The organism is Breoghania sp., assembly GCF_030066895.1.
In the GTDB taxonomy this organism is placed as follows: Bacteria; Pseudomonadota; Alphaproteobacteria; order Rhizobiales; family Stappiaceae; genus Breoghania.
In genome coordinates, this window is the sequence record NZ_JASJAV010000019.1 from 1 (window position 1) to 56571 (window position 56571).

Below are 56571 nucleotides of genomic sequence, written 5' to 3' on the forward strand. Positions count from 1 at the left end.
TGCCGATGCAGGCTCCTCAGTATGATGTTATGTGTGCTGCAGGCTTCTTTAGAACCACCAACACGAAAACGTCATCCTGAGGAGCCTGCATCGGCAGGCGTCTCGAAGGATGGGCCATTCGCACGAACCTCTCTTTCCCGGCAAAGAAGCACGATGTTCCGCCTGCCGCACCATACCATCCGCCACCATCCGCCGGATCAGCTCCCGATTCGCCCCTTCCGTCGAAAGCCGCCCCATGCCCAGCGAGTTCCTGCCGTCGTTGTCCGATCCGGCGATCCAGGTCGTCATTGCCGCTGCCATCGCCGCCGCGGCGGTGCGCGGCTTTGCGGGCTTCGGCGCGGCAATGATCTTCATGCCGGCGGCAAGTGCTGTCATCGATCCGCGGCTGGCGGGGGAAACCTTTCTGGTCATGAACGATATCGTCGCCCTGCCCGTGGCGATCGGCGCAGTGCGCCTGTGCGACTGACGCTCCATCCTGCCGGCAGTCGTTGCCGGGCTTCTTACCGTGCCGCTCGGCGCGGCAGTGCTCGCCCACGGCGATACGCTCGCGCTGCGCTGGGGCATCTCGCTGCTGGTGCTGGCGTTGCTCGCCCTGCTGATATTGGGCTGGCGCGACAAGGAACAGCCGACGGTTCCCGTCTCCATCGACGTCGGAATGACAGCCGGGTTTCTGGGCGGCGTCTCGCAGGTCGCCGGACCGCCGGTGGTCGCCTTCTGGATGAGCGGACCGTGGTCCGCTCCCGTCATCCGCGCCAATCTGATCATCTATTTCGCGCTCGCCAGCATCGGCTCGCTCGTTGCGTTCTGGTGGCACGGCTTCTTCACGATGGATGTCGCCCGCCTGCTCACCGTGCTGGTTCCGGCCTATGCGATCGCGCTCTTTTGCGGCACGCGCGCCTTTCGCCTCGCCTCCGACGTAGTTTTCCGGCGGGTCCCCTCCCCTATGCGCTGATTGCACTGGCCGCGCTTGGCTCGCTTCCTCTGCTCGACAACCTGTTGAGGTAGACCGGGAGCCGACGCTTTCTGGTTAAAGGGGCACAGCCCCATCGATCGGAATTGGAGTCGCCCTTGTTCTTCGTTCGCACGGTCAGCAAAGATGACCTCGCAGCCGTCTCGACCCTGCTGTCGGAGACCTGGCACGACACCTATGACGGCATTTACGGCCGTGGAAAGGTGGCTGAGATCACCGCCTCCTGGCACTCGATCGATACGCTGGAAGACCAGTTGGAACGGCCTCATTCAGAATTCATCGTCGCCGATGACGGCACGCGCCTCGGCGGCGTGGCCTTCGCCGCCATGTCGGAACAGGCCTCATCCGATCAGGCTAAGGTCGCCATGCTGCACCAGCTCTATGTCCACCCCGATTGCCAGGGCCAGGGGATCGGCCTGGATCTGCTGGAGGAGATTTCCAACGCCTTGTCCGATGCCTCCATTTTGAAGCTCGAAGTCGACCCGGCCAACACGAAGGCCGTCGCCTTCTACGAGGCGGCAGGTTTTGCAAAAACGGTCGAGACGCAGGATTGCGGCGGCAACAGCGGCATTCCGGCTGACGTGTACGAACTGCAACTGACCCGGGCGGGGTCCTAGGCCCTAAGAGAGCACGTCATCGCCGAAATACTGGTCCGGCCATATCCCGTTCAGGCAACCGGCGGCAAGCCTCTTGGCCTCAGTCCCAGTTCTTCCCGGAGCACCACGACCTCCTCGTGAGTATCTCCGGAGTAATAAATATCAAACCAGCAACCAATACCGATCATCGTTGCCAGTCGCTGCAATTCAAATAGAGAGTTCACAACTAAAGGTCTGATAGGTACAGGCAACACACACCAATTGTGTACGGAAGAACACCCCAATATCTAGCAACGCATCGCGATGGGGCTCGAGTCTCGCCAACAGGACCGCGACATGCCGTTCGAGCGTCTGCGTATCATCAAACCCGCTATCCATCGCCCAAATTGACGAGCGGCGCTTGAACGTTCTTTCGCCACGCTCGAATGGTTCTCCAACCCGCCAGCAACAATCCGGAGACAAGCCAAGAGCCGCAGTAATCTCGGCAGGATCCTCCGTCCCTACGGCTCGGAAATATGCATACTCTCGATCGGGTTCAGGCGGCGATACCATTCAACAAGCCTTTAGCGAAAACTAACGAGAGACAATACCTCTTCGAGGCGAAACAAAGAAGGCGGGCCGATGGGGCCCGCCTCCAGCAACAGTCTCGAAAGCGTCCGAACCGCCGCTCAGGCGGCGGTCAGCTTCGCCATCACCTCGTCGGAAACCTCGAAGTTCGTGTAGACGTTCTGCACGTCGTCATCGTCATCGAGCATGCCGATCAGCTTCATCAGCGTCCCGGCCTTTTCCTCGTCCACTTCGGTGTTGTTCTGCGACTTCCAGATCAGCTTGATCGACTCGGCCTCCCCGAGGTCGGACTCCAGCGACTTCGAAACGTCGCCCAGATCCTCGAAGGCGCAATAGATTGTGTGGCCGTCCTCGTCGGAGATGACGTCGTCGGCCCCGGCCTCGATGGCCTTTTCAAGCACCGTGTCGGCATCACCGGCTTCCAGCTTGAAGACGATCTCGCCAACCCGGTCGAACATGAAGGCGACGGAACCCGTCTCGCCCATCGCGCCACCGCACTTGGTGAAGTAGGAGCGCACGTTGGAGACGGAACGGTTGCGATTGTCCGTCAGCACCTCGACGATCACCGCGACGCCGCCGGGGCCGTAGCCCTCGTAGCGGATCTCCTCGTAGGTATCCGCATCACCCGCCTGCGACTTGTTGATCGCCCGTTGGATGTTGTCCTTCGGCATCGACTGGGCCTTGGCGTTCTGCACCGCAAGGCGCAGTCGCGGGTTGCCGTCGATATCCAGACTGCCGACCTTCGCGGCGACCGTGATTTCCTTGGACAGCTTGGAAAAGAGTTTCGAGCGCACCGCGTCCTGACGACCCTTGCGGTGCATGATGTTCTTGAACTGTGAATGTCCGGCCATGAGCTACCTGGCATCTCGTTATTGAAATTCGCCGTCAAGGCGGGTGCACGGGGCCAGAGCGTGGATGGCCCACCGGCGACACGGCGCCTCGCGGAATGGCTTTAGGGGCAGCTTATAATTCGCAACGCGGCGGAAATCCAGCCGGGGTGCAGCATCAACGCGTCTCACGCACCATTGAGTGAAGGCCGATAGAGCCTCACCTTTAGAAGAACAGGCGTGTCGATAGGCATCCACGCCGTGTGAAACGAGCGGAGTGAGGGGCGATGAGCGAGCAAACGGAACAGAAAGATCAGACCACGTCTCAAGCGGACGGGAAGCCGGAAACCGTCTCCGCGCACCCCCGAAGGACTCGACACGATCGCTGAATATCAGCGCGCTGTCTTCCGCACCGGCTTCACCCGTGACCTCGCCTTCCGCCGCCAGAACCTCAAGGCGCTTCGCAAGGCCATCATCAAATCTGAAAAGGACATCCTGGCCACCGTCGCCGACGACCTCGGTCGCCCCAGGGCAGAGGCCTTATACGGCCGAAGTCGCGCTGGTGCTGAAGGAAATCGACACCGCGCTCAAGCGTCTGCGCAACTGGACGAAGCCGCGCCGCGTTCACTCTCCGATGACCACGTTCCGCACCTCCAGCCGCATCCGGCCCGAGCCCTACGGCTCCGTGCTGATCATCGCGCCGTGGAACTATCCCTTCCAGCTCGCGCTCGGCCCGCTCGTCCCCACGATCGCGGCCGGAAACTACGCCGTGGTCAAACCGTCCGAAACCGCGCCGCAAAGTTCTGCCGTCATCGCCCGCATCATCCGCGAGACCTTCACGCCCGCCCACGTCGCCGTTTTCGAGGGCGAGGCGGATATCGCCGGCGCGCTTCTCGATCAGCGCTTCGATCTCGTCTTCTACACCGGCGGCACGGAGACCGGGCGCACGGTCATGGAGGCTGCCGCCAGCCACCTCACCCCGGTAATTATGGAACTTGGCGGCAAGAACCCGTGCATCGTCACCGCCGACGCCGATCTCGACATCGCCGCCCGGCGCATTGCCTGGGGCAAGTTCCTCAATGCCGGTCAGACCTGCGTCGCCCCGAACTTCGTTCTCGCAGATGCCGCCATCAAGGACGAACTGCAGGAAAAGCTGATCGAGACCATCGGCCGGTTCTACGGCGCGGAACCGGAAGACAGCCCGGATTTCGCCCGCATCGTCAACGACCGCCATTTCAACCACCTGACCAAACCTGATGCGAGGGCGAAAATCGTTACCGGTGGCAAGAGCGATCCGAACACCCGCTATATCGCCCCAACCATCCTCACCGGCATGGACTGGTCTCATCCACTGATGGCGGGCGAGATCTTCGATCCCATCCTGCCGATCATGGCCTATGAGGATCTCGACACCGAACTGATCATCCTGAAGAACCGGCCGAAACCCTTGGCGCTCTATATCTTTTCAAACGAGCGCGAGACGCAAGACCGCATCCTGCGACACCTGCCCTCCGGGGGTGCAGCGATCAACGACACCCTGTCGCAGGCCATCAACACGCGCCTCCCCTTCGGCGGCATCGGGGAAAGAGGCATGTGCACCTACCACGGCCGGGCGGGGTTCGAGGCCTTCTACCACGACCGCGCGATCGTGCACCGGGCGCTGAAGCCGAAAAGCAAGCTGATCTACCCGCCCTACAAGATGCCCCTGTGGATGCGAAGGCGAATGCGGCGGCTGTTCTGAGACGAGGTCGAACTGTGGAGGAGATTTCGGGGGACGGGGGCTTGTGACCCATCCTTCGAGACGGCGTTCCGCGCCTCCTCAGTGTCCCGCCCGCAAGTGGTATCGAACTACTCGCAATACTCTCTGCTCGTCATCCCGGCCTCCAAGCCGGGATCCATTCCGTGATCTACCGGCAGGGAATATCGCTGGATTATTCCACAATATCTGCCCTTTACCGCGGTGAAGCATCAAGGCATGGATTGCCGATCGGAGCCGGCAATGACGAAGGAAACGTAGCTGGAATAACTCAATACCATTTACGGGCCTGACACTCAGGAGGACGTTGTAAGTGATGACCGCGTCTTCAAAAACAACACCACGATAACGTCATCCTGAGGAGCCGTCGCAAGATGGCGTCTCGAAGGATGGGCTCCAAACACAGAACCTAAAGGCTCGTTGCTGGTTACCAGAAATCCGGCACGGACTGGCTGAGCCTGCCGCCGATGCGGACCGGCGCGACTTTCCTGGCAAGCCCGGTGGCGTCGTCCGTTTCCACCGCCACGCCGCACAAGGTGCCGTCGCCGGTGGACACGGTGAAGCGGCCCGACGAGATCTTGGTCACAAAGCGGTTGATCGGCTCATCCTTTTCCATGCCGAGCACGCTGTCATAGTCGCCGCACATGCCTGCATCCGACAGATAGGCCGTGCCGCCTTCCAAGATCTGATGATCGGCAGTGGGCACATGGGTGTGGGTACCGACAACGAGGCTGGCGCGCCCGTCGGCGAAATGACCCATCGCCTGCTTCTCGCTGGTCGCTTCCGCATGCATGTCGATGATGATCGCATCCGCCACCTGGCCGAGCGGGCAGGCTTCAAGTTCGCGATCCACCGCAGCGAAGGGATCGTCCATCGCATCCATGTAGACGCGGCCCATCACGTTCATCACCAGAACGTTGGCACCGTTGCGCGCAGTATAGAGATGCGCGCCGCGCCCCGGCGTGCCCTTGGGATAGTTGACTGGACGAAGCAACCGGTCCTGCCGCGTGATGAAGACGAGCACCTCGCGCTGGTCCCAGGAATGATTGCCGAGCGTGACCACATCGGCCCCGGCATCGATCACGTTCTGGCAGATCTCCTCGGTGATGCCGAAACCGCCGGCAGCGTTTTCGCCGTTGACCACGACGAAATCGAGCGCCCATCGCTCCACCAGGCCCGGCAGACGATCAATCACCACGTTGCGGCCAGCGCGTCCCACCAGGTCGCCCAAGAACAGGAGCCTCATGCGGCCATCCTCACATCTGGAGTTATTGTTCAGGCGCCGCATTGGATCAGCTCCGTTTCCGTCACCACCGTATCGAGCCGTCGGTCGTGATCCTCGAAGGGCACCGTGTCGATTTCTTGCACCGAGAAGGCGACGCCGATCAGGCGTAACGGCCGGGTCGCCCCGATCCCCGCAATCGCCCGGTCGTAATGGCCCTTGCCGTACCCGATGCGATGACCGGTCCGGTCGAACGCCGCCAGCGGCACGAGGAGCACGTCGGGGATCACCTCCGCCGCCTCAGGCCCCGGCGCGCTCGTCCCGAACCCGGCGGGCACCAGTTCCGCGCCGCGCAGCAATTCCCGGAAAGTCAGATACGGCTCGGTCACGACCGGCAGGCACAGGCCGTGGCCACGTTCGCGAAGCGCGCTCATCAGCGGGCGCGGGTCAATCTCGTCGCGGATCGGCCAGAAACCGGCCACCCGCGCGCCGACGGCAAGGTTAAGCTCGTCGGCTCGCTCCGCAACCGCCAGCGCCGCCTCGATGCGCGCGGACGGCTCCAGCGCACCGCGCCGGGCAAGGGCTGCGGCGCGCAAGCCTTCTTTGGTCGCATTGGGTAACAATGGATCGCTCAACATGGAATTCCTGAAGAAAGGACTTGCCGCGAAGTTACGCCATCTCCGTCTCCGCAAGGGACGGGCACGGCGCGTTAAACGCCGTTCGTATCCCTCCTGTTGCGACAAGAAAAGCAGGTCGCATCGCAAGAATACGGATACGAAAAGGGGCCGACAAGACGGCCCCGTTCATCTCGTTTCGACGATGAAATCACGAACGATGATAACACTCCACGCCCGCGATTCATCCCCCCTTGCGGTATTCGGCCAGAAGGGCTGTGGAGGCCTTGGAAACACGCTCGAAATGCTCCACGGCCGCCTTCATTGCCGCTTCCGCCGAGCTGATTGCCTCCACGGCGAGTTTCACGTCGCGCCCACTCAGGATCATCTCCTCCGCCGCATCAATCCGGTCGCAACCGCAGCCACGTCGTTCACCGTGACAGCGCCCGCCCGCGTACCCCGCCTGTGTACTGGAAGCCGCGTCGGCAACGGCCGTCTCACCGCTTCCATTCCTGCCCGTGCTTTTGGCGTTCATCTTTCCTCCCTCGCGCCCCCTTTCACACATGGCGACCCCGGCCGCGTTCATCACGCTTACGCCGACAGCATCTTCCAGACGGACATCGCGTCAGCCACCGTATCGATGGAGTAGATCTGTATGACCCCCTGAGTGATGGCTGCCTGCGACAAAGTCGATATTTGCTGCTGGGTGCTCACCGAGTTCTCGAACATCAGCCCGGTGGAATGCACAAGTGTCTGGTACAGGTTCCCGATTACCACGGCAGGAGCTTCCTTCACGACCTGAGGATTGGTCTGAGTGACCGCATCGGTGATCTGGTTGTTGACCGGAGTGGGGTTCGCCATGACGCCTGCCTCAATATCTGATGCGTTAAAACGAGTTGTCTGCGCAAAGGCACCGACCATGGCGGCAATGAACAATGATGCCTGCCAGACGGAGCGCGAAACTACCGTAACGTCATTTTTGTCGAACACAAGGCACAGAAGAGCCTGGGCCGCACCCAGGGAGGCGCGACGCGACAGGAGAACGCGAAATGTCGAGGGGGAAATACTGGCGAAGCCACGGCAGCCGTCAAGAGTGTGATCCCGGGAAACCTACAACGTAGGTGGGCGCCGTTTGACCGGACCCACGGGCCCGGTCAGGTACAGCTCCCTTAGGGATCAAATTCTGCTAACGCGCAGCGCAGCAAAGCCGCGACGACATATAGGCCATCGCGGACCTAGGCCATCGCGGACCGCCCTGCCAGAGGGGGAATGCGCATTCCCCCGTTCTTCATCCAGCAAATAAATGTGAAGGGGCTAGCCCTGCTCCTCACGTACGGACTTGTTGAGCTCCTGCGCCAGCGCCTCGATGCGCCCGGCCGCCTCGTCCACCCGGCCCGCAAGCTCGCTCTGGCTTTCCGCGGTGCGGCTCAACGCGGCCTCGCGTGATTCGCGCAAGGCGGAAAGCTCCGCCTCCATCGCCTTGAGACGCCGCTCCGCCTCGCTCAGCATGTCGGTCATCATCACGCCGGCCATCACGGTCAGCCGTTGATCGCCGATCTCGCCGAAGCTGGAGCGCAGCTCCGAAATCGTTTCGTCAAAGCGGCGTCCCAAACCGAGAAGCCGCTCCTCTTCACCATCGTCGCAGGCCATGCGATAGGCGCGGCCGTTGATCGTCACGCTGACCTGAGCCATGCCTCAGCCTCCGTGGCTTTCCAGAACTTTTCGGATTGATTCCATTGCGGATACGAGGCGGCGGGAGACTTCCTTGTTGGCCTTTTCCAGACGATCGGAGCGCGATTCCGCCCCGTCCAGCGTTTCCACCAGCCGGGCCCGGTCCTCGTTCAGCCGCTGCAGCTCATCCTGCAGCGCCACGACCGTCTTTTCACTTGCAAGATGCCGATTCACGGCTGCTTCGAGCTGCCCGATCGACGCTGAAAGTCGCTGAAAAGCTGCATCGAGTTTGCTGGCCTGGCTCATTTTCTACCCGTGCGAAAACCGCTCGGCACGGAACGCTCCGGCCTTGAACTCGGTCCCCCGATCCCCATTCACTGTCCCCTGCTCCCGATACCTGCCCCCGGATCGGAATCCGACGTGCGATATCGTGCGTCCGGCATGTCGTCCTTAGATATCGCACCTCGATACGGAAAGGACATGACATTTTTGCCAATACTTTACATCGACACCTTTCGCCGCTGCTTTCCGGTTACGGAACGCGGTTTGGAATCAGTATCTTCGGGACCCGGCCTACCGACGGCCGGGCAGAATCCGGTACCGGCGAACTTAGGCGTACAATCCGCAGTTCGTCAACAATCGCGGGCATTTGCACAGCGATCTTGCAAAATTACATGTACAAAAGTCACAGCATTACATGTACAAAAGTCACAGCCGGGCCACGCGAATTTCACATGCGCGATTCCGTATCTCCTTGCGGAAGTTGAGGATCGGCGATGCGGGACGCCGGCCTCGCAAGGCCCGGATTTTCCCCATAACCTGCCCCGAGGTCGCCGCCTCCTTGCATTGACTCAAGGTCGGTTCCTGCTATTTGTCGTGCCGCCTCACAGGCGGGGGCGCTGGCGTTGTTCCCTCAAGCAACGCCTCCGTTTTTTGAACCAGAACCTCGGACGATTGCGGCGACCGCTCCGGCCGCTGGGGCCACAGGTGTCAGATGACCGATCTCGACAAACACAACCGGATGGCTAACGCGGTCCGCTTCCTTTCCATCGACGCCGTTGAGGCGGCAAAGTCCGGCCATCCAGGCCTGCCGATGGGGGCGGCCGGCATTGCCACCGTTCTCTTCAGCCGCTTCCTGGGCTTCGATCCCACCGAGCCCAAGTGGCCGGATCGAGACCGTTTCGTGCTGTCGGCCGGACACGGCTCGATGCTGCTCTATTCCCTGCTGCATCTGACCGGCTACGAGGACTTCACCCTCGACGAGCTGAAGAACTTCCGCCAGCTCGGCGCCCGCACCGCCGGCCACCCCGAATACGGGCACGGCGGCGGTATCGAGACCACCACCGGCCCGCTCGGCCAGGGTCTCGCCAATGCCGTCGGCATGGCCATGACTGAACGCATGCTTCAGACGAAGTTCGGCAAGGACCTGGTCAATCACCATACCTACGCGCTGGTCGGCGACGGCTGCCTGATGGAGGGCATCTCCCAGGAAGCGATCGCGCTCGCCGGGCACCTGAAGCTCTCCAAGCTGATCGTGCTGTGGGACGACAACGGCATTTCCATCGACGGCTCGATCTCGCTGTCCGATTCGACCGATCAGATCGCCCGCTTCAAGGCGTGCAATTGGGCCACCACCAGTGTCGACGGCCACAACCCCTCCCAGATCGCCACCGCGATCGAAGAGGCGCGCAAGTCCGACCGCCCGACCCTGATCGCCTGCAAGACGACGATCGGCTACGGCTCGCCCAACAAGGCGGGCAAGAACTCCGCCCACGGCTCACCCCTGGGTGCGGAAGAAATCGCCACCACCCGCGAGGCGCTCGGCTGGACGGAAGAGCCCTTCCAGATCCCTGCCGACATTCGCGACGCCTGGCGGATCGCCGGTCTGCGCGCCGCCCAGGCCAACACCGACTGGCACAAGCGCTTCGAGGCGGCTGATGCGGAAACCCGTGCCGAGTTCGAACGCCGCCAGCGCGGCGATCTGCCGAGCGCACTCGGCGACACGATTCGTGCGCTGAAGATCAAGCTCGCCGATGAGAAGCCGACGCTTGCCACCCGCAAGGCTTCCGAAGTCGCGCTTGAGGAGATCAACGCGGTCGTGCCGGAGATGATCGGCGGCTCCGCAGATCTCACCGGCTCCAACAACACCCGCACCAAGGGCATGAAAGCGATCACGCCGGACAATTTCTCCGGCCGCTTCGTCCACTGGGGCATCCGCGAACACGGCATGGCCGCCGCGATGAACGGCATGGCGCTGCATGGCGGCGTGATTCCCTATTCCGGCACGTTTCTGATCTTCACCGACTATTGCCGTCCGGCCATCCGCCTCTCCGCCTTGATGGGCCAGCGCGTGATCTACGTGATGACGCACGATTCCATCGGCCTTGGCGAAGACGGCCCGACCCATCAGCCGGTCGAGCATCTGGCGGCCCTGCGCGCCATTCCCAACCTTCTCGTGCTGCGTCCCGCGGATGCGACGGAGACGGCGGAATGCTGGCAGATCGCACTTGAGAACACGTCGGGCCCGAGCGTTCTGGCCCTGACGCGCCAGGGCCTTGCCGCCTTCCGCACGGTGCTGGAGGAAAAGAACCTCTGCGCCGGCGGCGCCTACGAGGTTGCCTCGTGCGACGAGGACGCGAAGGTCTCGCTGTTTGCCACCGGCTCGGAAGTCGAGATCGCGCTGGCTGCCCACGCCAAGCTCACCGAGGATGGCATCCCCACCCGTGTGGTATCGGTTCCCTCCTTCGAGCTGTTTGCCCGCCAGTCCGACGACTACCGCGCCTCGATGATCGGCACCGCCCCGGTGAAGATCGCCGTGGAAGCCGGTATCGAGATGGGCTGGTCGCGCTTCATCGGCGCCAGCGGCCTCTTCGTCGGCATGGAAAGCTTCGGCGCCAGCGGCCCCTACAAGGAGCTTTACGAGCACTTCGGCATCACCGCCGAGGTGATCGTCACGCGCGCCAAGGCCCGCCTGGAGGCTGAAGCCGAAGACGCGACCGAGGAGTAACGCGATACGGTGCGTAAGCGGCGGAAGACCGCCGCCGCTTTGACCCATTTGGATCGGATAACTTGCGCGCGAGTGACTACACTCGCGCGCAAGTTGCTCTAAAGTTCATGCAACGAACAAATGGCGCCGCCGGAGGGCGCTCAGACAGGAGTGAGAGGAAATGGCGGTAAAGGTCGCAATCAACGGTTTCGGACGTATCGGTCGTAACGTATTGCGTGGGATCGTGGAATCCGGTCGTACCGATATCGAGGTGGTGACCATCAACGATCTCGGCCCGGTGGAAACCAACGCCCACCTGCTGCGCCATGATTCCGTGCACGGTCGCTTCCCCGCCAAGGTCGAGATTTCCGGCGACACCATTTCGATCGACGGCGGCAAGCCCATCAAGGTGACTGCGATCCGCGACCCCAAGGAACTGCCCTGGAGCGAACTCGGCATCGACATCGCGATGGAATGCACCGGCATCTTCACCGCCAAGGAAAAGGCCTCGATGCACCTTGAGGCCGGCGCCAAGCGCGTGCTGGTTTCCGCCCCGGCCGCAGGCGCCGACAAGACCATCGTCTTCGGCGTCAACACCGACGCCCTGACCAAGGACGATCTGATCGTCTCCAACGCATCCTGCACCACCAACTGCCTGGCGCCGGTCGCCTACGTGCTCAACGAGACCGTGGGCATCGAGACGGGCTTCATGACGACGATCCACTCCTACACCGGCGACCAACCCACGCTGGACACGATGCACAAGGATCTCTACCGCACCCGCGCCGCCGCCATGTCGATGATCCCGACCTCCACCGGTGCCGCCAAGGCCGTCGGCCTCGTCCTGCCGGAACTGAACGGCAAGCTCGACGGCGTCGCCATCCGCGTGCCCACACCGAACGTCTCCGTCATCGACTTCAAGTTCATCGCCAAGCGCGAGACCACGGTTGAAGAGATCAACCAGGCCATCCGCACAATGGCCGACGGCAATCTGAAGAACATCCTCGGCTACACGGACGAGAAGCTGGTTTCCATGGACTTCAACCATGACCCGTACTCCTCCACGTTCCACATGGATCAGACCAAGGTCATGGACGGCACTTTCGTGCGCGTCATGTCCTGGTACGACAACGAATGGGGCTTCTCCAACCGCATGGCAGACACCGCCGTGGCGATGGCCAAGCTCATCTGATCGCTTGAGGGGCGCGGGCGGCAACGACCGCGCCCTTTTTCTATCCCGCCCCGAAATCCTCAAGTCGGAAGCCGGCGAACGGAACAGGGGCGGTGCCCGTGTTGCGTTTCATGACAGCGAACGCGGAGAGCCGGTTCGATGCCCCCTCTGACGCCCCCCTTCCGTCTGACTACCCCCCGAGGACGCAGGCGCGCTTGCAGATTTGGTCAGCTTTGCCGAAAGCGGCCTGCCCGAGCTGCTGTGGAGCAGCATGGCCGAAGAGGGCCAGGACCCGTGGGAGATCGGCCGCACACGCCAAGCGGCCAGAACCGAGGACAGCGACATCGTCGTGATCGATGAGGGCACGGGAACAGTCGCCGAGATGGCCGGTTACGTGATCGACTCCATTCCCCTGCCCACCGACGACATGCCCGCCCTGTTCGTGCCGCTGCAGGAGCTTGAAAACCTCGCACCCGAAAGTTGGTACGTGAACGTGCTGTCCGTCTATCCCGACCATCGCGGCAAGGGACATGGCACGCGCCTTCTGGAAATCGCCGAACGAATCGCGCGCGAAGAACGCCTGACGCGGTCCTCGATCATCGTCGCCGACGATAATGTGGGGGCCCGCAGACTTTACGAACGCTGCGGATATAGCAAAATTGCCGCACGGCAGGCCGTGCGCGAAGGCTGGAAAACCGATACGAAGCAGTGGATCCTGCTGATCAAAGACCTTGATTGACGCCGCCGCGCACCCCACCGGCGGCTAAAAAAGATAAATTAGAGGCACGAAGGGTAATGAGTTATCGCGCTCTCGACGACATGAATTTCGAGGACAAGCGCGTCCTCGTGCGCGTCGATCTGAACGTCCCTATGGAGGACGGCAAGGTCACAGACACCACCCGCATCGAACGCGTCCTGCCAACCATCCGTGACATTGCAGCCGCCGACGGCAAGGTCATTCTGCTCGCCCATTTCGGTCGCCCCAAGGGCGAACGCATCCCCTCCATGTCATTGAAACCGGTCGTGCGTCCCCTGTCCGAACTTCTCGGCCTGTCGGTCGATTTCGCGGAGGACTGCATCGGCCCCGAGGCACAGGCCGCCGTTGAAAAGATGGTGCCGGGCAGCATTCTGCTGCTGGAAAACACCCGCTATCACAAGGGCGAGGAAAAGAACGATCCCGAGTTCGCCAAGGCGCTGGCCGAAAACGGCGATATCTACGTGAACGGCGCCTTCTCCGCCGCCCACCGCGCCCACGCCTCCACCGAAGGCCTCGCCCATCTGCTGCCCACTTGCGCCGGGCACACCATGCAGGCCGAACTCGATGCGCTGAGCGCCGCCCTCGGGGAGCCGAAGCGCCCGGTGCTGGCCGTCGTGGGCGGAGCGAAGATCTCCTCCAAGATCGATCTTCTGGAAAACCTGGTCGCCAAGGTCGACATGCTGGTGATCGGCGGCGGCATGGCCAACACGTTCCTGGCCGCCAAGGGCGTCGATGTGGGCAAGTCCCTGTGCGAGCACGATCTGACTGACACCGCGTGCCGCATCATGGACAAGGCGGACAAGGGCGGCTGCGAGATCGTGCTGCCCGCCGATGCCGTGATCGCCAGGGAATTCGCCGCCCACGCGGGTAACGAGATCGTTCCGCTCGACGGCGTTCCCGCCGATGCGATGATCCTGGACGTTGGTCCGGCCTCCATCGACACGGTGAAGGCAAAGATCGACGCAGCCGCCACGCTGGTGTGGAACGGCCCGCTCGGCGCCTTCGAAATCGAGCCCTTCGACGCGGCGACCGTGGCCGTCGCGCGTCATGCGGCATCGCGCACGAAGGACGGCAAGCTTTTGTCGGTGGCAGGCGGCGGCGATACGGTGGCCACCCTCAACCACGCAGGCGTCGCCCAGGATTTCAGTTACGTCTCCACCGCCGGAGGCGCCTTCCTCGAATGGCTGGAAGGCAAGGTTCTGCCGGGCGTTGCGGCGCTCGAGCGCGGGTAGTCTGGTTCCCCCGCACCAAATATCAAGACCAACATAATCGGGAGTTGAAGGTCATCACATGAGCCACAATCTGGAAGACATTGCTGCAGCCATGATGGCTCCGGGCCAGGGCATCCTGGCCGCCGACGAAAGCACCGGCACCATCAAGAAGCGCTTCGACCAGATCGGCGTGGAGAACACCGAGGACAATCGTCGCGACTATCGCGAGATGTTGTTCCGCGCCGAGGCTGCCATGAACGAGTGCATCTCCGGCGTCATTCTCTACGACGAGACCATTCGTCAGAAGGCCAAGGACGGCACGCCGCTCACCGAGCTGATCAAGGCCGCAGGCGCCGTTCCCGGCATCAAGGTCGACAAGGGCGCCAAGGATCTCGCCGGTTTCGACGACGAGAAGGTGACCGAAGGCCTCGACGGCCTGCGCGATCGCCTGGCCGAGTACTACGATCTTGGCGCGCGTTTCGCCAAGTGGCGGGCGGTCATCACCATCGGCGACGCCATGCCGTCTTCCAACTGCGTCCAGGCCAACGCCCACGCACTCGCCCGCTACGCGACCCTGTGCCAGAAAGCGGGCATCGTGCCGATCGTGGAGCCGGAAGTGCTGATGGACGGCGCCTTCTCCGGCCACGACATCCAGACCTGCTACGAAGTCACCGAATGGACGCTCAACACCGTCTTCGGCGAACTTTATCAGGCCGGCATCCTGCTTGAGGGCATGGTGCTGAAGCCGAACATGGTCATTGCCGGCCAGAAGTGCCCGTATCAGGCGAGCCCAGAAAAAGTCGCGGAAATGACCGTGCGCTGCCTGAAATCAACCGTCCCGGCGGCCGTCGGCGGCATCGCCTTCCTGTCGGGCGGACAGGACGATGTGCAGGTGACCGAGAACCTCTCGCTGATGAACGCCATGGGCAACCTGCCCTGGACGCTGACCTTCTCCTACGGCCGCGCCCTGCAGCAGGCGGCCCTCAAGGCATGGTCGGGCAAGGACGAGAACTGGGAAGCCGCCCAGGCCGCCTTCAAGCACCGCGCCCGCATGAACGGCCTGGCCGCCACCGGCACCTGGTCGAAGGACCTGGAGACCGCGTAACGCGGGCTCTGCCGGATTGAGAGACTACGAATCGACGGGCCCCGCGCCCGTCAATTTGCGTCTGGCGGGTGCGGTTTGATTGTGGCGGAGAAGCGAAAGAACGCCCGGAGAAGGAGACCGCAGATCCTTCAAGACGGCGCCTCTCCTCAGAACCCGAAACGAGCGCGTTTTGCCTCTGACTGTCATCCCCGCGCAGGCGGGGATCCAGCATTCCAGAGACGTACGCGGTTCTTGCGCCTCAACCGGATCCTGTGGTTACTGGATCCCCGCCTGCGCGGGGATGACAATCGTAGTTGTGTCAGTTTGCGTCGACATACGCGATCGCCTCAGCAAATGAGCCACAAAAGCCCGACCTCCCTCCCCCGCATTTCCTCTCCCCGTCGCAACGATTTCTTGACCGCACGCGTCTACCAATTTGCCGTCAGCACGATTTTGCCGTTATTGGGTGCCAGATCCCTTTCGGATGCCCTCAGGAGTAAGCCCCGTGTTCCGTTCCCACCTCTTTCTCATCACCCCGCCGGACTTCGATGCGGAGACCTTCGCCGGTCCCCTCGGCGAGGCGCTGGCCGGCGACGACGTGGCCTGCCTGCTGATCACATTCGCCGCAGACGACACGCAGGCGGCTCAGGCCACTGCGGAAAAGATCGTGCCCGTCGCACAGGAAGCGGGCGTCGCCGCGTTGATCCTCAACGACACGCAGATCGCCGGGCGCTCGCGTGCCTACGGCGTTCAGATCGACAGCGGCCTTGAGGATCTGAAACTCGCCCAGGAAAGCTTCCAGCCCAACCGCATCGTCGGCGTCGGCCACATCAAGGAACGCCATCAGGCAATGGAGCTGGCCGAGCTCGATACCGACTATGTCTTCTTCAACATGCTGGACCTGGAGGAGCACGAGGAAGCCCACCGCAAGACCATCAATTTCGCCGGGTGGTGGGCGGAAGTGTTCGAGATCCCCTGCGTGGCCCTGGCCGGACGCGATATCGTCTCCGTGCGCAAGGTCGCGGAGACCAAGGCCGAATTCGTCGCCCTGCGCGCCGGCGTCTGGGAGCACCCGGACGGACTGAAGGCGGCGGTGGAACAGGCCAACGCCATTTTGGATATGGTTGCCGCCGAGCTGAAGGCCGCCGAGGAGGCGGCCGGATGAGGCAGGCCAAGCGGCACCCGTCACGTCGTCTCGTGCGCCGACATCGACGCCTGGCGCTGTCCGCAGCGGCCATGCTCGCCTGCGTGAGTTCAGCCGAAGCGCCGCCGCCCGTTCCCTCGACCTCTCCCGAAACCGGCGCTACCCCGCCGGCCATGATCCCGCCCGCTGCACGGCCGGGGCTGAAGACGCCTCCGATCGTCCAGACCCCGAACGTGCCCGGACAACGGTTTCCGCGCCTACCGATGGCGATCGAGGAACCGCCGCAGATCGCCACCGGCCCCGTGCCCCGCGATCCGAGCCGCGACTATGCCTACGGCGCTTTCCAGCGCGGCTATTACCTGACCGCCGTCGCCGTCGCCACGCGGCAGGCCCAGGACGGCGACCACGCCGCCCAGACCCTGCTGGGCGCGCTCTACGAGCGCGGCTTCGGCGTCAATCAGAACGTCAAGGTTTCCGCAAGCTGGTACGAAATTGCCGCCAAGGCGGGCGATCCTCAGGCTGCCTACCGGCTCGGCCTCTACTACCTGCTCGGCACCGGCGTGAAGGCCGACAAGGAAAGGGCAGGCGAACTCTTCGATCAGGCCGCCAAGGCCGGGATCGACGATGCCGTCTACAATCTCGGCGTTCTCTACATCGAAGTCGACGGCCGTCCACTCGATCGCAAGAAGGGGCTGGAGCTGTTCAAGCAGGCATCGGAGAACGGCGACGTGGACGCCCAGTACGCCCTGGCCGACGCCTATCTCGACCCCGATGCCCCGGCCCGAGATCCGCGCCACGGCGCCTTCTGGATGGGACGCGCCGCGCGCAACGGCTCCGTCGCCGCACAGGTGCGCTACGGCATCCTGCGCTTCAACGGCGAAGGCGTGGAACCCGATGAGAAGGATGCCGCGAGCTGGTTCAAGCGCGCCGCGCAAGCGGGCAACCCCGTCGCCATGAACCGGCTTGCCCGTCTCTACGCGACCGGGCACGGTGTGGACGTCGATCCGCTGAAGGCCGCGACGTGGCACCTGATAGCCCGCAATGCTGGGCTTTCCGATCTGTGGCTGGACGGCTTCATGGGCTCGCTCGACGAGGTGACCCTTGAGAAGGCCCGTCGGGAAGCCTCCAACTGGACGCAGGGCCAAGTGCCCGGCGCAGCCACGGCCGCGCGCGTGCCTCACGCTGCGAACGGCGCTGCCGGCGGAGCCTTGAACGGAACCGCAGGCAAGTAGCCTCAAGCGGCGGCGACGCCCCGACGACACACCCATAAACCCGCACAATGAGGCATTTTACCTTGAAAAGAACGCCGAAATGTGGTGGAGACAGCGCGCACTGGCTGAAACCGCATCCGCGGCATCAAGGCCTGGCCCTTTACCTAACGACGCGAACGAAATCCATGAAGATCAACGGCAACGAAATCAAGCCCGGCAACGTCTTGCAGCACCAGGACACCCTGTGGGCCGTGGTCAAGGTTCAGCACGTCAAGCCCGGCAAGGGCGGCGCCTTCGCCCAGGTGGAGATGAAGAACCTTATCGACGGGCGTAAGCTAAATGAACGCTTCCGCTCCGAAGACAAGGTGGAGCGCGTGCGCCTGGAGCAGAAGGACTTCCAGTGCCTTTACGCCCAGGACGACATGCTGGTGTTCATGGACAGCGACACCTACGAGCAGATCGAACTGCAGAATGACTTTGTCGGCGACCGCGCCGCCTTCCTGCAGGACGGCATGACGGTGACGCTGGAAATGCACGAGGGCAAGCCCATCGGCATCACCCTGCCGCAGTTCGTCACGCTGTCGATCGTGGAGGCCGATGCGGTGGTGAAGGGACAGACCCAGTCGTCGTCCTACAAGCCCGCAACGCTTGAAAACGGCATGCGCGTCCTGGTCCCGCCCTTCATCAAGTCGGGCGAGAAGATCGTGGTCGACACCAACGAAGTGACCTACGTGAAGCGCGCCGAGTAGGGCGCCCTTCCCCGCTTCATTCCGAACTTTCGCAAGTCTCAGCTTTTCGACCGGCATCCGTCGGCCGAAATCAGTCCAGCCCCCAAGGAGGGGCAAAATGGCCCGTTCCGCGATTCTTAACGTCATGGTCGTCGCCGCCACGAAGGCAGGCCGCGCCCTCACCCGCGACTTCGGCGAAGTTGAAAACCTTCAGGTCTCGCGCAAGGGACCAGGGGATTTCGTCACCGCCGCAGATACCCGCGCGGAAAAGATCCTGCGTGAGGAATTGCAACGCGCGCGTCCGGGCTATTCGCTGCTGATGGAAGAATCGGGCTCCACCGAGGGCGCCGACCCGCAGCATCGCTTCATCGTCGATCCGCTCGACGGCACGACCAACTTCATGCACGGCATTCCGATCTTCGGCATCTCCATTGCGCTCGAGCGCCAGGGTCAGATCGTCGCCGGCGTGATCTACAACCCGGTCATGAACGAGCTGTTCATCGCGGAGAAGGGCAACGGCACCTTCATGAACAACCGCCGTCTGCGCGTCTCCGGCCGCACCACCATGACCGATTGCGTCATCGGCACCGGCATTCCGCATCTGGGCCGCGGCGATCACGGTCTGGCGCTGATGGAAATCCAGCACGTCATGGGCGAGGTCTCCGCCATCCGCCGCGCGGGCGCCGCCTCCATCGATCTGGCCTGGGTGGCCGCCGGTCGTCTGGACGGGTTCTGGGAACACGACCTGAAGCCCTGGGACATGGCGGCAGGCCTTCTGATGATTCGCGAAGCCGGCGGATACGTCTCCGATATCACTGGCGGCGAGAAGATTTTCGAGACGGAATCGGTTGCAGCCGGCAACGAATACATCCATCGCGGCCTTCTCGGGCTCCTCAAGAAGGCCCGCAAGCCCGCCTGATTTCCGCCGGATTTGCGCCCCTTTTGCGCAATCCGCGCCCCTGCCCGGACCACGATAGCACCGCCATGCGAGGATTTCCGGTTTCAATGACGCCGGAAATCACGGTATCACTGCCAACAGGTTAACAAGCTTGGCTGGAGGACCCGATGGCACGCGATCTCGATCCCTATAAGCTCTCCAATCCCCAGATCTACCTCTGGCGGATACTGATATTTCTCGCGCTGGTGAGCTTCATTCCCATCATCCTCTACCGGCAGATCGCCACCACCTTTGCCAGCAATCCCTTCCTGAACTCCATCATCATTCTGGTTGGCGTGCTCGGCATCGTGCTCGCCTTCATCCAGGTGATCCGGCTGTTTCGCGAGGTCAACTGGGTCAACGGTTTCCGCCTCGGCGATCCGGGCCTTGAGGTGCACCGCCCCCCAGTCCTGCTGGCCCCCATGTCGGTGCTGCTCGGCAACCGGATCGGAGAGACCGCCATCACCCCGCAGGTGATGCGCTCGATCATGGATTCCATCGGCACGCGCCTCGACGAGGCGCGCGAGTTAGGCCACTACCTGACGGGACTTTCTGGTCTTCCTCGGCCTGCTCGGCACCTTCTGGGGCCTGTTGCAGACCGTCAGCGCGGTGGGTGACGTGATCCAGTCGCTCAATGTCGGCTCCGGCGATGCCAATGTGATTTTCGAAGACCTGAAGACCGGGCTTGCCACCCCGCTCGGAGGCATGGGCACGGCGTTTTCCTCCTCCCTCTTCGGTCTGACCGGATCGCTGCTCTTGGGCTTCCTGGAGCTGCAGGCGACCCAGGCGCAGACGCGTTTTCTACAACGAGCTTGAGGACTGGCTCTCCACGATCATCGAGATCGACGACGACGGCGCGCCCTATTCCTCGGTCGATCAGACAAACACCTATTCGGAACTGCGCGTGGCCATCGACCAGCTTCGCCGCACGGTGCAGGAAAACGGCGTGAACAGCGGCAGCCGGGCCACCTCGCAGGCCATGGCGAACCTGGCGGAGGGCATTCAGGACCTCATCCAGCACGTACGTACCGAACAGCGCATGATGCGCGAATGGGCGTACAGTCAGTCCGAACAGCAGGCCCGCATCGAGACGCTTCTGGAAACGCTTTCCGAAGCGTTCAGAAACCCGAGGGACTGAGATGTCGATTTCGCGCGGCCGAGGGCGCGACAGGAGCACGAATTATTGGCCGGGCTTCGTCGACGCCATGGCCACGCTGCTGCTCGTCATCATATTCATGCTCGTCGTCTTCATGCTCTCGCAGTTCTTCCTGAGCCAGGAGATTTCCGGCCGCGACACGGTGCTGAACCGGCTGAATGCCCAGATCAGCGAACTGACGCAACTGCTCGCCCTGTCGCGCGGCAACAATCGCGACCTGCAGGAACAGATCACCACCCTGCAGGCGAGCCTCTCAAGCGCCGAGGATGAAAAGAGCCGTCTTCAAGGCATGGTCGACAGCAACACCAGCGCAGCCTCGCAGGCCGGCGGGCGCATCGCCACGCTGGAAGGCAAGCTTTCCGACGAAAAGCGCATCTCCGCCCGCGCCCTGTCCCAGGTGGAACTGCTCAACCAGCAGATCTCGGCACTGCGCCGTCAGATCGCCGCCCTTGAGGATGCACTGGAGGCCTCAGAGGACCGCGACCACCAGAGCCAGACCACAAGGTCGCCGATCTCGGCCGACGGCTGAACGTGGCCCTTGCCCAGCGCGTGCAGGAACTGTCGCGTTACCGCTCCGACTTCTTCGGCCGCCTGCGCCAGATCCTGTCCCAACGCTCCGACATCCGCGTTGTCGGCGACCGTTTCGTCTTCCAGTCGGAGGTTCTGTTCTCCTCGGGCTCCGACGAGATCAACGCCGCCGGTCAGAAGGAACTCGACAAGCTGGCCGACGCGATCAAGGAGCTTTCCGGCGAGATCCCGGACGAGATCAACTGGGTGCTGCGCGTCGACGGTCACACCGACATCCGCCCCGTCTCGCAAGCCAGCCGGTTCCGCTCCAACTGGGAGCTTTCGGCTGCCCGCGCCATTTCCGTGGTGCGCTACCTGATCGACAAGAACGTCGATCCCAAACGTCTGGTCGCCGCCGGTTTCGGCTCCAACCAGCCGCTCGACGACGAGAACACCGACGAGGCCTACGCCAAGAGCCGCCGCATCGAGCTGAAGCTCACGACGCGGTAGACGGGCAGGGAGAAAGAAAGAGGAGCGAGCGAGGCGCGCCGCCCTGCCCTGATTTCTGGATTCCGGATCTGGCTATGCAGCTACGCTGCAGACCGTCCGGAATGACGAGCAAGGGGTGAGTTATAACCACACCCTGGTGAAGAGTGTGCGGCACCTGATACGGCCCCGTTGGCGTATGGTTACAACTCAGCTCACACTCCTCATTCCGGACAAGTGAGGCGGAGCCGAACGCTGATCCGGAATCCAGCGCAAGAAGCTGCGGCAAAGCCTCTCCGTATCCCCTTCCCCCAATAGCTCACAAAAAGGGCGCCTGAGGCGCCCCTTGTCGTTCCCGGATCGATGGACGGGCTTATTCGCCTTCTCCCTCGTCCTCGTCGCTCTTGTCTTTCTTCAGCGACGCGAGCTTCGCGAACACCGCGGCGGCGGCGTATTCCTGTTCCGCGGGCTGCTTGGGCGCGGGCTTGGTGGAGGCTGCGGCCATCGCCTCTTCCGAGGTGGTGTCCTCGACCGGCAGCAGCGTCGCGACCTCTTCCGGCTGCTCCACCGGCGACAGGGCGAGACGGGCGGCCTTTTCCACTTCCAGATCCAGCTCAAGCTGCGAGCAGAGGCCCAGCGTCACCGGATCGGACGGCGTCAGGTTGGCCGCGTTCCAGTGGGTGCGCTCGCGGATCGCCTCGATCGTCGGCTTGGTGGTGCCGACGAGACGCATGATCTGCGCGTCCTTGAGTTCCGGATGGTTGCGCACCAGCCACATGATCGCGTTCGGCCGGTCCTGGCGGCGCGAGACGGGCGTATAACGCGGGCCCTTGCGCTTGGCCTCGGGAACGCGCGTCTTCGGCACGGAAAGCTTCAGCGTGGCCGAGGGGCTCTTCTGCGCACGCTCGATCTCCTCGCGGGTGAGCTGTCCGGTCTGGATCGGATCGAGGCCCTTGATACCCTGCGCGGCTTCGCCGTCGGCAATCGCCTTCACTTCCAGTGGATGCAGATTGCAGAACGCGGCGATCTGATCGAACGACAACGACGTATTGTCGACAAGCCAGACCGCGGTCGCCTTGGGCATCAGCGGCGTGTTCGCCATTTCGATAAACTCCTCTCGTCCGGTCCCCCGAGGAAGCGCCCCGGGAAAGCCGCAAATCGCCAAATTGACGGGAAACCAAGGTGAATATAGGCGTTCCCCCGCCGCGACGCAAACCAACAATTTTACGCAAGTGTACAAAGACGCCCGCGCCCGCATTACTCCATCACACCGTCAATACGATCTTGCCGATGTGGCCGGAGCTTTCCATCCGCGCATGAGCCTTGGAGGCTTCCGCAAGGGTGAAGGTGGAATCCATTACCGGTTTCACCTTGCCCGCCTCGATGAGCGGCCAGACCTTTTCCTCAAGGGCGGCAGCAATCGCCGCCTTGAAGGCCGGATCGCGCGGCCGCAGCGTCGAGCCCGTATGGGTCAGCCGCTTGGCCATCAGCATGGAGAAATTGACGTTCTCCGACACGCCGTCGAGCGTCGCGATCTGCACGATGCGCCCGTCCATCGCCGCCACCTTCCAGTTGCGCGCGACATAATCGCCGCCCACCATATCGAGCGTCAGATCGATCCCGCGCTTGTCGGTGTCGTTGCGAATCTCATCGACGAAATCCTGCGCGCGGTAATCGATGGCAAGATCCGCCCCGAGTTTGCGGCAGAAATCGCATTTCTCCGGACCGCCCGCGGTCGTGAAGACGCGCGCGCCGAAGGCCTTGGCAAGCTGGATGGCCGTGGTGCCGATCCCCGACGTGCCGCCGTGGACGAGAAAGTTCTCGCCCGACTTCAGCCCGCCCCGGTCGAAGACATTCGACCAGACGGTAAAGAAGGTCTCCGGCACCGCGGCCACTTCCACGAAGCTCAGCGCATCGGGTTTCGGCAGGGTGTTGCTCTCCTCCACCTTGCAGAATTCGGCATAGCCGCCGCCCGGCGTCAGCGCCGTGACCGCATCTTCCACCTTGAAACGCCGTGCATCCGGCCCCATGGCCGCAACCTCGCCGGAAACCTCAAGCCCCGGCAGATCGGATGCGCCCGGCGGCGGCAGATAGGCCCCCTGGCGCTGGAAGACATCCGGCCGGTTCACGCCCGCCGCCTTCACCCGGATCAGGATCTCGCTGCCGCCGATTTCGGGAAGCGGCCGGGTCTCGGGTACCAACGCCTCCGGACCGCCGGGCTCGGGAATGGCGATCGCAGTCATTGTCTCGGGCAGATTGCTCATGGGGTGCTCCTCGATCTGACGCTGGGGCTTTCGGGATTGTCGTCCCCGTGGGGGTGTAGCCGTCGTCGCAACGACTGACAACCACACTAACAACTCCCCCTGCCCCTGCGCTTTGTTAGAATAAGCACTTGGCACCGTATCGGGAGAAAGCAAATGGCTTTTGCCGACGACGATCCCCCGCGCATCGCGCCCGCGATCCACATGGTCGGACAGGACCTGAGCGCCTTGTCGGTGGAAGAACTCCAGGAACGCATCGATCTGCTGCGTATCGAGATCGACCGGCTGGAGACCGAGAAAAACACCAAAGCGGCCACCCACCCCGCTGCCGACGCACTGTTCAGTCGCTAGCCTCCATTCAGCCATTTGGGGGCGACGCACCGCTTCCCGTCCCGGATTGAACCGGGGCGGGCCCATCCGGTGTTTTCCCCGCCTCACCGATTCCCCTCCCGCGCCGCATCGCCCTCTCTCACAGGCGGAGTGCGGGGGTGATTCTCTTTCCGCGCCCCCGATATGGCCGATTTTCGGTCGACTCGTTTATTGCCCATTAAGCATTCTGGATTATTAACGAAATTATCCAGAATTTCTGGACCTTGAGTGGCTCCTGTCCGCTCTGTTTGACGCCTCCCTGTTAACTTCTCTAGAGTCGCATCCTTGCGGCTCTTTTTTTACCCCCGTTTACGCTATGATTAACCCTCGCAGGCGATCGGCAGAGGCCGTGGAGACGGCCATTTCACCGGGGGACGAGTTGCGCCCCCGGAAGCTTGGCACACCCTTTGCTCTGTACAGGTTCGGAAAACGCAACCTGGATCGTAACAGGACACATCTGAGCCGGAGGGAACTTGAAAAGAAGGGTTCCATCTAAACAGAAGAGCTCCGGCAAGATGAAATGGCCGGGCTTGCCGTAAAGGCAAAGCTCACAAGCTGCTTTCAGGCGAAGATACCGCTACGGTCGAAACGGCAGAGAGTACAGAGTGCGATGACGGACCATATCGACACGATTACAGGTGATGCCCCGATCTCGTTCGCGGACCGGCTCATCGGATCCGAGTTTTTCAACGAGCTGTTTCGCACGGGCATGGGACTGGTGGAAGAAACCGCCAGATACCTCGACGGCCCGGGCCGCGAGGAATCGCGGACGCTGAACCGCGCGGGTTCCCTGGTCTACGCCACCGAATCCATGCGCCTGACCACGCAGCTGATGCAGCTCACCTCCTGGCTGTTGCTGCAGCGCGCGGTGAACGAAGGCGAGATGACCCCCTCCCAGGCGGGACAGGAAAAGAACAAGGCCAATCTGGCGGCACTCAGCTCCGCCAACGAGGGCCCGGGCTGGGAAGAGCTTCCCGCAAGCCTGAAAGACCTGATCGACCGTTCGGTTCACCTGCAAAAGCGCGTCCAGCAGCTCGATGAGGCGATGTCCGGCGAAACGATGCCGCGCCCGGCCAACACCAATCCGGTGAACCAGCAGCTCACCCGACTGGCCACAGCCTTCGGCGGCTGACGCCCGAACACTTCTGGACTTTTTCGAAAAATGATGACGGGACACGTTTCCCGTCTCCGGACACCTGTGTCTGCGGACGAACGGGGCCTAATGCGACAGAGATGGCCCCGTCGAGTTCACGGCTCTCTCCGCCGTCATCCCCCGGCTTCGTCCGGGGGATCCAGCACTCTCCCCATCTGCCGTTGCCTGATGGATTGCCCGGACTTCGCCGGGCAATGACGATCGAAAGATCGATAATCGCGGTAAATCCGAATAAACGCCCCTTCCACATCGACCGAACCGCACCGCCCATCTCGGCCATCCCGCGCCACTCCTCCCGAATCCGCGCACAAAAAAACCCGTTCGACGCCGCGGCTTTTCCGTGTTACGTGGCGGGTCGGCTCAGTTGCCGAGGATGCCGTGGTACTTGTTTTTGAAGCGGGAAAGACGACCGCCGTGGTCGATCAGCGTCTGCTGACCACCGGTCCACGCCGGATGGGTGGACGGATCGATATCGAGACGCAGCTCGGCGCCTTCTTCACCGTAGGTCGAGCGCGTCGTGAACTCGGTGCCGTTGGTCATGACCACCTTGATCAAGTGGTAGTCGGGATGTGTGTCGCTCTTCATAGCCGGATCCTCTCACCACGTTGTCCGGGCCTATGCGACCAGCAGGATACAACGCTTCTCAACCAAGACCGGCCGCACGCGCGAAAGGCAACGACCGGAAACAGTCGGCGACTCTGTAACCCACTCCAGCGCCGCTTTCAAGGTTTTCGCCCGCATTGTGAATGCTTGCCCGTCAAACTGCCACGATGGTTCTTCATAAACGCCCGCATCGCAGATTTGCGCAAGGTCAATACGTCGGGCAGAAGGCGATGACAGATTGACCTAGCGTGTGCAAGATGCCACAGCGTGGCCACGGTACGCATTGTAATTACCCCCCAATCCAATTCGGAGTTGACCCTTGGCGCGGCGAAAAAAGAACGAAGCAAGCTCCGCAACAGAACCCGTCAGGAAATCGAGATCCCTCAAACCCCTTGGAATGCTTGCACCCTATCTCGGGCGCTACCGCTTTCAGGTGGGGGCCGCTCTCGTCGCCCTGATCGCCGCAACGCTGGCCACGCTCGCCATGCCGCTGGCGGTCCGGCGGATGATCGATTTCGGTTTCGGCGGCGGCGATCCGAATTTCATCGACAAGTATTTCGCCATGCTGGTCGTCGTGGTCGCCGCGCTCGCCTGCGCATCGGCGGCGCGCTACTATTTCGTGACATGGCTCGGCGAGCGGATCGTCTCCGACCTGCGCGTCGACGTCTTCGCCCATATCACGCGGCTGTCGGCTTCCTTCTTCGATACAGCCCGTTCCGGCGAGGTGGTCTCCCGCCTCACCGCCGACACCACACAGGTGAAGGCGGCCGTCGGCGCTTCCGTTTCTGTGGCGCTGCGCAACCTCGCCCTGTTCATCGGTGCGGCCGCCATGATGGTGATCACCTCCCCGCGCCTGTCGGGCCTGGTGCTGCTCGTCATCCCCTTCGTGGTGATCCCCCTGATCGTCTTCGGCCGCATGGTGCGCCGCCGCTCGCGGCTGGCCCAGGATACGCTGGCGGATGCCTCCGCTTACGCCGTGGAAGCGATCGGTGCCATCCGCACTCTGCAGGCCTTCACCAACGAACGTTTCGCCGCAAGCCGCTTCGGCGCCCAGGTGGAACGCGCCTTCGCCGCTGCCCGCTCCTCCTTCATCGCACGCGCGATTCTGACGGCCTTCGGCATGTTCGTGATCTTCGCCTCCGTTGTCGCCGTCATATGGATCGGGTCCAAGGACGAGCTGTCGGGCATGCTGTCGGGCGGCGCGCTCGGCCAGTTCGTGCTTTATTTGGTCTTCACCGCCGGTGCGCTCGGCCAGCTCTCGGAAGTCTGGGGTGAGCTTGCGCAGGCCGCAGGCGCCTCCGAACGTCTCGCCGAACTCTTCCGCATTGAGCCGGAAATCCGCGCCCCGAAAGAGCCCAAGGCCCTGCCCAAGCCCAGCCGCGGAGCCATCCGTTTCGATCACGTAAGCTTCGCCTATCCGTCGCTTGGTGACGAGCGCGTGGTCGACGGCATCGACATCGACATCCACTCCGGCGAGACCGTGGCCGTGGTCGGACCGTCGGGAGCGGGTAAGTCGACACTCTTCCACTTGTTGATGCGATTCTACAATCCGCAGGCCGGGTACGTGTCGCTCGATGGCATCGACCTTCGCGACGCCGATCCGGAGGAGCTCCGCCATCGCATTGCACTCGTGCCGCAGGACAGCGTCATCTTCGGTACCACCGTGAAGGAGAACCTGCTCTACGGCCGCCCGGACGCCAGCGACGAGGACATCCGCGCCGCCGCCATCGCAGCCCACGCAGATACCTTCATCTCCGCCATGGGGAACGGCTACGACACGATGATCGGCGAGCGTGGCGTCACGCTGTCCGGCGGCGAGCGCCAGCGACTTGCGATCGCCCGAGCGCTGCTGAAGGACGCCCCCGTGCTGCTCCTCGACGAGGCGACCTCCGCGCTCGATGCGGAAAGCGAAACGCTCGTCCAGATCGTGCTCGACCGGTTGATGAAGGACCGCACCACGCTGGTCATCGCCCACCGCCTCGCCACCGTGCTGAAGGCCGACCGCATCCTGGTCATGGACAATGGACGCATCGTAGAACAAGGCGACCACGAAACGTTGGTCGCTCAGGGCGGCCTTTACACCCGCCTCGCCCGCCTGCAGTTCGAACGCGGCGCGCAAGGGTTCGAAGCGGCGAAGTAGACGGTGACGCAAGGCGCGTTTGCGACCTACCATCGCGGACATGCTCCCCGCTTGGGGTATGGGCGAACCGCAGGTCGGAAATTGTCGTGAAGGACTACTGGAAGAGCTTTACAGTCGTCATGGAGGGGCGCGAAAGCCTCGGTGGCAATCTGCGACTACGGTGTGACACCAACGCCACGACACCGAAGCTCTGGCGCTATCTGGTCGACCGCTTCGCGGTCTCGTCATTGCTGGACGTGGGATCCGGCGAGGGACATGCACCTCGCCGCCTTCCACCGGATGGACGTCATCGCCCACGACATCGACGGTCTTGCGGAGAACGTGCTCAGATCGAAACATCCGGCCGTCGTGCATGATCTCGCCGACGGCCCCTATTTTTCTCCTGCAATCTCGTCTACTGCGTGGAGGTGGCCGAACATATCCCGGCCGCCCATCTCGACAACCTGATGCAGACGCTGACTAACGCCCCGATCGTCGCCATGACCCACGGGGTTTCAAGTCAGGCGGGCCACCACCACGTCAACAACCAGCCTTCGGAATACTGGATCAAGGCGTTTGACGAGCGCGGCTACAGCCTGTCCATCGACAACGAACATTTCCGCGAGATCGCCCGCGAGGATGCGCCCGGCGCCTATTTCGCAAGCGCCGGCCACGTCTTCCTCAAGCGCGGCTAGAAGGCGGGAGTATCGCACCCAAAGGGCGATACCACACCAATCACCTCTCCCATGGGGAGAGGTCGGCGCTAATGCGCCGGGTGAGGGGGTCGGGTTCTCCGTATCCACGAGATATCTCCTCCCCTCGCCCTAACCCTCTCCCCATGGGAGAGGGAACTGGACCGGGCACGGCTCTAGAAACTGCTTGCCCGATCCTTCACAAATCCCCCGCGCCTCATTCCTCCGGCACGTCCACCGTGTAGTTGAGCGGCAGGCGTCCGCCGTCGGCGTAGATCGTCTGGCCAGTGACGTAGCTTGCGTCCTCATCCGCCAGGAAGGCGGCGATGGAGGCGATTTCGCGCGGCTCGCCGATGCGCGCCATGGGCGTGCGCGACAGGATGCGGGCCCGCGCGGCCGGATCGTCGTTCACCGAAGCAAGCATGTCGGTCATGATCGAACCCGGCCCGATCGCATTCACGCGGATGCCGTGCGGCGCCAGCGCCAAGGCCATGGCCTTGGTGAGCTGGTTCACGCCGCCCTTGGAAACCGTGTAGGGAAGCTGGTTGTGCAGTCCGAAGACCGCGTTGACCGAGGACATATTGATGATGGCGCCCGCAGACCCGCCGTTCTCCACCCGGTCCACCATGTGCCGCGCGACCGCCTGACCGCACAGGAACGAGCCCTTCAGGTTGATGTTTATCACCCGGTCGAACTCGGTCTCATTGATCGTGAGGATATCGCCGGGGCTGACGATGCCCGCATTGTTCACAAGGACGTCGATATCGCCGTAGGCGTCGATCGCCGCGGCCACAAGGTTACGGACATCGAGACGTTCGCTCACGTCGCAGTGGATATAGGTCACATCGCCGAGAGCCTTGAGATCGGCTTCCGCCGCCTCGCCCACCTCGTCGTTGACATCCGACATGACAACCTTCGCGCCATCTTCGAGAAAGCGCCGGGCAATCGCCAGGCCGATGCCGCGTGCAGCACCCGTGATGATCGTTACCTTGTTGGTCAGGGCCAAGGGAAATCTCCTGTGTTCGCCAAACGGCTATCGGGCCTTTATAACGCGTCAAAGCCGCGCGAACAGGCCCCCCCGCTTAGCGGCAAAGGACGTTTTCCCCGCGTGAAGGACCCGGCTTCGATTGCGAAGTCGGGCACTCACTCAACCTTTCCGGGAAATCCCGCGAGCGCGAATCGCATCCGCGATTTCATCGAGGACACCCGGATCGTCGATGGTCGCGGGCATGCGGAATTCCTCGCCGTCGGCGATCTGGCGCATGGTCGCACGCAGGATCTTACCCGAGCGCATCATGAGCAGACGGTCGACGGAAACCTCGATCTTGAAGGCGGCCACGGGACCGATCTCCTGACGCATAAGTGCGACCAATTCACGCTCCACCTCGTCCGGCTCCCGCTTCAGCACGACGAAGCCGCACGGCAACTGGCCTTTCAGCTGATCCGCGATGCCGACGACGGCGCATTCCGCCACATCCGGATGCCCGGCCAGCACCTCCTCCATCGCACCGGTGGAAAGCCGGTGACCGGCCACGTTGATGATGTCGTCGGTGCACGCCATGATGAAGAGATAGCCGTCCTAGTCGCGGTAGCACGCATCCGCCGTCTTGTAGGAACCGGGGAACTCCGCCAGATAGGCGCTCTTGAAGCGATCGCCATTGCCCCAAAGCGTCGGCAGACAGCCCGGCGGCAGCGGCAGTTTCACCACGATATTGCCGAGTGTGCCGTCGGCGACCTCATGGCCGGCATCGTCGAGAATCCGGATATCATATGTCATAGCCGGGCATGGCGACGGTCGGTGAACCATACTTGATCGGCAATTCCCCAAGCCCCACCGGATTGCCCGCGATGCACCGGCCCGTCTCCGTCTGCCACCAGTGGTCGATGACCGGCACGGCAAGCTTTTCCTCCGCCCACTTGATCGTTTCCGGATCGGCCCACTCGCCCGCCAGGAACAGGGTGCGGAAGCCCGTCATGTCGTAATCGGCCAGGAGCTTCGCTTCCGGATCCTCCTCGCGGATCGCGCGAAACGCCGTGGGCGCGGTGAAGAGCGTGAAAAACCCGTGATCGGAGATCACCCACCAGAACGTGCCCACATCGAGCGTGCCCACGGGCTTGCCCTCGAAGATCACCGTCGTGCAGCCGTGCAACAGCGGCGCATAGACGATGTAGGAGTGCCCGACCACCCAGCCGACGTCGGAAGCGACCCAGAAGACCTCGCCCGGATTGATGCCGTAAAGGTTCGACATGGACCATTTGAGCGCCACCATGTGCCCGCCATTGTCGCGCACCACACCCTTGGGCTGCCCGGTCGTGCCGGAGGTGTAGAGGATATAGAGCGGATCGGTGGCCGCGACCGGCACGCAAAGAACCTCGCGACCCTTGGCCAGTTCCTCACGCTGGATGACGAGGCAGACATCGAGCTTGTGACGCGCCTGATCGACGGCTCCGCCGACGAGCGGCATGTAGGCGATGGTGCGGTTGGGCTCGATCCCGCAGGAGACGGCGATGATCGCCTTGGGCGTGGCATCGTCGATGCGGGTGGCAAGCTCATGGGCGGCGAACCCGCCGAAGACGACGGAATGGATCGCGCCGATGCGCGCGCAGGCCAGCATCGCCATCACCGCTTCCGGGATCATTGGCATGTAGATGATGACCCGGTCGCCCTTCGTGACCCCCTGATCGACCAGCATGTTCACGCGCTCCAGTGTCTAGCGATAGGTGTAGGTCTCGGTCTTTCCGGTGACGGGGCTGTCATAGATGATCGCCGCCTGCCCCGGCCGATCGCGTTCGACGTGCCGGTCGAGACGATTGTAGCAGGTGTTGCACTCAGCCCCGGAAAACCAGCGCCCATAGGCGCCCTGATCGGGATCGAAGACCTTGTCCCACGGTTTCGTCCAGTCGATTTCACCCGCAGCTTTCGCCCAGAAACCGTCCGGATCGTCACGCCAGGCTTGATAGACCTCGTTATATCGGCTCGCCATGGTGTTTCCTCCCACATCGCAGGGCGCATTCCTCGGCGGCAACTCTGTCGCAAAGCGGTGGAGAAAAGCAAGCCGAAGCAATTTTGACTTTGGACTGGAGCGCGGGTTATACAAATCGTCGCAGGCAAAAGGAACGGCCATAGACGGATGCCCTGCCGCTTCCGTACCACTCGTTGCTCGGATCACGTCGGGTTTCGCAAATCCCGCATGGCGATAGTTTGCGCTGCCTCTGCCTGCCCCACCTCCATTGCGAGCCTCCCACGTGCCATTCATTTCCGATCCTTGGTTCTACGCCGCGGCCATTCCGGCGGTTCTGATCGTCGGCCTTGCCAAGGGCGGGTTCGGAGCAGGACTGGCGATGCTTGGCGTGCCGCTGATGAGCTTCGTCATCTCACCCATCCATGCCGCAGGCATCATGCTGCCGATCCTGTGCGCCATATATCTGGTCACCGTCGCCTCCTATCGCGGCACGGTGCACCGGCCGAGCCTCGTCGTGCTGCTGCCCGGCGCCATTCTCGGCATAACCGTCGGCTATTTGAGCGCCGCCTGGGTGTCGGAGGCCTATGTCCGCCTCATCGTCGACATCATCACCGTCCTGTTCGCGCTCGATTACTGGACCGGCGGCACCGCGCGGCCCGCGGCGAAACAGAACGTGCCCAAGGGCGTCTTCTGAGGCGCGGTGGCGGGCTTCACCAGCTTCGTCTCGCATGTGGGCGGCCCGCCTGCCCAGATGTACCTGCTGCCGCAAAAGCTCGACCGGGTGCTGTTTTCCGGCACCATGGTCCTCACCTTCGCGGTGATGAACGCGGTCAAGCTCATTCCCTATTTTCTGCTGGGCCAGTTCGACCGGGCAAACCTGATCACCTCGGCCTCGCTGTTGCCGCTGGCCCCGATCGCCACCTACGCGGGCGTACGGCTGGTGCGCGTCGTCTCGCAGACGCTGTTCTAACCGCATCATCTATATCGACGTGTTTCTCGTGGCGCTGAAGCTGATCTGGGACGGCGTCTCCGGTATCTTCTGCCCCTCGCGACCGGTTCCAGCGACAATTGCCTTCCTCTCTCACATCAGCTTGCCGCAGAGCCCGGCTTGGGTTTTGATACTCCTCTGCCGCTAAGTGACGCTCGGCGGCAAGACACTCGGCCGGATGCCCCGGCTCAACATCTCGGGAGGAAACGTGTCCAGTCCCTATTCCGTCGATCTCGACAAGAATGCCGCGAACTATCAGCCCCTTTCGCCGATTTCCTTCCTCGCCCGCTCCGCCTCGGTCTTTCCCGATCGGATCGCAATCGTTCACGGCAAGGCCCGCACGGCCTATCGCGATTTCTATTCCCGCTCGCGTCGCCTCGCCTCCGCGCTGGAGAAGGCCGGTATCGGCAAGGGCGATACCGTTTCGGTGATGCTGCCCAACGCGCCCGCCATGCTGGAGGCCCACTACGGGGTGCCAATGATCGGCGCGGTGCTGCATTCGATGAACACCCGGCTCGACGCGGCCATCATCGCCTTCCAGCTCGACCATGCCGAGACGAAGCTCGTCATCACCGACCGCGAGTTTTCCAAGGTCATGACGGAGGCGCTGAACCTGGCGTCCGTCAAACCGATCGTCATCGATTACGACGACCCGGAATTCCCGCAGGACGGCGAACGGCTGGGATCGATCGACTACGAGGATTTCGTCCAGAGCAGCGATCCAGGCTATGCCTGGTCGCTGCCCGCCGACGAATGGGAGGCAATCAGCCTCAACTACACGTCCGGCACGACCGGAAACCCGAAGGGTGTCGTCTATCACCACCGGGGCGCGGCCTTGCTCGCCCAGGGCAACGTGATCACCGGCGGCATGGCCAAGCACGCGGTATATCTGTGGACGCTGCCCATGTTCCACTGCAACGGCTGGTGCTTTCCCTGGACCATGTCGGTGATCGCAGGCACCCATGTGTGCCTGCGCTGGGTCCGGCAGAAACCGATCTGGGATGCGCTTGCCGATCACGGCGTCACCCACCTGTGCGGCGCGCCCATCGTCATGTCGACCATCCTGTCCACGCCCGACAAGAACAAACGCAGCTTCGACCAGCAGGTCGAGTTCTTCACCGCCGCCGCCCCGCCGCCGGAATCCGTTCTGGCGGCCATGAAGGAGGCGGGCTTCAACGTCACCCATCTCTACGGCCTCACCGAGACCTACGGCCCCGCCGTCGTCAACGACTGGAAGGAGGAATGGGATGCCCTTCCGCTCGACGAGCAGGCGGTCAAGAAGGCCCGCCAGGGCGTGCGCTATTCCGCGCTCGAAGGCCTTGCCGTGCTCGATCCCGATACGATGGAGCCGGTGCCCGCCGACGGCGAGACCATCGGCGAGGTAATGTTCCGCGGCAACGTGGTCATGAAGGGGTACCTGAAGAACCGCGAGGCCTCCGACAAAGCGTTCGCGGGCGACTGGTTCCATTCGGGCGATCTCGGTGTGCTGCATCCGGACGGCTACATCCAGCTGAAGGACCGCTCCAAGGACATCATCATCTCCGGCGGCGAAAACATCTCCTCCATCGAGGTGGAAGACACGCTCTACAAGCATCCGGCCGTCGCCGCGGTCGCGGTCGTCGCGCGTCCGGACGAAAAATGGGGCGAGACGCCCTGCGCCTTCGTGGAACTGAAGCCCGGCGAGACGGTGGGCGCGGAGGACCTGATCGCCTGGTGCCGCAAGCATCTAGCCCACTTCAAGTGCCCACGCCACATCGTCTTCGAAGAGATCCCGAAGACGTCGACCGGCAAGATGCAGAAATTCAAGCTGCGCGAGATGGCGAAGGCCGTCTGAGGAAGCTCGACACGCGGATGCCGATCCTTCGAGACTCCCGCTGACGCGGGCTCCTCAGGATGACGTTATCGTATTGTGTACTGAAGAAATTTCCACCCCGCACAACGTCACCCTGAGGAGCCGTCGCAATACGGCCTCTCGAAGGATGGGCATCCGTTCAAAGTCCCCGCCCCATCAAAGCCCGAACCGGGCAATGACCGCATTGACCACATTGTCGACGGCCACGGCGGCAAGGATCAGTCCCATCACGCGGCTGATGATCGAGGCGCCCGCCTTGCCGATCACGCGCTGCACCGGTAACGCCATCAGCATCAGCACCAGCGTGATCGCTAGCACCAACACGGTGATGGCGGCGGTGACCATCTGGGAGCCGATCAGATAGATGTCGTTGTCGGTCAGCACCACCACCGCCAGCATCGCACCGGGCGAGGCGATGGAAGGGATCGCCAGCGGATAAATCGCCCATTCCGCATCGTTCCTGGAAATCTCGGACACTTCCTTGTCGGGCTTCGACGGACCAAAGATCATCGTCAGCGCGAACAGGAACAGCACGATGCCGCCCGCGATCTGGAAGGACGTCAGGTTGACGTCGATGGCGTTCAGCACCGGCTGACCGGCTACGAGAAATCCGATCAGCATCACCATGGCGAAGAAGACGGCCCGCAAGGCCACCACGCGGCGCCGGTCGGGCGCGATGAAGGCGGTTACGGCGATGAAGACGGGGATGGTTCCCACCGGATCGACGACGGCAAACAGCGTCGCGAATTGATGCAGGATCTGGGCGAGGGAAACGTCCAGGATCATTCGTCAGAAACCTCGGCGGTCAGAGAAGGCGGGGTGTTGGAAGAAATGGATACCGCATAAATTGAGACAACAAAAAGCCGCGATCCTAAGCCGGGATCGCGGCCTTGGTATAACCGGTGGCAGAGCCTTCGGACCCCGCCGGTCGTTACCGAACGACTAGTGTAGCGTCTCTTTGCGAAGGCGCGTTATCTCGTCCTTGATGTGCAGTTTACGGCGCTTGAGACTGGCGATACTGAGATTGCCAGAACTCGGACTGACCATCGCCTTTTCGATTTCCCGTTCGAGATCGGCGTAACGCCGTTCCAGCTCCAAAAGATGCGACTGCAAGGACATTGGGCAAAGCCTCCTGTCTATTTCATCTAGGACAACAGAAGTGTGACATACGCCGTCGACGCTGTCGAACGCCGTGCGACCCGTCAGTGAACGAATTGATCATGAGGACGGGTCAAATTCAGGGCCGATTTTCGATAATTCAATGTCGTTCATGTGTTACCGCATCAACCGCGCCCTGATAACACTCTGAAAACACGTTCGATATCGCACCGTCTCGACCGATCTTCCGAGCAACTGGGTAAAAACTTCCGCGACGTAATGACGCGAAACACGGGCTAACCCGAACTGCGGAAAATGCGGAGGAAAAACGCCCCGTCGAAGGCAATCTGCCGCAGGCCCCCACCCCCGTTTCGGGAGCCCCACGTGCACACTTCGATCAAGAGATGTCTTCCGGTATGATGCTGTGTAGGTTATGGCTAGAAGACATTCTCACCGATCGAGCTACCCCGGTTCGATCGCTAAGCGCTTCTGGCCTGGCGCGCCCGCCGAGATAACGGCGTCGCTTGCGGAACCGATTGATGACAGAAGACATGGAACAGGCGCTACGCGCCGAACTTGCACAATTGCGCCAGGCACACAGGGACCTCGACGCAGCCATTGCCGCGATGAACGAGACCGGCAAGGCCGATGTCATTCAGCTTCAGCGGCTGAAAAAGAAAAAGCTCTGCCTGAAAGATCGCATATCCGCGATCGAAGACAAGCTCCTACCCGACATTATCGCTTGAGACAGGCCCCTGCGGGGCGCTAAGGCGCTCGCAATATCGGGCTCACCCGTCCCCTGACGTGTCTTGGCCCGGTAGATGTCCCGGTCGGCACGATCAAGCACATCGGCGACATTGTCCTTGCGCGCCAGCGTGGCAATGCCCAACGACGCCGACAGTTGCACCGGATTTCCCCGATGAAGAAAGGGCGCCGTCTCCAGTGCCTCTGAGACCTGCGCCACGGCATTTCGCGCCGCCTGCTCATCCGACTTCCACAACAGAGCGACGAACTAGTCCCCCCGATCCGCCTGATGACATCGGAGCGACGCAGCGTGCGGAACAGAACCGCGGACACATGCGTCAGCGCCGCGTCTCTGGCGGCATGACCGAGCGTGAAGAAGGGAAACGTCGGAATTGTAGCGCGAGACGAACGCGATGGAGCGTTCGAGCACCCGCTCGAACCCGCACCGGTTTAATAGTTCGGTCAGCGCATCGCGCACGGCATCCCGCCTCAACCGGCGGATTTCCAGTCGTTGCGAGGTGACCACATCTGTCAATCGGGCGACTTCGTCGCGCAGGTCCTCCATGCACCTGCCCATATCTTCCATCGCCCCCGGGTCGTTATGACATCCCGCCGTCACGCCCCCCGCCCGACGAGATATTCCCGCCGGTTCTGCACCCGCCAGCCTCATGGTTGAACCTCGCTGCATTTCGGTATACAGCCCAGTCGATTCAGATCCGGAACGTGAGGGTTTTGCCTGACCTTGTCCAAGGTCAACGTTAAACTTGGTCAACGCCTTGCTTGACCGTTCATGGCTTCTATAATCCGCGTCTTTCCCGCAAGGGGCCGACAAAAATAGCAGTAGGGCTCGCCAGCCTAGAGACGACATATGATTAAGAGTACACCCCCCGTCGCGATCATCATGGGCAGTCAGTCCGACTGGCCGACCATGAAGAACGCGGCCGATACGCTCGATGCACTGGGTATCGCCCATAAGGCCCGCATCGTTTCCGCCCACAGAACCCCGGATCGCCTCGTCGCCTTCGCCAAGGGCGTGCGGGATGCGGGCACGAAAGTCGTGATCGCAGGCGCGGGCGGCGCGGCGCATCTGCCCGGCATGGTCGCCTCCATGACGCCGCTTCCCGTTTTCGGCGTGCCGATCGAATCGTGCGCGCTGAAGGGCATCGACAGCCTCTATTCCATCGTCCAAATGCCGACCGGCGTTCCCGTGGGAACGCTCGCCATCGGCCGCTCCGGTGCGGTCAATGCGGCCCTTCTTGCGGCAAGCGTGCTGGCGCTCACCGACGAGGCCCTGGCCGAACGGCTCGATGACTGGCGCAAGCGCCAGAGCGAGGCGGTTGCCGAACATCCCAGCGACGAGGCCTGAGCCGATAACCACCCCGGAACTCGCCCCAGGCGCCACGATCGGTATCCTCGGCGGCGGCCAGCTCGGCCGCATGCTGGCACTCGCGGCAAGCCTGCTCGGTTTCAAGTGCCACATCTATTGTCCCGACCCGCAGAGCCCCGCCTTTCAGGTGAGCGATGCCTACACGGTCGCGGCCTATGACGACGAGGCGGCGCTCGCCGCCTTTGCCGAAGCCGTCGACGTGGTGACCTACGAATTCGAGAACGTGCCGGAGGAAACGGCCCGCTTTCTGGAAAGCCGCATGACGCTGCGCCCCGGCTCTCATCCGCTTGCGATTACCCAGGACCGGCTGGTGGAGAAGAATTTCCTGAGCTCCATCGGCATCCCGCTTGCCCCCTTCGCCGCCGTCGACGGACCGGACGACATCGCCGCAGCCGTTGACGTGACCGGCCTGCCCGCAATCCTGAAGACGCGGCGTATGGGCTACGACGGCAAGGGCCAGACCCGCATCGACAGCCTGGATGATACCCAGGCCGCCTGGGAGCGCATCGGCAAGGCGCCCGCCGTGCTTGAAGGCGTCGTCGATTTCGCGCTGGAATGCTCCGTCATTGCCGCGCGCAGCACGGACGGAGAGACGGCCGCCTACGACATTGCGGAAAACAAGCACCACAACCACATCCTGAAATGGAGCCACGTTCCCGCCTCCCTGTCGCAGGAAACGCAGGACGCGGCCCGTGCACTCGGCGCCAAGGTGACCGAGGCGCTCGACTATGTCGGCGTTCTGGCGGTGGAGCTATTTGTAGTGCGGGATCACGACGGCGAACGGCTCATCGCCAACGAAATTGCCCCGCGCGTTCACAATTCCGGGCACTGGACGCAGGACGGCTGCCTTGTCTCGCAGTTCGAACAGCACATCCGTGCGGTGGTCGGCTGGCCGCTGGGAAGCGCGGAACGGCGTGCAGACGTGGTGATGGAAAACCTGATCGGCGCGGATGCAGAGCACTGGCCGGACATCATCAAGGAACCGGCCGCCCGTCTGCACCTTTACGGCAAGGCGGAAATCCGCCCGGGCCGCAAGATGGGCCACGTCAACCGGCTGAAATAGGGCACCTATGGGAGCCGCACGGTCCCGCCTCGTCACGATTTGCACTCACCCGAAGATACGATCGGATGTCACACGAGACCGAGACGCTCGCGCATGCAGAACCGCCAAATCGCGGCGACCGCCACGACCGCGAGGCTGCTCGCCAGTCCCCACCACAGGCCGCCCCAGAACACCAGACCGTAGGCAAGCGCATCCCGACGCCCCAGTACCCCGCCACAGCGATGATCATCGGGACCCTTGTGTCGGACAAGCCGCGCAGGATGCTGGCCGCGGCCCCTTGCGCGCCGTCGAAGATCTGGAAGAGAGCCCCGCAATCGCCCGTGCCCGCCGCAAGGACGGCAGGCGTGTCCGGATTGCCCGCCTTGGTGAAGAGCCCGATCAGCACGCCCGGTATGCTCAATGCTCAGGAAGACGATGGCCGCGCACACCATGAAGCCGAGCGACACCATGGACACCATGAAGGTGATCGAGGCGCATTGGCTCGCGATACCGTGGGCGGCGAGTTCGACCGTTCCGATCCAGCCCATCATCATCGCCGAGGCGAAGAACAGGCCGACCTCGGCCAGGATCGTCAGCCCGATCGGCCAGCCGAGCCTGAGGATCTGGAAGAAGACCGGCCAGTCGCTGCGCCAGAACCGACCGAGGATGGCGAACCGGCGCAGCTTGCGATGCCGCATCGTATAAAGGGGGCAACACGGCGAAGGTCGCCGCATTGGTGCCCATCGACGCGATGCCCGCGCCCACCAGCTCCAGCCGCGGCGCACCGAAGGCGCCGAAGATCAGCACGTAATCGAGCGCCGCATTGACGAGAGCCCCCGCCACGGTCGCCCACAGGACGACCTGCGCCTTCTCCATCACGGCCACGAAATTGCGCAGGCCCATGGTCGCCAGGGCGGGCGGCAGCGCCCATTGCAGATAGCGCATGTAGATGCCGGCCGAATGGGCGATCTCCGATTTCTGCCCCACCATGAGCAGGATCGATTCCGTGTGCCACATGACGAACATGGCGGGCACGGAATAGGCGATTACCACCCAGAGCCCCGCACGGAGCGGCGCACGTCGCGCATCCGCCGTTCGCCGCGCGCCCGTGCGGCAATCGGCATCACGGCCTGCACGAGGCCCGTGCCGAACAGGAAAATGACGATATAGAGATTGAAGGCCAGGACGGAGGCCGCCAGCGGCTCTGTTCCCAGCTGCCCGATCATCAAGGACGTCGGTCGTGTTGAGCGCCGTATGGGCAATCTGCGCCCCGGCGATCGGCAGGCCCAATACGAGCGTTGCCTTGATCTCGCGAATCCAAAGGGAGATGTCGTTCCGCGCGGCGTCATCACTCACCAGCGAAGCCATGAGACTTCTCCGAAAAACGATTCGCCGCGGTCCGGGATCGAAGGTCAATGACATGCGGGCGCACAGTAGTCATCTTCCGCAAACGCTTTAACCCGGCGCAACGCGGGCGACACTAACGACCCCGGCCGCATCCGTCCACCCACGCCGCACGGCACGACTTTCCGCCTTATGAACGGTATAGGTGCGCATTCTACGGGTTTCCCGCTTTCTTCGCCCCTTCCCGGTGGACAAGCACCGGTGCATCTGCTAAGGAACGACCTACTTTCGCAACGCTCCGTGCGGCGCAGCCGGGGCATTGCCAGATCGCAGTCGGCATCCAGCCGTTTGCGACCGGCGCTTCGGACAAACATCCGATAACCTGACCAGTTCGGCAACACGGGGCATTTACGCGTGCAAGTTTTCGTTCGCGACAAAAACGTTGATCAGGCACTCAAGGCGCTGAAGAAAAAGATGCAGCGTGAAGGCATCTTCCGGGAGATGAAGCTCCGCGACCACTTCGAAAAGCCGTCCGAGAAGCGCGCCCGGGAAAAGGCGGAAGCCATCCGCCGCGCTCGCAAGCTGGCCCGCAAGCGGGCGCAGCGCGAAGGCCTTCTGAGCGGCCGTTCTGGCCGCCGCTAAAGGCGCAGGGCCCGCATTCCGGCGGGCCTCTTCGAGTCTTTTCGCACACTACCCATCGCTCGAAATCTGAACGGACTGTGCGGGTCACCGTACGATCCGTATTGCTGTGGACTGAGCGAAATCAACGCTGTGTGACGGACTTCGTGTCAGATTGTCTCCGACCAATATGGAGGGGCATTCCATAGCGCACGCGATCGTCCTCATTCATGGACACCCCGATCCCAACCCCGGACATCTGAGCCGTGCGCTCGGCGACAGCTATGCCGAAAGCGCCCGGGCGGCCGGTCACGCCGTTCACGAAATCGATGTCACACGGCTGGATTTCCCGATCCTTCGCAACGAGGCCGAATATTCCGGCTCCCTGCCACCGAGCCTCGAGCCGATCTTCGCGCGCCTGCATAAAGCCGACCACATCGTCGTCTCCTTCCCGCTCTGGCTGGGCACGCTCCCCGCGCTGACCAAGGCGTTTTTCGAGCAGCTCCTTCATCGCAACATCGCATTTGAAGAGGCAGCCCGGCAGACCCGCTTTCCCAAGGGCCGCCTTGCGGGGCGTTCTGCGCGCCTCGTCGTGACCCATGGGCAATGCTGACCTTCATCTACCGCTTCTGGTATCTCTCGCACGGCCTGAAGGTCTTTGAACGCAATGCCCTGGACCTCGTCGAGGTCAAGCCGGTGGAGATGACGCTCTTCGGCAACGCGACGAGCACCGATGACGCGACATGTGAAAAATGGCTGGATGAAATGCGCAGGCTGGGTCAGGCGGGAGCCTGATGAGCCTGATGAGAGCGCGCGCGGAATGAGAGTTCCGGCAGCAACCTGTGCTGCCGGGCAGCGACGCGTCGCACTGCCCATCCTTCGAGACGGACCTTCGGGCCTTTCACATTATCCAGCCCAAAACGGTATCGAGTTGTCCTCAATACTCTCAACTCATCATCCCGGCCTCCGAGCCGGGATCCATTCCATGCTCTATCGGCAGGGAATGTGGTTGGATTAATCTTCGATATCCACCTCTTACCGCGCTGAAGCATCACGGCATAGATTGCCGGTCGGAGCCGGCAATGACGGGAGAGATGTAGCCGGAATAACCCGATACCATTTTCGGGCTGGACACTGAGGAGGCCCGAAGGGCCGTCTCGAAGGATTGGCCTCCGCACTTTCCTCTCCCCCACCTGCCCACGAAAAAGGCCGCGCCCAGGGGACGCGGCCTCAATTCGTTTCTCGCGAAGGTCGTCAGGCCTACATCGACTTGACGATTTCCTCGGTCATCTTCTTGGCGTCGCCGAAAAGCATCATCGTCTGATCCAGGAAGAACAGCTCGTTCTGGATGCCCGCATAGCCGGAGCCCATGCCGCGCTTGACGAAGAGCACCGTCTTGGCCTTGTCGACATCGAGGATCGGCATGCCGTAGATCGGCGAGGACGGATCGTCGCGCGCCGCCGGGTTGGTGACGTCGTTGGCGCCAATGACGAAGGTCACGTCGGCCTGCGCGAACTCGGAGTTGATGTCTTCGAGCTCGAACACCTCGTCATAGGGCACGTTGGCTTCCGCCAGGAGAACGTTCATGTGCCCCGGCATACGGCCAGCCACCGGGTGAATGGCGTACTTCACCTCGACGCCTTCCAACTTCAGCTTGTCGGCCATTTCCTGAAGCGCGTGCTGCGCCTGGGCGACCGCCATGCCGTAACCCGGCACTATGATGACCTTGGAGGCGTTCTTCATCAGATACGTCGCATCCTCGGCCGCCCCCTGCTTGACCGGACGTTCTTCCGCACCGCCGGCCGCAGCAGACGCCGTCTCGCCGCCGAAGCCGCCGAGAATGACGGAGACGAACGAGCGGTTCATGCCCTTGCACATGATGTAGGACAGGATCGCACCCGACGAGCCGACCAGCGCGCCGGTGATGATCAGCGCCATGTTGCCGAGCGTGAAGCCGATACCAGCCGCAGCCCACCCCGAATAGGAGTTGAGCATCGAGATCACGACCGGCATGTCCGCCCCACCGATGGGAACGATCAGCAGCCCGCCGAAGATCAGCGACAAGATCACGGTCAGCCAGAAGACCGTGTGGCTCTCCGTCGTCGCCAAAGCGATGATCAGGATGACGATCGCCGCAGCCAGCGCGATGTTGATGACGTGACGACCCGGCAGCAGGATCGACTTGCCCGACATGTTGCCGTTGAGCTTCAGGAAGGCGATGACCGACCCAGTGAAGGTGATCGCACCGATGGCGATGCCGATGGAGCTTTCGATCAGCGCTTGGGCGTGGATGGAACCCACCTCGCCGATGCCGAAGGCTTCCGGCGCGTAGATCGCCCCGGCCGCAACGAGCACGGCGGCAAGACCGACGAGCGAGTGGAAGGCCGCAACGAGCTGCGGCATGGCCGTCATCGGGATCTTGCGCGCGATGTAGGCACCGATGCCGCCGCCGATGGCCAGCCCCAGCACGATCAGCACCCAGCCGGTGCCGGACGGCACCGCGATGCCGAGCGTGGTCAGGATGGCGATCGCCATACCGATCATGCCGAAGACGTTACCCTGACGGGATGTCGTGGGATGCGACAGGCCGCGCAGCGCCAGAATGAACAGGACGCCGGAGACCAGATAGAGAAAGGTCACGATATTCGTTGTCATAAGTTCGGCACCCTCACGACTTCTTCTTGTACATGGCAAGCATGCGGCTAGTTACCAGGAACCCGCCGAATATGTTTACCGATGCAAGGATGAGCGCGATGAAGCCGAAGCCGTGAGCCCAGGCGGTGTTCGCCTCCTGGCCCGCCACCGCATCGGCGCCGACGGCGAGCAGCGCGCCGACCACGATCACGGAGGAAATCGCGTTGGTGACCGACATGAGCGGCGTATGCAGCGCCGGGGTCACCGACCACACCACATAGTAGCCGACGAAGATCGCCAGCACGAAAACCGCCAGACGAAAGACGAACGGATCGATCGCCCCGCCGGATGCTGCGTGGGCAAGCGCACCGGCGGCATCCGCCACCCCGCCCGTTGCCTGATCCGCATAGGTCTGGGCGGCATCTGCCGCCGCGCGGGCGGCGTCTGCGGCCGCCTGCGCCGCATCGGCAACAGCGCGCGCCTTTTCAAGAGCCATTTCGCTCGCCATTTATTCGTCCCCTTTCGGTGCGAATGCCGGATGCACAACCGCGCCGTCGCGCGTCAGCACCGTCGCCGATACAAGTTCATCTTCCCAGTTGACCTTCAAGGAGGAGGTTTCCTTGTCGACCAGTGTCGTGACGAAAGTCAGCAGGTTCTTCGCATAGAGCGCCGAGGCGGACGCCGGAATGCGCCCGGCGACGTTGAGATGCCCGACGATCTTCACGTCGCTCACCGTCGCAACCTTGCCCGGCTTCGCGCCTTCCACGTTGCCGCCGCGCTCCACCGCCAGATCGATAATCACCGATCCCGGCTTCATCGACTGCACCATTTCCTTGGAAACGAGGCGCGGGGACGGACGACCGGGAATCAGCGCCGTGGTGATGACGATGTCCTGCTTGGAAATGTGAGAATCGACCAGCTCGGCCTGCTTCTTCTGGTATTCCTCGGACATCTGCTTGGCGTAGCCGCCAGCGGTCTCGGCCTGCTTAAACTCCTCGTCCTCGACCGCGATGAATTTCGCGCCGAGAGACTCGACCTGTTCCTTGGCCGCCGGACGCACGTCCGTGGCGGTCACGGCAGCGCCTAGACGCCGCGCCGTGGCGATCGCCTGAAGACCGGCAACGCCCGCCCCCATGACGAAGACACGCGCGGCGGGAACCGTGCCCGCCGCCGTCATCATCATCGGCATGGCGCGATCGAACTCGTCAGCCGCGTCGATCACCGCCTGATAGCCGGCAAGGTTCGCCTGGGAGGACAGCACGTCCATCGACTGCGCGCGCGTGATGCGCGGCATGAATTCCATGGCGACGGCGGCGATATTGGCCTTGGCCATCGCCTCCACGTCCTTCTCGTGGCCGAAAGGATCCATCGTACCGATGACGAGGGCGCCGGCTTTCATCGCGCCGAGTTCCTCCGCCGTCGGACGGCGCACCTTCAGCACCACGTCGGCGTCCTTGAACACGTTGGCGGCATCGGCCACGATTTTCGCACCGGCGTCCCGGAATTCCGCATCCGGAATCCGCGAGGCCTTACCGGCCCCTTTTTCCACCAGCACCTCGAGCCCGAGCGCAACATATTTCTTCACCGTATCCGGCGTCGCAGCGACCCGGGTTTCAACGGCGTCGCGTTCGAGCGGCACCCCGATCTTCATATGCATCCCCCTTTTGGGAGCACGGTATCCCACGCACAACGCAAACCGCCCCGCGCCGACCGTGCCCGACCAGATATGAAAGCAGCTCGCATTCCGAAAGGCATTCGAGCCGCCTGTTGTTCTGACGGCTTCGGTGCGCACCGAAGCCCGTCTTCGAATTTTCGTCGTCGCCCGATCAGCCGTCACCCGACACATGTCCTCCGGCAGGCGATCCACGGACGGACAGTCCGCAAACCGTTTGCCCGGCAGACCCCATGTCAGGGGAGAGACACCGAGAGAGTCCGACCAACCATTTAGCCACGCATTTGGCTACGCATTCGGCCGGGAATCGGTCAACCGACGGTCAGAATAGCCATGAGTCCGGCAAACACGAATACGGCTGCCGAAGGAATCCATCCCTTCTGTCCGGCGAACAGGCCGATAACCGCGGCGATGATTGTCGCCAACAATACGACTGTACCAGCCAGATTTGAATAACCGCTGCCGAGCCCGAAGATCAATAGACATAGCACCACATTGATACATGCAATCACGCCGATCTTGCTAAAGGCCACGAAGCCAGCATAAGTCTTTTCATGTTCTGAGTAGTCCATCGTCGGTGCATTATTTTCAGTCATTCTCGCTCCCTCCGCGAATGCCTTTTCAATCGTCTGCCCTAACGTCTGAAACGAAAAGATAGACACTGCGACGATATGAAACGCAAGCCCTCCGTAAGGTCAACACAAATCGCCATTTGGTACTACTCGGCAGTGGGCAACCCAACATTTGCCAGCAGATCGCACTGACGTGCGGCTACACTGTCGGCATCGAAATCTTCTATCTGTTCGTTGAATAGGCGATAGAAATTCAGCTCCGCCTTGAGGTGCAGGAACACCCCTCCGAGACCGATCGCCGCACGATCCATGAACACGAATTCGCGAGGAACAGTCACCGGGCCGTGCTCCTTGAGCGCCTGATGCACCCGAAAAGCCTCCCGCCCGGCCGTATTCCGCCGGGCTCACCCCATCGGCAATGGCGCGGGTGCGATCCTCAAGGAGAGGTCCGTAGATGAATCGCACCCAGATATTCAGCGCATCGATGAGTTCGCGCGAGAGTCCCTTGAAGCCCCAGGTCTCGTAAGCGTGAACGATTCGCGCTTCGTCATCTGCCAGAAGCCCGCGATAGAGATCGACGACGTCCGCCACGAAGCGGCTGGGGAAGATGCGGATGCAACCATAGTCCAGAAGATTGATCCCGACGGGCGCCCCCGCCTCCTCGAAGACCGTGTAATTGCCCAGATGCGGATCGCCGTGGATCACGCCCACATAGGAAAACGGATACCACCAGGCCCGGAACATCACCTCGGCGATCAGGTTGCGCTCTTCAAGCGAATGATCGCGGTAGTTCAGAAGCGGCCGCCCTTCAAGCCAGCCCATTGCGAGCAGGCGTCCGGTCGAAAGCTCGTCCACCACCTCAGGCACGCGGATCATCGACTTCTCGGCAAAGACCTGCCGGTAGAGCGCCATGTTGCGCGCCTCGCGCTCGTAATCGAGTTCCTCGCGCACCCACTCGCCCAGTTCCACCGCGATTTCGCGCGCATCGATGGCCGGCCGCATGCGGCGATGGATCGACAGGATCACCCCGAGCTGGGTGAGATTCGGCCTCCACCGCAGACGCCATATCCGGATATTGCAGCTTGACCGCCAGCCGCTGACCGTCGAGCGCGCGCGCCTCGTGCACCTGGCCGAGGGAGGCGGCGGCCGACGGCGTATCGTTGAATTCGGCGAATTTCGTGCGCCAGTCGCGCCCAAGCTCCGCTTGCAGCGTGGCGAGTTCGGTTGTGTGTTCGGGCGGGACGGCGTCGGGAATGGTGGCGAAAAGCTGGGCGATCTTCATCAGCGGCCCTTTCAGCCCGCCAAGCATCGCCGTCAGTTCCTCCGCGTTGCGATCGCGATCGCGCCCGCCGCCAACGAGCCGGGCGCCCGCGACACGGGCCGCAAAGCCGCCGACCTGCGCATAGCGCCCGACACGTGCGGAAAGCCGGTTGGCCCTCACGGTCGGGCGGACGACGCTTATCAGATGTCATCGATAAGGACCTCGCCTCCCAAGAGCATGACCGACCGGATCGGGGAACTCCGATCGACGGAAAATCGCTCTAGAATGCCGCAGATTGCGCGACCGTCTGGCTGCAAGATAGGCGTCACGCGCGCTTATACAACGCAAATAAGCGAGATGAGATCCATTTCGGGAGATCAAGTTGCCCAGCGCTCACCCATGCAAGCGCGGGATCAGTCATTAGAGACCAGCGACAGGGCGACCACGGCGGACCCATCAAACCGATCCGTGCGCAGCGCACCGTAGATCCGCCGCTCAAACCCGGCGCTGAACAGCCGCGGCGGACGGGCGAAAAGCGCGCTGAGACGACGCTGATCGGGATGGCTCAAATCCGCAAACGCCGATGTCCGGGTGCTGTGATCGCCGGAGAGCATGCGCGCTTCGTCCGGCCGCGGCAGGGCAGCGAAGCGGGCGAAGGGATCGACCTCGACGGGAATGCGTCCGGCGAGCGAGGACCAGCTCAGTACGGGCTTTTGCGCCTTGCTGCGGGCAGCGGCCAACGCCGCATCGACCCGCGCGGCAACCGAAGCCCCCTCGGCAAGATTGAGGGCAGCAACACGCTCGGGATCGGACCGCTGACGATCGGCGGGACGGTGCGGAGGTGCTGCGGCCAACGTCGTGGCGGCAGGCCGCGGCCTCAGCGCGGGCACAGGTTCGGATCCGGCGGCATAGGACGTCAGCGTCGTATTCGCCCCCCCTCCTCTGCGACCGGAGACCCCGGATCGACCACGGAATCGATCGCGCCGATGGCATCGGACGGCGCAGGCCCGGTGCGGCGCGGCTTGGAACTGGGAAGCGTGGCGACGATGAAGGACTCGTCGGCTTCCGCTTCCACCTCTGATTCTTCCTCAAGGCTCTCTTCCGGCTCAGGCTCCGCGACCTCAACCACGCCACCGGGCTTTGCGTGCGGCGTCACCCTGGCCGAACTCACGCCCGGCAACGGATCGTCGCTCGCACGGTCGACCCACACGGGCTGCGGCGTGGTATTTTCCTCTCCACCGACATCGGCGGGCGGTCTGGGCCTGCCGCCGAACAGCGAGGCGATCAGCGTCTTGCCGCTCGTATTGCCGCCGCCAACATTGACGCCAGCGAGCGAGGGCCGGATCGAGGGACTGGTCGTCACGTTGGTGGCAACCTGCCCGGTGGTCCTGAAGGAGCGCTCGGGAGCGGCCGATGCCACCTGGCGGGTGCGGCTGCCGCGCGCCTGCAGCTCGGCCAGAGCCTGCTTGTAGCCGGGCATCGGCTTGCCGTCGGAAGGAATGTGGATCGTCTTGCCGTTCGGAAAGACGCAGGCGAGCTGGCTTCGCGTCATGCGCGGCCAGTGGCGCACATTGCCTGTATCCATGTGCACGAAGGGCGAGCCGGAGGTCGGATAGTAGCCCACGCCGCCCACCTGCATGCGCAGGCCGATGGCGCGCAGCTTGGCGAGATTGGCGTCAAGAATGAAGAAGTCCATCGCCTTGCCGCGCATGTGCTGGCTCTTCTTCGCAACCCCGCGAGAGCACTTGCGCAGCATGTTGTTGGTTGCCGGAGACCGATAGCCGGAGACCACGTGAATCTCTCCGTGCGAACCCGACTTCTGGTAAACTTCCCAGACCAGGTCGAACAGCTTGGGATCCATGTTAGTGGATTCGTTACGCCGCCAGTCGCGCAGGAACTGGTTCAGTTCGCGCAAACCCGACTGGATGTAACGGCCGTTACGCTTGAAGGTGATGGTGGCGTGTTCGCCGGTGTGGTTGTTGTAGAGCTTCAGGGAGCGGATCTCGGCCTCGGCCGCCGGAGCAAACCCGGCGAAAGACGCGAGAATAACGGCAACGCCGAGCAAAAGGGTGTGCGCCGCGGCACATAGCGGGAAGCGGAGCAGATACTCGCTCAATGTCTTTCTCGCATTCTGCCGCGAGGCGGCGACCTGATATCGCCGACCATTCGGACCCGGCACCCTACCCCCCGAGTATTACCTTAAAGTACGACAGACTCGGTTAACGAGTATTTACCGTATTTCGAACCTGCACGGAATCGCCGCCAAACGACTGAAAACCCTGACGTTCTCGTCGAGAACTTGCCCGGCATCGCAAAGAAGATCGCAACATTTGACAGATCAAAGGATCCGGAAACCGGGCTTGCCCACGAGACAGGCAGTCACACGACACGTCAAGCAGGCAATTTTGCGGCAGGGAACCCACCGGCCGTTTTGCCGCAGCCCGCTATTCCGCTGCGTCCTGGCCGTTCGTCGCTTCCAGGCCGTAGTCCTTCAGCTTGCGATACAGTGTGGACCGTCCGATCCCCAGCCGCCGCGCGACCTCCGCCATGCGCCCACCATAGTGGTCGATAGTGGTCGATCGCGGTGACGATCATGTCGCGTTCCACGCTTTCCAGCGTCTGAACATGGCCGTTCTTGTCGAGCGCACGCAGGAACCCGAAGGGCACGGAGCCATCGGCCCCCCTGGCCGACCGCCTCGCCCGTCCCACCATAGGAGGAACTGCTCACGGCCGGCTCGCCGGCGATCAGCGGCGCCTCGATCTTCGGCTCCTGAGACCGACGCTCGTCTCCCCCCGCGTGCGGCGCAATGAGCCTGGATCTGGGGAAAGTCGTCCAGCCTCAGGCACATGTCGTCACACAGGACAACGGCGCGGAAGATCGCGTTCTCAAGCTGGCGGATATTGCCCCGGCCAGTCATAGGACTGCAGCAGCGCCACCGTGTCGGGTGCGACCGTCGCGATCTTCGACTTGTGCTCTTCCGCGGCAAAGCGCGCCAGAAAATGCCGAGTGAGTTCGGGAATGTCCTCCAGCCGGTCGCGCAGAGGCGGGATCCAGACGGGAAAGACATTGAGCCGGTAATAGAGATCCTCGCGGAAGCACCCTTCCTTGACCAGATCCATCAGCCGCCGGTTGGTGGCCGAGATCAGCCGGAAGTCGATCTTCTGCGGCCGCCGCCGCGCGCCGACCGGGTCGGTCTCGCCCTCCTGCAGGACCCGCAGGAGCTTGACCTGAACGTCGCTCGGCAACTCGCCGACCTCATCGAGGAACAGCGTGCCACCATGGGCCTCCTGGAACTTGCCGACATGCTTGTCGACCGCACCGGTAAAGGCCCACTTCTCGTGGCCGAAGAGAATGGATTCCACGAGGTCTTCAGGGATCGCGCCGCAATTGACGGTGATGAACGGCTTGGTGGCCCGATCGCTCTGGCCCTGGATGGCGCGCGCGATCACTTCCTTGCCAACGCCGTATTCGCCTTCGATCAGAATGGGAATATGCGAGGAAGCGGCGCGCTCGCCCAACCGGATGACGCGCTCCATGAAGGCAGACCGGGTGACGATGTCCTTGAAGGTGAGCGTCCCGGCTTCCGCCTTGCGGAAACGCACGACCTCGTCTTCCAGCGCGGAGACCTTCAACACATTCAACACATTGCGGATGGAAACTTCCAGCCGCTCCGGCCCGATCGGCTTGACGACGAAGTCCTGCGCCCCAACGCGCATGGCTCCGACCACCGTGTCGATCCCGGCCTGCGCCGTCTGCACGATCACCGGCGTGCCGTTGCCTTCCGCGTGCATCTTTTCCAGGACGGCGAACCCGTCCAGTTCCGGCATGACCAGATCGAGAATGACGAGATCGATATCGCTGCCTTCCGGTGCGCACAGCACCTCCAGTGCTTCCACCCCGTTTTCCACCACCCGGGCGGAATATCCGAAGCGTTTCACCGCCTCTTCAAGCAACCGGCGCTGAACCGGGTCGTCATCGACAATCAGAATACGTCCACTCATGCGATCACGCATCTCCCGCGCCGCTCCGCCCCCTTCGCGAATCGGCCGATCACGGCTGTATCATTTCGGGCCATGATGATCGTCATCGGTTAACAAACAGCCAAACTCGCCGCGCCTCCTGCACGTTACGTCATCCGGATACGCCCCCTGTTGGAAGCTGCGCCAATCCCTATATGCTCTTCCGCGATCCAATCTTTTTTGCGCCCCTTCAAGGCTGACGGGAGCAGTGAACGTTTCTTGCGGAGCCATCATGTCCTTTACCGATCCCACCCGTTCCCCGGCCGATGCCCTTGCCGCAACCGGCGACCTCGGCACCCTGCCGGAATGGAACCTCGCCGATCTCTATCCCGCCATGGACGATCCGACCGCGAAGGCGGATCTCGAAAAGTCGGTCGAGAACGCGCGTGCTTTCGAAGCGGTGAACAAGGAACGGCTGGACGTCCTGGCGCGCAGCGACGCGAACGCCCTCACCGCGGCGGTGAAGGATTACGAGGCGCTGCAGGAATTGCACGGATCCCAAGCGCCAGAAATTCTACGGCGACGTGCAGGACAAGCTGACCACCGCGGGCACGCATCTGCTGTTCTTCGGACTGGAACTCAACCGCATCGAGGATGCAGTGCTCGATGCCGCGATGGAGAACGAGGCCCTCGCCCACTACAAGCCGTGGTTCGACGACATCTGCAAGAAGCGCCCCTACCAGCTTGAAGATCGGGTCGAGCAGCTCTTCCACGAGAAGTCGGCCACGGGACGCGGCGCCTGGAACCGGCTTTTCAACGAGACCATCTCCGGGCTGAAATTCGACGTCGGCAGTCAGTCGCTCGGCATGGAGGCCACGCTGAACTTCATGCAGGATCCCAACTGCGAGAAGCGCAAGGAAACAGGCGAGGCGCTGGCGAAAGTCTTCGGCGAGGACCTGTCCACCTTCACGCTGATCACCAAATACGCTGGCCAAAGACAAGGAAATTTCCGACCTTTGGCGCGGTTTCACCGACGTCGCCGACAGCCGCCACCTGGCCAATCGGGTGGAGCGCGAGGTGGTCGATGCGCTGGTCGACGCCGTGCACGCGGCCTATCCGCGCCTGTCGCACCGCTACTATTCCATGAAGGCGAAGTGGCTCGGTCTCGACACATTGATGCACTACGATCGCAACGCCCTGCTTCCCAAGGCCGATGATCGCAAGATTCCGTGGGATGAGGCCAAGGCGACCGTTCTCAACGCCTATTCGCGTTTTTCGCCCGACATGGCGGGCATCGCCGAACGGTTCTTCGACAACAACTGGATCGACGCGCCCGTGCGCCCCGGCAAGGCGCCGGGCGCCTTCGCCCATCCGACCGTGCCGAGCGCTCACCCCTATGTGCTGGTCAACTACCAGGGCAAGACGCGGGACGTGATGACGCTGGCCCATGAGCTGGGCCACGGCGTTCATCAGGTGCTGGCGGGCCCGAACGGCGCGCTGATGGCGCCGACCCCGCTGACGCTAGCGGAGACGGCGAGCGTCTTCGGCAAAATGCTGACCTTCCGCTCGTTGCTCAATTCCGCCAAGGACGACCACACCCGCAAGATCATGCTCGCCTCCAAGGTGAAGGACATGATCAACACGGTGGTGCGCCAGATTACTTTTTACACCTTCGAGTACCGCGTCCATCTGGAGCGCCGCGAGGGCGAACTGATCTCGGATCGTCTGGGCGAGATCTGACTCGACGCGCAGCGCGAGAGCCTCGGCCCCGTCTTCACGTTTGCAGACGACTACGAGACCTTCTGGACCTACATCCCGCACTTCATCCACCGCCACTTCTACGTCTACGCGACTGTCTCGTGAACTCGCTCTACGCGGTCTACGAGGAGGCGGAGACGGGCTTCCAGAAGAAGTATTTCGAGCTTCTGAAGGCCGGCCGGCACCAAGCACCACACCGAGCTCTTGGCGCCCTTCAGGCTGAAGGGCGCCGATCCGGCCTTCTGGAACAAGGGGTGTCGATGATCGAGCGGATGATCGACGAACTGGCGGCGATGGACTGAGAGATCGAAATAAGCGGTGCGCGCCTTGGCGCGCACTGATTTCTGGATTCCGGATCAGCGTTCGGCTGATGCCTCACTTGTCCGGAATGAGGGATTTGGGGCTGAGTTGTAAGCATACGCCAGTGTCGGTAATTGCTCGCATATTGGACGCGTGTGGTTACGTCTCTCCCCTTGCTCCTCATTCCGGGCGGTCTGCAGCGCAAGCTGCATGGCCAGACCAGGAATCCAGCGCGGCAAGCTGCGGCAAAGCCGCTCCGCTTCCTCTGGCTCCATCCCCCGCCGCATCTGGTCCTTGCGTCAACGATCAAAAGGCTCCTTAAAATGAGCCATGACGCTCAACCACACTCCTTATAACGATAACAGCTCCAAGCAGCCGTTCTCCGTCGACCTCGCCCCGCTCGATCTCGAAGACTGGGTCGAGATCGACGAGCGCCTGCCCTTCTATCTGGCCGAAAAGGCCCGCTTCTTCGCGGGTGACGAGACGGCCGTCTTCGGCGCCGAGGCGGATACACTGGAGGCCCAACGCGAGGTGCTAGACCGTCTTCTCGACCACCTGCCCCGCCGTTTCCCCGAGCTTTACGCCCTTGAAGGCGAGACGATCCGCGTCCTTGCGACCGGCGAAACCTATCGCACGGATGATTTCCCCGATGCACCGCTGAAGCTTGCCGCCCGGCTGGTGCAGGAGGATCTGGTGATCATGCGCAAGAGCGCGGAAGGCTATCGGCTCGTGGCGGGCGCGCTGTGCTTTCCCTCTTCAATGGTCGCTGAAGGAGAAGTTCGGCCAGGCCATGCCCGCCATCCACGACAACGTGCCCGGCTTCAACGACGGCCGCATGGGCGCAATCGTGGCGCGGATCTTCGACAATATCTCCGAAGGCTCGCCCGTCTGGCGGCTCAACTGGTCGCTATACGGCGGCGACGAGTTGCACCACCCCTCCGCCAAGTCGCTCGATGCGCGGGTGGCGACGGGGACATCCGAATCTGTTCGTGCGCGTGGAACGTCAGACATTGCGGCGTCTGCCGCGTTCCGGCAACGTGCTCTTCACCGTGCACATCCACGTGGACCCGATCACAGCCTTTGCCAAACACCCGGAAGGTGCGCATCTCGCCGCCGGATTGCGAAAGCAATTGCTGGCGCTGAACGAGGATCAGCTCGCCTACAAGGGCCTGACCGCAGAACGCAACCGGATTGCCGCAACGCTCGCCGATCTGGCAGGCGAGACGGTGTGAAAGGCGACGGGTCGTACCTGACGCTCGCACGCCTCCCGCACGCGCTCTTCCCCCTGAAACGCAAAACGGCCCCTCACGGGGCCGTCTTTCGTAAAGCATACGGAGAAACGCGTCCGCGCCGCGCGGTTACTCTTCAGCGCCGCCCTGCGCGATCATGCCGAGCGCATGCATGTAGAGATCCAGTATCGCTTCCTGTTCCTCGCGCTCATGCGGCTCCTGCTTCCGGAGACGCACGACCTGGCGCAGGATCTTCACGTCGAAGCCCATCGCCTTGGCTTCGCCGTAGACGTCCTTGACGTCGTCGGAGATCGCCTTCTTCTCTTCTTCGAGCCGTTCGATTCGCTCCACGAAGGCGCGCAGCTGGTCGGCGGCTACTCCACCCGTATCAGCCATGGTGAGAGGTCCTTGTCCGGTTAACGGAATCGGCGCAGCGGGATCGCGCGCCGGGAAAACGGCTCGCTTGGGTGCCAGAAACAATGTGGCCGGTCAAGGCGGCAATGCGCGGAAAACACCGCATAACCCGCCCCGGGCCAATGTCCAGGTCAGTGCGACGGCTTGCTCGTCTCGAACGCCGCCTTCTGTTCGGCATTGGCCTCGCTTTGATATTTCGCCTTCCATTCCCCATAGGGCATGCCATAGACAATCTCGCGCGCGGCCTCCTTGGAAAGACCCAGCCCCTTCTCGCCCGCCGCATTCCGATACCAGTTCGACAGGCAGTTGCGACAGAAACCGGCGAGATTCATCAGATCGATGTTCTGAACATCGGTGCGCTCGCGCAGGTGAGCGACGGGCCGACGAAAGACCGCCGCCTCCAGCTCGGTGCGCATTTGCGGATCGATATCGGGCGCTGTGTCGCTCATGAAATCCTCCTCAAGGCACAAAAGATCTTCGCCCTGACATCGTCCCGACGGGCAGCAACGTCAAGGCCGCAGAGACAGACCTCAACTCTCGTCCACCTTCGATCCGTAATGACGCACCACGTGCAGATCCTCGATCGCATTCAACTCGCTGAGGATCGGGGCTAGACGCCCAGCCCAATCCTCGGCCTCCGCCTCGTCACCGATGAGGTCCTGACGAACCTTGATCAGCGCATGGACAAGGCCAATCGAGGTACCGTGCTTGTACATGGTGTCGTTCTTGAAAGCGCCGAAATAGGGCTCGTTGTCGCCCACGATGAGCGCGGATCGCGTTTCAGCGCATCCATCAGCGGCACCGGCAGGTGTGGATCCTTGTCCCACAGGAGCCCTACATGCCAGGGGCGCGGCCAGTCGCGCCAGACAGGCGTGAAGGAATGCACCGGTACGATCGCCGGAACATGCCCGCTCTCTTCCATGCGCTGAAGCATCGCCGCAATCGCCGCGTGGTAGGGCTGATAGAACCGCGCGATACGCCGGTCCCGCTCCACCGCATCGATATAGGCGTTGTCGGGGATGAGCGCGCCGTCGGAAATCCGCATGACGATGGTCGGATCGTCCTCGCCGCGATTGGGATCAATCAGCAGGCGCGAGAAGGTCGCCCGCCTCATTACCGAGAATGATCTCAAACGGATCGAAAGTATCGTCGGAGGAATCTTTGGCGCGCGCAGAAACCGCCGTTGACGCGCTGTCACCGGAAAGGCTGTGCATGTCGGGTCCGAATTGGGATGACGTTGCCTATCGCTTGCCATAGGAATAGGCGGGTCGTCCAGCCCACATCGGGCGCGCTTGAAGCGAACGCCGCCGAAACATGCCACGACGGCTTTTTCAATCCATATTGATCGGACCCTTGCGCAATGTCGACTTCCTCCGAAAATTCCGCCACCCCGATGTCCGAGGTCGGCACCGTGACGATCGCCTTCGCCGCGCTGTTGCTGGGTGCAGTGGCGATGGGCGCATCGCCGGTTTTCGTCCGATATGCGGAGGTCGGCCCCTTCACCAGCGCGTTCTACCGTGCCACCCTGCTGGCCGATCTGTTCTTTGCGGGCGACCTGATCTTCTGGCACCTGGCCATCGTCAACACCACCATGGCCAATGCCACCTTCCTCGCCACCATGGCCCCGGTCTGGGTGCTGCTCGGCTCCGGCCTGTTCATCGGCGAGAATCCGGCCTGTTCATCGGCGAGAAGGTGACGAAACAGATGGTGGCGGGGCTCGCGCTGTGTGTCCTGGGCGCGGGCGCGCTGGTCGGCTCCAGCATCCGCATGGAGCCCGAACGCCTCACCGGAGACGTTTACGGCATCATCACCTCCGTCTTCTTCGGCGCCTATTTCTTCGCCGTGCGCGTCGCACGCCGCCGCGCGCATCCGGGCCTCATCCTCTATCGCTCCACGCTGATCACCGCAGCCGCGCTGCTGGTTGCGGCCCTCGTGAT

General features: G+C 62.7%; 52 protein-coding genes and 12 pseudogenes (1 of these 64 only partly in view). 34 read left to right on the forward strand and 30 right to left on the reverse strand.

Annotation, left to right across the window (positions count from 1 at the left end; all coding sequences use genetic code 11):
• Positions 1–235 precede the first annotated feature (235 nt).
• The 3 genes from QNJ43_RS18070 to QNJ43_RS18080 all read left to right on the forward strand — a co-directional run bounded on the left by QNJ43_RS18070 (position 236) and on the right by QNJ43_RS18080 (position 1587).
• Positions 236–466, forward strand: coding sequence for a hypothetical protein (locus QNJ43_RS18070; RefSeq protein ID WP_300471967.1), 231 nt, complete (start codon positions 236–238; stop codon positions 464–466).
• Positions 467–505: 39 nt separating this feature from the next.
• Complete coding sequence (locus QNJ43_RS18075) at positions 506–952, forward strand: TSUP family transporter (RefSeq protein WP_300471968.1); 447 nt, start codon at positions 506–508, stop codon at positions 950–952.
• Between the two features lie 116 nt (positions 953–1068).
• Positions 1069–1587 (forward strand): GNAT family N-acetyltransferase, encoded by a 519-nt coding sequence (locus QNJ43_RS18080; protein WP_300471969.1) that lies wholly within the window; start codon positions 1069–1071, stop codon positions 1585–1587.
• A gap of 647 nt (positions 1588–2234) precedes the next feature.
• On the opposite strand, the gene QNJ43_RS18085 is transcribed toward QNJ43_RS18080, so the two are convergent.
• Complete coding sequence (locus QNJ43_RS18085) at positions 2235–2984, reverse strand: YebC/PmpR family DNA-binding transcriptional regulator (RefSeq protein ID WP_300471970.1); 750 nt, start codon at positions 2982–2984, stop codon at positions 2235–2237.
• A 538-nt stretch (positions 2985–3522) separates the two neighbouring features.
• Between QNJ43_RS18085 and QNJ43_RS18090 the strand changes: the two genes are divergently transcribed.
• Positions 3523–4701 carry an aldehyde dehydrogenase family protein gene (locus tag QNJ43_RS18090; RefSeq protein ID WP_300471971.1) on the forward strand — a complete coding sequence of 393 codons (1179 nt, stop codon included), beginning with the start codon at positions 3523–3525 and terminating at the stop codon, positions 4699–4701.
• 442 nt (positions 4702–5143) lie between these two features.
• Here the strand turns inward: QNJ43_RS18090 and QNJ43_RS18095 are convergent, their stop codons facing one another.
• The 6 genes from QNJ43_RS18095 to QNJ43_RS18120 form a co-directional block, all read right to left on the reverse strand.
• Positions 5144–5962, reverse strand: coding sequence for a TIGR00282 family metallophosphoesterase (locus QNJ43_RS18095; protein WP_300471972.1), 819 nt, complete (start codon positions 5960–5962; stop codon positions 5144–5146).
• 29 nt (positions 5963–5991) lie between these two features.
• Positions 5992–6576 carry a 5-formyltetrahydrofolate cyclo-ligase gene (locus tag QNJ43_RS18100; RefSeq protein WP_300471973.1) on the reverse strand — a complete coding sequence of 195 codons (585 nt, stop codon included), beginning with the start codon at positions 6574–6576 and terminating at the stop codon, positions 5992–5994.
• Positions 6577–6796: 220 nt separating this feature from the next.
• Positions 6797–7087, reverse strand: a complete 291-nt coding sequence (locus QNJ43_RS18105; RefSeq protein WP_300471974.1) for a hypothetical protein — start codon at positions 7085–7087, stop codon at positions 6797–6799.
• A gap of 56 nt (positions 7088–7143) precedes the next feature.
• The gene (locus tag QNJ43_RS18110) at positions 7144–7542 is read right to left on the reverse strand and encodes a RebB family R body protein (protein ID WP_300471975.1); all 399 of its coding nucleotides are present in this window, start codon (positions 7540–7542) and stop codon (positions 7144–7146) included.
• 324 nt (positions 7543–7866) lie between these two features.
• Positions 7867–8244, reverse strand: a complete 378-nt coding sequence (locus QNJ43_RS18115) for a cell division protein ZapA (protein WP_300471976.1) — start codon at positions 8242–8244, stop codon at positions 7867–7869.
• A gap of 3 nt (positions 8245–8247) precedes the next feature.
• Positions 8248–8529, reverse strand: a complete 282-nt coding sequence (locus tag QNJ43_RS18120; RefSeq protein WP_300471977.1) for a DUF4164 domain-containing protein — start codon at positions 8527–8529, stop codon at positions 8248–8250.
• A 688-nt stretch (positions 8530–9217) separates the two neighbouring features.
• On the opposite strand from QNJ43_RS18120, the gene tkt reads away from it, so the two are divergent.
• The 11 genes and pseudogenes from tkt to QNJ43_RS18175 all read left to right on the forward strand — a co-directional run bounded on the left by tkt (position 9218) and on the right by QNJ43_RS18175 (position 21625).
• Positions 9218–11230 carry a transketolase gene (gene tkt, locus QNJ43_RS18125; protein WP_300471978.1) on the forward strand — a complete coding sequence of 671 codons (2013 nt, stop codon included), beginning with the start codon at positions 9218–9220 and terminating at the stop codon, positions 11228–11230.
• A 160-nt stretch (positions 11231–11390) separates the two neighbouring features.
• Positions 11391–12401 carry a type I glyceraldehyde-3-phosphate dehydrogenase gene (gene gap, locus QNJ43_RS18130; protein ID WP_300471979.1) on the forward strand — a complete coding sequence of 337 codons (1011 nt, stop codon included), beginning with the start codon at positions 11391–11393 and terminating at the stop codon, positions 12399–12401.
• A gap of 202 nt (positions 12402–12603) precedes the next feature.
• Entirely contained in the window at positions 12604–13119 is a 516-nt protein-coding gene (locus QNJ43_RS18135) for a GNAT family N-acetyltransferase (RefSeq protein WP_300471980.1), read from the forward strand.
• Positions 13120–13175: 56 nt separating this feature from the next.
• On the forward strand, positions 13176–14369 hold the full coding sequence (locus QNJ43_RS18140; RefSeq protein WP_300471981.1) for a phosphoglycerate kinase: 1194 nt from the start codon (positions 13176–13178) through the stop codon (positions 14367–14369).
• Positions 14370–14427: 58 nt separating this feature from the next.
• The gene (locus QNJ43_RS18145; protein WP_300471982.1) at positions 14428–15453 is read left to right on the forward strand and encodes a class I fructose-bisphosphate aldolase; all 1026 of its coding nucleotides are present in this window, start codon (positions 14428–14430) and stop codon (positions 15451–15453) included.
• Positions 15454–15937: 484 nt separating this feature from the next.
• A complete protein-coding gene (locus tag QNJ43_RS18150; protein ID WP_300471983.1) occupies positions 15938–16597 on the forward strand; it encodes a thiamine phosphate synthase in 660 nt (219 codons plus the stop codon).
• Positions 16594–17808 (forward strand): hypothetical protein, encoded by a 1215-nt coding sequence (locus QNJ43_RS18155; RefSeq protein ID WP_300471984.1) that lies wholly within the window; start codon positions 16594–16596, stop codon positions 17806–17808. Before QNJ43_RS18150 ends, QNJ43_RS18155 begins: the two co-directional genes overlap by 4 nt.
• A gap of 164 nt (positions 17809–17972) precedes the next feature.
• Complete coding sequence (efp, locus tag QNJ43_RS18160) at positions 17973–18536, forward strand: elongation factor P (protein WP_300471985.1); 564 nt, start codon at positions 17973–17975, stop codon at positions 18534–18536.
• Positions 18537–18633: 97 nt separating this feature from the next.
• On the forward strand, positions 18634–19434 hold the full coding sequence (locus QNJ43_RS18165) for an inositol monophosphatase family protein (protein ID WP_300471986.1): 801 nt from the start codon (positions 18634–18636) through the stop codon (positions 19432–19434).
• A gap of 146 nt (positions 19435–19580) precedes the next feature.
• Positions 19581–20590: pseudogene (locus QNJ43_RS18170) on the forward strand (flagellar motor protein MotA).
• A gap of 1 nt (position 20591) precedes the next feature.
• A pseudogene (locus QNJ43_RS18175) lies at positions 20592–21625 on the forward strand (peptidoglycan -binding protein).
• Positions 21626–21974: 349 nt separating this feature from the next.
• Here QNJ43_RS18175 and QNJ43_RS18180 read toward each other — a convergent pair.
• Together QNJ43_RS18180 and QNJ43_RS18185 are read right to left on the reverse strand one after the other, a co-directional pair.
• Positions 21975–22703 (reverse strand): cell cycle transcriptional regulator TrcR, encoded by a 729-nt coding sequence (locus QNJ43_RS18180; protein WP_300471987.1) that lies wholly within the window; start codon positions 22701–22703, stop codon positions 21975–21977.
• 163 nt (positions 22704–22866) lie between these two features.
• Positions 22867–23865, reverse strand: a complete 999-nt coding sequence (locus QNJ43_RS18185; RefSeq protein ID WP_300471988.1) for an NAD(P)H-quinone oxidoreductase — start codon at positions 23863–23865, stop codon at positions 22867–22869.
• A 153-nt stretch (positions 23866–24018) separates the two neighbouring features.
• Between QNJ43_RS18185 and QNJ43_RS18190 the strand changes: the two genes are divergently transcribed.
• Both QNJ43_RS18190 and QNJ43_RS18195 read left to right on the forward strand, forming a co-directional pair.
• Positions 24019–24213, forward strand: coding sequence for a DUF1192 domain-containing protein (locus QNJ43_RS18190; protein ID WP_300471989.1), 195 nt, complete (start codon positions 24019–24021; stop codon positions 24211–24213).
• 628 nt (positions 24214–24841) lie between these two features.
• On the forward strand, positions 24842–25363 hold the full coding sequence (locus QNJ43_RS18195; RefSeq protein WP_300471990.1) for a DUF1465 family protein: 522 nt from the start codon (positions 24842–24844) through the stop codon (positions 25361–25363).
• 381 nt (positions 25364–25744) lie between these two features.
• On the opposite strand, the gene rpmE is transcribed toward QNJ43_RS18195, so the two are convergent.
• A complete protein-coding gene (gene rpmE / locus QNJ43_RS18200; RefSeq protein WP_300471991.1) occupies positions 25745–25969 on the reverse strand; it encodes a 50S ribosomal protein L31 in 225 nt (74 codons plus the stop codon).
• A 337-nt stretch (positions 25970–26306) separates the two neighbouring features.
• Between rpmE and QNJ43_RS18205 the strand changes: the two genes are divergently transcribed.
• From QNJ43_RS18205 to QNJ43_RS18215, 3 genes are all read left to right on the forward strand, one after another.
• A complete protein-coding gene (locus QNJ43_RS18205) occupies positions 26307–28127 on the forward strand; it encodes an ABC transporter transmembrane domain-containing protein (RefSeq protein WP_300471992.1) in 1821 nt (606 codons plus the stop codon).
• Positions 28128–28213: 86 nt separating this feature from the next.
• The gene (locus QNJ43_RS18210) at positions 28214–28483 is read left to right on the forward strand and encodes a hypothetical protein (RefSeq protein ID WP_300471993.1); all 270 of its coding nucleotides are present in this window, start codon (positions 28214–28216) and stop codon (positions 28481–28483) included.
• A gap of 51 nt (positions 28484–28534) precedes the next feature.
• Positions 28535–28801 carry a hypothetical protein gene (locus QNJ43_RS18215; protein WP_300471994.1) on the forward strand — a complete coding sequence of 89 codons (267 nt, stop codon included), beginning with the start codon at positions 28535–28537 and terminating at the stop codon, positions 28799–28801.
• Positions 28802–29015: 214 nt separating this feature from the next.
• On the opposite strand, the gene QNJ43_RS18220 is transcribed toward QNJ43_RS18215, so the two are convergent.
• Positions 29016–29804 (reverse strand): SDR family NAD(P)-dependent oxidoreductase, encoded by a 789-nt coding sequence (locus QNJ43_RS18220; RefSeq protein ID WP_300471995.1) that lies wholly within the window; start codon positions 29802–29804, stop codon positions 29016–29018.
• Between the two features lie 141 nt (positions 29805–29945).
• Positions 29946–31782: pseudogene (locus tag QNJ43_RS18225) on the reverse strand (AMP-binding protein).
• Positions 31783–32140: 358 nt separating this feature from the next.
• On the opposite strand from QNJ43_RS18225, the pseudogene QNJ43_RS18230 reads away from it, so the two are divergent.
• A pseudogene (locus tag QNJ43_RS18230) lies at positions 32141–32731 on the forward strand (sulfite exporter TauE/SafE family protein).
• Between the two features lie 196 nt (positions 32732–32927).
• Positions 32928–34583, forward strand: a complete 1656-nt coding sequence (locus QNJ43_RS18235) for an acyl-CoA synthetase (RefSeq protein ID WP_300472157.1) — start codon at positions 32928–32930, stop codon at positions 34581–34583.
• 174 nt (positions 34584–34757) lie between these two features.
• Here QNJ43_RS18235 and QNJ43_RS18240 read toward each other — a convergent pair whose 3' ends face one another.
• On the reverse strand, positions 34758–35387 hold the full coding sequence (locus tag QNJ43_RS18240; RefSeq protein ID WP_300471996.1) for a MarC family protein: 630 nt from the start codon (positions 35385–35387) through the stop codon (positions 34758–34760).
• A 156-nt stretch (positions 35388–35543) separates the two neighbouring features.
• Positions 35544–35720 (reverse strand): DUF465 domain-containing protein, encoded by a 177-nt coding sequence (locus QNJ43_RS18245; RefSeq protein ID WP_300471997.1) that lies wholly within the window; start codon positions 35718–35720, stop codon positions 35544–35546.
• Between the two features lie 518 nt (positions 35721–36238).
• Here QNJ43_RS18245 and QNJ43_RS18250 point away from each other — a divergent pair.
• A complete protein-coding gene (locus tag QNJ43_RS18250) occupies positions 36239–36445 on the forward strand; it encodes a DUF465 domain-containing protein (RefSeq protein WP_300471998.1) in 207 nt (68 codons plus the stop codon).
• Between the two features lie 266 nt (positions 36446–36711).
• On the opposite strand, the gene QNJ43_RS18255 is transcribed toward QNJ43_RS18250, so the two are convergent.
• Positions 36712–37029 carry a GGDEF domain-containing protein gene (locus QNJ43_RS18255; RefSeq protein WP_300471999.1) on the reverse strand — a complete coding sequence of 106 codons (318 nt, stop codon included), beginning with the start codon at positions 37027–37029 and terminating at the stop codon, positions 36712–36714.
• Positions 37030–37311: 282 nt separating this feature from the next.
• Here QNJ43_RS18255 and purE point away from each other — a divergent pair, with 282 nt between their 5' ends.
• Both purE and QNJ43_RS18265 read left to right on the forward strand, forming a co-directional pair.
• Positions 37312–37809, forward strand: coding sequence for a 5-(carboxyamino)imidazole ribonucleotide mutase (purE, locus tag QNJ43_RS18260; RefSeq protein ID WP_300472000.1), 498 nt, complete (start codon positions 37312–37314; stop codon positions 37807–37809).
• A complete protein-coding gene (locus tag QNJ43_RS18265; protein WP_300472001.1) occupies positions 37781–38893 on the forward strand; it encodes a 5-(carboxyamino)imidazole ribonucleotide synthase in 1113 nt (370 codons plus the stop codon). The genes purE and QNJ43_RS18265 overlap by 29 nt, the downstream gene beginning before the upstream one ends.
• Before the next feature lie 68 nt (positions 38894–38961).
• Here QNJ43_RS18265 and QNJ43_RS27365 read toward each other — a convergent pair whose 3' ends face one another.
• The 3 genes and pseudogenes from QNJ43_RS27365 to QNJ43_RS18280 all read right to left on the reverse strand — a co-directional run bounded on the left by QNJ43_RS27365 (position 38962) and on the right by QNJ43_RS18280 (position 40098).
• Positions 38962–39426, reverse strand: coding sequence for a hypothetical protein (locus tag QNJ43_RS27365; RefSeq protein ID WP_346433036.1), 465 nt, complete (start codon positions 39424–39426; stop codon positions 38962–38964).
• 310 nt (positions 39427–39736) lie between these two features.
• Positions 39737–39925: pseudogene (locus tag QNJ43_RS27370) on the reverse strand (MATE family efflux transporter); the annotation flags it as partial.
• Positions 39919–40098, reverse strand: coding sequence for an MATE family efflux transporter (locus QNJ43_RS18280; RefSeq protein WP_300472004.1), 180 nt, complete (start codon positions 40096–40098; stop codon positions 39919–39921). The gene QNJ43_RS18280 and the pseudogene QNJ43_RS27370, both read right to left, overlap by 7 nt.
• 532 nt (positions 40099–40630) lie before the next feature.
• Between QNJ43_RS18280 and rpsU the strand changes: the two genes are divergently transcribed.
• The 3 genes from rpsU (at position 40631) to QNJ43_RS18295 (ending at position 41629) form a co-directional block, all read left to right on the forward strand.
• Positions 40631–40858: a 30S ribosomal protein S21 gene (rpsU, locus tag QNJ43_RS18285; protein ID WP_300472005.1), complete on the forward strand. Its 228-nt coding sequence runs from the start codon at positions 40631–40633 to the stop codon at positions 40856–40858.
• A gap of 151 nt (positions 40859–41009) precedes the next feature.
• Positions 41010–41447, forward strand: a complete 438-nt coding sequence (locus QNJ43_RS18290; protein ID WP_300472006.1) for an NAD(P)H-dependent oxidoreductase — start codon at positions 41010–41012, stop codon at positions 41445–41447.
• Entirely contained in the window at positions 41441–41629 is a 189-nt protein-coding gene (locus QNJ43_RS18295; protein ID WP_300472007.1) for a hypothetical protein, read from the forward strand. Before QNJ43_RS18290 ends, QNJ43_RS18295 begins: the two co-directional genes overlap by 7 nt.
• 465 nt (positions 41630–42094) lie before the next feature.
• Here the strand turns inward: QNJ43_RS18295 and QNJ43_RS18300 are convergent, their stop codons facing one another.
• The 8 genes and pseudogenes from QNJ43_RS18300 to QNJ43_RS18335 all read right to left on the reverse strand — a co-directional run bounded on the left by QNJ43_RS18300 (position 42095) and on the right by QNJ43_RS18335 (position 50975).
• Positions 42095–43489, reverse strand: a complete 1395-nt coding sequence (locus QNJ43_RS18300) for an NAD(P)(+) transhydrogenase (Re/Si-specific) subunit beta (RefSeq protein WP_300472008.1) — start codon at positions 43487–43489, stop codon at positions 42095–42097.
• 13 nt (positions 43490–43502) lie between these two features.
• A complete protein-coding gene (locus tag QNJ43_RS18305) occupies positions 43503–43976 on the reverse strand; it encodes an NAD(P) transhydrogenase subunit alpha (protein WP_300472009.1) in 474 nt (157 codons plus the stop codon).
• Positions 43977–45119: a Re/Si-specific NAD(P)(+) transhydrogenase subunit alpha gene (locus QNJ43_RS18310; protein ID WP_300472010.1), complete on the reverse strand. Its 1143-nt coding sequence runs from the start codon at positions 45117–45119 to the stop codon at positions 43977–43979.
• A gap of 332 nt (positions 45120–45451) precedes the next feature.
• Positions 45452–45736: an aa3-type cytochrome c oxidase subunit IV gene (locus QNJ43_RS18315; RefSeq protein WP_300472011.1), complete on the reverse strand. Its 285-nt coding sequence runs from the start codon at positions 45734–45736 to the stop codon at positions 45452–45454.
• A 122-nt stretch (positions 45737–45858) separates the two neighbouring features.
• Positions 45859–47153, reverse strand: a pseudogene (locus QNJ43_RS18320) (AarF/ABC1/UbiB kinase family protein).
• A 233-nt stretch (positions 47154–47386) separates the two neighbouring features.
• A complete protein-coding gene (locus QNJ43_RS18325) occupies positions 47387–47863 on the reverse strand; it encodes a hypothetical protein (RefSeq protein WP_300472012.1) in 477 nt (158 codons plus the stop codon).
• Positions 47864–48396: 533 nt separating this feature from the next.
• A pseudogene (locus QNJ43_RS18330) lies at positions 48397–49038 on the reverse strand (DUF882 domain-containing protein); the annotation flags it as partial.
• Between the two features lie 379 nt (positions 49039–49417).
• A pseudogene (locus tag QNJ43_RS18335) lies at positions 49418–50975 on the reverse strand (sigma-54 dependent transcriptional regulator).
• Between the two features lie 250 nt (positions 50976–51225).
• On the opposite strand from QNJ43_RS18335, the pseudogene QNJ43_RS18340 reads away from it, so the two are divergent.
• From QNJ43_RS18340 to QNJ43_RS18355, 4 pseudogenes are all read left to right on the forward strand, one after another.
• Positions 51226–52993: pseudogene (locus tag QNJ43_RS18340) on the forward strand (M3 family oligoendopeptidase).
• A 328-nt stretch (positions 52994–53321) separates the two neighbouring features.
• Positions 53322–53672 (forward strand): annotated as a pseudogene (locus tag QNJ43_RS18345) (heme-dependent oxidative N-demethylase subunit alpha family protein); the annotation flags it as partial.
• A gap of 109 nt (positions 53673–53781) precedes the next feature.
• Positions 53782–53874, forward strand: a pseudogene (locus QNJ43_RS18350) (DUF3445 domain-containing protein); the annotation flags it as partial.
• 70 nt (positions 53875–53944) lie between these two features.
• Positions 53945–54022: pseudogene (locus QNJ43_RS18355) on the forward strand (hypothetical protein); the annotation flags it as partial.
• 327 nt (positions 54023–54349) lie between these two features.
• Here the strand turns inward: QNJ43_RS18355 and QNJ43_RS18360 are convergent.
• The 4 genes from QNJ43_RS18360 to QNJ43_RS18375 all read right to left on the reverse strand — a co-directional run bounded on the left by QNJ43_RS18360 (position 54350) and on the right by QNJ43_RS18375 (position 55748).
• Positions 54350–54616, reverse strand: coding sequence for a DUF2312 domain-containing protein (locus QNJ43_RS18360; protein ID WP_300472013.1), 267 nt, complete (start codon positions 54614–54616; stop codon positions 54350–54352).
• A gap of 149 nt (positions 54617–54765) precedes the next feature.
• Positions 54766–55083 carry a DUF1244 domain-containing protein gene (locus QNJ43_RS18365; RefSeq protein ID WP_300472014.1) on the reverse strand — a complete coding sequence of 106 codons (318 nt, stop codon included), beginning with the start codon at positions 55081–55083 and terminating at the stop codon, positions 54766–54768.
• An 81-nt stretch (positions 55084–55164) separates the two neighbouring features.
• Positions 55165–55350 carry a hypothetical protein gene (locus tag QNJ43_RS18370; RefSeq protein ID WP_300472015.1) on the reverse strand — a complete coding sequence of 62 codons (186 nt, stop codon included), beginning with the start codon at positions 55348–55350 and terminating at the stop codon, positions 55165–55167.
• Entirely contained in the window at positions 55308–55748 is a 441-nt protein-coding gene (locus tag QNJ43_RS18375) for an N-formylglutamate amidohydrolase (RefSeq protein WP_300472016.1), read from the reverse strand. The genes QNJ43_RS18370 and QNJ43_RS18375 overlap by 43 nt, the downstream gene beginning before the upstream one ends.
• Before the next feature lie 246 nt (positions 55749–55994).
• On the opposite strand from QNJ43_RS18375, the gene QNJ43_RS18380 reads away from it, so the two are divergent.
• Both QNJ43_RS18380 and QNJ43_RS18385 read left to right on the forward strand, forming a co-directional pair.
• Entirely contained in the window at positions 55995–56330 is a 336-nt protein-coding gene (locus tag QNJ43_RS18380; protein WP_300472017.1) for a hypothetical protein, read from the forward strand.
• Positions 56327–56571 carry the start of a DMT family transporter gene (locus tag QNJ43_RS18385; RefSeq protein ID WP_300472018.1) on the forward strand. It continues 313 nt past the right edge of the window, so the window shows 245 of its 558 coding nt (coding positions 1–245); its start codon is at positions 56327–56329; its stop codon lies off the right edge, out of view. The genes QNJ43_RS18380 and QNJ43_RS18385 overlap by 4 nt, the downstream gene beginning before the upstream one ends.

Bases quoted from the DNA above. Each gene is read 5' to 3' on its own strand.
- QNJ43_RS18070 (WP_300471967.1), top strand. From the start codon at position 236: ATGCCCAGCGAGTTCCTGCCGTCGTTGTCCGATCCGGCGATCCAGGTC.
- QNJ43_RS18085 (WP_300471970.1), bottom strand. From the start codon at position 2,984: ATGGCCGGACATTCACAGTTCAAGAACATCATGCACCGCAAGGGTCGT.
- QNJ43_RS18095 (WP_300471972.1), bottom strand. From the start codon at position 5,962: ATGAGGCTCCTGTTCTTGGGCGACCTGGTGGGACGCGCTGGCCGCAAC.
- QNJ43_RS18100 (WP_300471973.1), bottom strand. From the start codon at position 6,576: ATGTTGAGCGATCCATTGTTACCCAATGCGACCAAAGAAGGCTTGCGC.
- QNJ43_RS18105 (WP_300471974.1), bottom strand. From the start codon at position 7,087: ATGAACGCCAAAAGCACGGGCAGGAATGGAAGCGGTGAGACGGCCGTT.
- QNJ43_RS18115 (WP_300471976.1), bottom strand. From the start codon at position 8,244: ATGGCTCAGGTCAGCGTGACGATCAACGGCCGCGCCTATCGCATGGCC.
- QNJ43_RS18120 (WP_300471977.1), bottom strand. From the start codon at position 8,529: ATGAGCCAGGCCAGCAAACTCGATGCAGCTTTTCAGCGACTTTCAGCG.
- tkt (WP_300471978.1), top strand. From the start codon at position 9,218: ATGACCGATCTCGACAAACACAACCGGATGGCTAACGCGGTCCGCTTC.
- gap (WP_300471979.1), top strand. From the start codon at position 11,391: ATGGCGGTAAAGGTCGCAATCAACGGTTTCGGACGTATCGGTCGTAAC.
- QNJ43_RS18140 (WP_300471981.1), top strand. From the start codon at position 13,176: ATGAGTTATCGCGCTCTCGACGACATGAATTTCGAGGACAAGCGCGTC.
- QNJ43_RS18145 (WP_300471982.1), top strand. From the start codon at position 14,428: ATGAGCCACAATCTGGAAGACATTGCTGCAGCCATGATGGCTCCGGGC.
- QNJ43_RS18155 (WP_300471984.1), top strand. From the start codon at position 16,594: ATGAGGCAGGCCAAGCGGCACCCGTCACGTCGTCTCGTGCGCCGACAT.
- efp (WP_300471985.1), top strand. From the start codon at position 17,973: ATGAAGATCAACGGCAACGAAATCAAGCCCGGCAACGTCTTGCAGCAC.
- QNJ43_RS18165 (WP_300471986.1), top strand. From the start codon at position 18,634: ATGGCCCGTTCCGCGATTCTTAACGTCATGGTCGTCGCCGCCACGAAG.
- QNJ43_RS18180 (WP_300471987.1), bottom strand. From the start codon at position 22,703: ATGGCGAACACGCCGCTGATGCCCAAGGCGACCGCGGTCTGGCTTGTC.
- QNJ43_RS18185 (WP_300471988.1), bottom strand. From the start codon at position 23,865: ATGAGCAATCTGCCCGAGACAATGACTGCGATCGCCATTCCCGAGCCC.
- QNJ43_RS18190 (WP_300471989.1), top strand. From the start codon at position 24,019: ATGGCTTTTGCCGACGACGATCCCCCGCGCATCGCGCCCGCGATCCAC.
- QNJ43_RS18195 (WP_300471990.1), top strand. From the start codon at position 24,842: ATGACGGACCATATCGACACGATTACAGGTGATGCCCCGATCTCGTTC.
- rpmE (WP_300471991.1), bottom strand. From the start codon at position 25,969: ATGAAGAGCGACACACATCCCGACTACCACTTGATCAAGGTGGTCATG.
- QNJ43_RS18235 (WP_300472157.1), top strand. From the start codon at position 32,928: ATGCCCCGGCTCAACATCTCGGGAGGAAACGTGTCCAGTCCCTATTCC.
- QNJ43_RS18240 (WP_300471996.1), bottom strand. From the start codon at position 35,387: ATGATCCTGGACGTTTCCCTCGCCCAGATCCTGCATCAATTCGCGACG.
- QNJ43_RS18245 (WP_300471997.1), bottom strand. From the start codon at position 35,720: ATGTCCTTGCAGTCGCATCTTTTGGAGCTGGAACGGCGTTACGCCGAT.
- QNJ43_RS18250 (WP_300471998.1), top strand. From the start codon at position 36,239: ATGACAGAAGACATGGAACAGGCGCTACGCGCCGAACTTGCACAATTG.
- QNJ43_RS18255 (WP_300471999.1), bottom strand. From the start codon at position 37,029: ATGGAAGATATGGGCAGGTGCATGGAGGACCTGCGCGACGAAGTCGCC.
- purE (WP_300472000.1), top strand. From the start codon at position 37,312: ATGATTAAGAGTACACCCCCCGTCGCGATCATCATGGGCAGTCAGTCC.
- QNJ43_RS27365 (WP_346433036.1), bottom strand. From the start codon at position 39,426: ATGATGATGGGCTGGATCGGAACGGTCGAACTCGCCGCCCACGGTATC.
- QNJ43_RS18280 (WP_300472004.1), bottom strand. From the start codon at position 40,098: ATGATCGGGCAGCTGGGAACAGAGCCGCTGGCGGCCTCCGTCCTGGCC.
- QNJ43_RS18295 (WP_300472007.1), top strand. From the start codon at position 41,441: ATGCTGACCTTCATCTACCGCTTCTGGTATCTCTCGCACGGCCTGAAG.
- QNJ43_RS18300 (WP_300472008.1), bottom strand. From the start codon at position 43,489: ATGACAACGAATATCGTGACCTTTCTCTATCTGGTCTCCGGCGTCCTG.
- QNJ43_RS18305 (WP_300472009.1), bottom strand. From the start codon at position 43,976: ATGGCGAGCGAAATGGCTCTTGAAAAGGCGCGCGCTGTTGCCGATGCG.
- QNJ43_RS18310 (WP_300472010.1), bottom strand. From the start codon at position 45,119: ATGAAGATCGGGGTGCCGCTCGAACGCGACGCCGTTGAAACCCGGGTC.
- QNJ43_RS18315 (WP_300472011.1), bottom strand. From the start codon at position 45,736: ATGACTGAAAATAATGCACCGACGATGGACTACTCAGAACATGAAAAG.
- QNJ43_RS18360 (WP_300472013.1), bottom strand. From the start codon at position 54,616: ATGGCTGATACGGGTGGAGTAGCCGCCGACCAGCTGCGCGCCTTCGTG.
- QNJ43_RS18365 (WP_300472014.1), bottom strand. From the start codon at position 55,083: ATGAGCGACACAGCGCCCGATATCGATCCGCAAATGCGCACCGAGCTG.
- QNJ43_RS18370 (WP_300472015.1), bottom strand. From the start codon at position 55,350: ATGTACAAGCACGGTACCTCGATTGGCCTTGTCCATGCGCTGATCAAG.
- QNJ43_RS18375 (WP_300472016.1), bottom strand. From the start codon at position 55,748: ATGAGGCGGGCGACCTTCTCGCGCCTGCTGATTGATCCCAATCGCGGC.
- QNJ43_RS18380 (WP_300472017.1), top strand. From the start codon at position 55,995: ATGTCGACTTCCTCCGAAAATTCCGCCACCCCGATGTCCGAGGTCGGC.